A 57,671-nucleotide genomic window follows, 5' to 3' on the forward strand; every position below is an offset into this window, starting at 1 on the left:
AATGACTAGTCCTAAATAATCGATACAGATTATTAAACAAAAATAATTAATTAAACACTTGCTGGATCGTTCTTGCAAGTGTTTTTTCTTTTATAGGTTCTCATCTTAATTTTACTTTGCTGATGCATTTGATTTGGTGTTAGCATATAATTGGAGTAATGAGGTCTTTTTTGATTATAGATTTCAATAGCATCTTTAACCAACAACTTCATAATTGGAAGGTCTTTGTTGAATTTATCAATATCAAATTCTTGTTTTAAAATACCATTTATTCTTTCTGCTACTGCATTTTCATAAGGATCTGAGTTTTGTGTCATGCTACACTTTATAAGGCTTTTCTTGAGTAGTTTTTGATAATCATTTGCACAATATTGCACTCCTCTGTCGGAATGATGTATTAATGATAAATTCTTGTCCTTTCTTAGTTTTATTGCGTTTTCCAATGCTATTAAGCTACTTTCTGTATTCATATTATCAGCTACATTAAACCCCATTATTTTTTTAGAATAAGCATCAGTTACCAAACTTAAGTAACACGGATTTTCTCTTTTTCCAATATAGGTTATGTCTGAAACCCAAACTTGTTCCGGACGTTTTATTTCTAGTTCCAGAATCTGATTTTGATGTTTTCTAAAGCGATGATGCGAGTTGGTTGTAATATGATACGAACGCTTTGGAACAATCAATAAATGATTAGCTCTTAGGATACTGATAAATTTATCTCTTCCGACTTTTAGTTGCTTTAATTCGTTATTTAAAAGAAAATAGAGTTTTTTTGCTCCAATCCTAGGCATCGTCTGCCTGATTGTTATAACCATAGCAACTATCTTAGAAGCCTTGGATTGTCTTGCTTCTCTTCTTTTTATTTTTCGATAATAAACCTGTCTGTCTATCCCGAACAAAGTACAGGTAAACATTACTGTCTCTTGTTGCTCTTGTTTGAATTGGTCGATTGTTCGGGTGATGAGTTTTTTCTGATGTCAATTTGATATTCTTTTTCTGCAATATCAATCATTTTATCAAAGATGATAGCTTTCTTATCCGATACATAAGCTTCTCTCTCTAGCAATGCTTTCTGCTTTTCTAACAACATAACTTGTGCTTCAAGTTCCATTATTCTTTGTTCAGGTGATTTTGGCATATTTGATGGTGTTTGATTATCCCAATCAAAGTTACCAAATTTCCGGAGCCATTGCACAATTGTCGAGCGTGACTGAATACCGTAAACTTTTTTGACTTGCGAAATAGACATCTTTCCCTGCTCTATGTCTTGTACAATCTGTAATTTAAAAGACATCGTGTAGTCTTTTTGGGTACGCTTTAAGTAGCGTGATTCTTGAGGATTTTCCATAAGGATACTTTTTGTGTATCGCTATTTTAGGACGGGACAAAAGTATCATAAAAAAAGTACGCATGCTCACAATAAGTAATAAAGATTAAAGCACCATCAAGTTACACCCACGAATATCCGAATTGTCAAAACGTCCCAATACCTCAAAAGAGTTGTTGGGATTTTTTTTGCCCAAATCTTGCGTAGCGATAAACGAACAAGAATTGATATTGGCCAAATCAATCACATTGATTCCGCCTGTTTTTCCGTCTGGAATATAAGTCAAAGCATCTTCCGTATCACGAACCAGGATTTGCATCCAAGCAGGGCACTCAAACACACCATTTCCTAAGGAATAGGCTTGTGATAGTAATTCGGTCATGCCGTACTCTGAATGTATGGCAGTTACGCCGAAACCTTCACAGAGTTGATCGTGTAACTCTTCCCGAATCATTTCCTTTCTTCGTCCTTTCATACCACCGGTTTCCATGATGATGGTAGAGCCCCCTAACCCCCACAGGGGGAATGAAATTGATTTTGAATATTCTATCAAATCTAATAGTGCAAAAGTAACACCAATCAGAATTACATTTTGACCAGCTTTCTCTAAAGTGATAAGTTGCGTAATCAACTCATCATGATTGTTGAGGTAAAAACCGCTTTCAGGATGGTTGGAAAGTTCTATTAGATCCTTGACCATGTAAATTAACGAAGAGCCTTCTCTTTCTAGATAGGAGGGAAGCAAAGCTAAAACTACATAATCTTCAATGTTGCCATAGAATTCTGAAAATCCTTTGCGGTAGCTTTCTTCATATAATGTAACATCAGTAACGAGGTGTTTGCTGGTGATCATTCCGGTTGTTCCACTGCTGGTAAAGGTTTCTTGAATTTCATGGGTATTAGAAAGGACTTCATGACTCTTAAAAAATTGTATGGGCAAAAACGGAATTTGTTGTATAGATTTTACTTTGTGAGGATCTGTTTTTAGAAAATTACAAAACTCCTGATATACTTTGTTGTTTTCGTATTGGAAACGAAAAACTTTTAAAGCAATTTTTTCAAATTGTTTTTGACTAGAAATAGTGAATATATCAGCGGTTGTGATCAAGAATTTTTTTTGCAAAAGTATGAAAAATTTAAAAAGGTCGTTTGTTTATCTGTCTTTAGAAAACGTGTGCTGTTTGGTGTTAAAAAAAAAGCTCCAAAAAATGGAGCTGTAATTTTATATTCGAATGAATTACCGAATTATTAATTTTCGAGTAGCAGAACTTTCTTTTTCATTAATTTTTATAATGTATACTCCAGAAGATAAATTAGATACATTCAGTTCTTTAGAGCTGAGCATGGTTTGCAAAACTTTTTTACCGAGTACATCAAAAATTATGATTTCTTTATCAAGGTCATTCTTAGTGGTAATGTAAACTTTACCATTACTCACAGGATTTGGGTACAAGCTCAATCCCTCAATAGTAGAGGCAGTTTCTTGTAATTTTGGTTGCTGTTTATTGTCTTGAGCATAGGTGCTTGCAGAGAATAAAAAAACCAATAAAGTAATTGTATAAAAGTAGTTTTTTGCCATCAGATTTATTTGAATAGTAAATATACAAAAAATAATTCAAATAGTGTACCAAAAAAAATGCCTTTCATAGTGAAAGGCATTTTGAATTAGTTTAAGAGGTGATTATTTGATTAATGTTGCTCCATTAACAGATGACCAATTTCCAGCAGTTAAGCTTGCTCCAGTAGCTGTAGTTGTTACACCCCAGTTTGTTGCAGGATTAAAGCTAGCTGCGTTAACTGTAAATGTTGTAGCTCCAGATATAAATGTATTATCAGAGTTATTGATAGTTACGTTTGTCAATTTTATTTTACCACCTGCTACTTGATTGTTGTATGTAGTTATATCTCTAATTTGTAGTACTCCACCATTTTTAGTTGTAGGTGTAGTTTGATTTTTGTAACCGTCAATAAGGATATTACTGTAATCACCGTTTCCTTCAGCTTTAAACTGAATAGCGTCTAATTGGATCTCTGTTTGTGCTTCTGTTACAGTACCAGCAGCTCTTTTCAATGTGATGTTAGTTACTTTTGGGAAAAATGTGTTATTAACACCTTTAGCTTCAATTTCCATTCCGTAATTAGCTGCACCTTCTTGGTATGCGTACCAGTTAGTACTTTCTTGACCTCTCCATCCATCTTGCCAGTCAAAAGCGTCATCAGAGTTTCCGTAAGAAATTGCGTTTTTCAAACTTACAGTTCCACCGTAAAACTCAAATCCATCATCATTACCTTTGTAAGAAACTAGATTTTCTAAAATTGTACCTGATCCTACAGAGTAGAAAGAGAATCCGTTTTGTTCTTTGTTATTTTGAGTAATAACTTGACCAGCGTACTCAACTCTAACATATTTAAGTGTTCCACCATTGTGGGTAGCATTAGATCCACCATAAGGTAATACTAATCCGTCTTCAGAAGTAGCAGTTTGAGGTGCAGCAGCTGTTGCAGAGTTCACTATTGGAGCGTCTCCATACATGATAATACCACCCCATGATCCTGCAGTTTTAGTTGTTGAAGTAAATACAATTGGTTCTGCAGCAGTACCTATTGCAATTAATTTTCCACCATTCAAGATTACGAAAGCATCTTCTCCGTTACTTGGATCTGCTGTTATAGTTGAACCAGCTTCAAATGTAATAGTTACTCCCGAAGCAACTTTTGCGAAACCTTTAAGAGTGTAATTACCAAAAGCATACGTTTTAGAAACTGTTAAATCACCAGTTATTTCACCTGTTACTGGAGTCTTTACAGGGTTTTCTGTAGTATCATCACTTGAACAAGAGGTAAAGATTGCAGCAATAAAAGCTAAGCTTAATGCGAACTTTTTCATAATAATTTTTTTTTAATTTTCTAATGTTTATTTCTTGGTGTAAAAGTACTTTCTATGTTTGTGTATTGTCTATGCAAATTGTTATCAAATCATAATCAAAATGCTACTTAAACATTACTCTAATGTTAAGAATGTTATTTTAAAATGTATATGATACATTCATTGAAAATCCAGTTCCTCTTTTGAAATCTTTAACCGTTAAGTCTTTTTCAATAATTGTGATTTTATTTTCTTCTCCTAATTTGATTCTATATAAAGGATTCAGAATGTTATCAATTGAAAATTTAGCATCCCATTTTTTACCTATTTTGTTACTCCATACTAAATCAAGTTTGCTAAATGGTTGTTCGTAATAATGGTCTAATCCATTTGTACCTACTGCAAATATTCTTTTTCCATAAACATTATACACGAGAGATGCAGTGTTTGTCCAATTTTTTGAAAAATCAAAATCGTATTTTAAGTCTGCATTAATTAACCATGGTGATGCACCTTGAAGTTGCCTGTCAGGATTAGTTTCAGCAGCATTTTTTTTACTAATTGTTACTTTTGAATACATTAAAGAAGTATTAAAGCCTAAAGATAGATTTTTGAATTTATCAGAAAAACGATCAAGTTGAACTAGAAATTCTACTTCAGCTCCTAATAGAACTGCTTTATCTGAGTTGTCATAAGTAATTATCTGACCTCCACTACCTGCAGATTGTGTAAACAATCTTTCAATTGGATTTTGAATTAATTTTGAGAATGCAGTTACCGCCATTAATTCTTTTGCTGTTGGGAAAATTTCGTATTTCAAATCGAAATTATAATTATCGCTATTTATAATGTTTGTATTACCGTTTTCAATGGTACCATCTAAGTTAACAAATTCTAATGGATATGCTTCCATTATTACTGGTCTAGTAATTGTTTTCGAAGCAGCAAATCTTAAATTAGAAGTATCGTTAAATTTGTATTTCATATTTAGTGATGGCAAAATATCAAGACCTGTTACAGTCTTTGTCTGAAATGGATCGTCAAAAGAACCAGGATTTCTAAATTTTGTTTCTCTACTGCTTTGTTCGACTCTTACACCAACATTTAGCTCTGAAGCCTCGCTCAATTTTAAGGCTAAATCGGAGTATCCAGCATTTACAAATTCGAATAACTTTGCTTTGTATGTTGAGTTAGTTCCTTCTCTGTAAGTAAAATCTCCATTTGTTAAAGCCGTGGCTAGAGTTCCATCAGGAGAATTTGTGCTGAAAGTAGCAGAGTTTGAATTTAGTCTTTCAGAAACCAAAAATCTGAAACTAGATTCCATACTATTTACGTATGAATTGTATCCTACGGTTAATTTATGATTGTCTTTTGACTCTGACTTTCCAAATTTCCAGCTGTATTCAAGTAAACCAGAAACATGGAATTTTCCGTTTACATCAAAAGTTTGTCTGTATAAACTATTTCCAGTATAACTTATAGCTGTTGTATTATCATCTAGTAAAACACCTTTATATGATTTTCTATCAGGAAGTTGGAAACTTGTTTTTGTAAGTGAAATTCCTGCTTTAATGTTTTTTCTATCGTCTTTAGATAGTTTGTAGTTTCCTAAAATTTGTGAATTTAAGAAATCAGTTTGTGTCAGTTGATTCAAACGAATAAAAGCATTGTTGTTAACTGGAGCTGCATTGGTATAGCCCAATTGGTCTTGAATCATATTCTCTGTTGATTTCAAATAAAACGTATTAGAGGTTAAATCTAATCTATCAGTTTTATAGTTTACTCCAACTAAAGCAGATGAATTGGTGATGTATTTATATTGTTTGTTATATAAATTGTTGTCATATATTCCTTGTCCAATGTTAAAAAAACGATCAACGCCTTCTCTATATTGAAATTTATTGTCAAAATTAAATGACATTAAGTATTGCAAAGAGTTATTGTTTTTACCTACAATGAACTTTGCTGAATTTAAAATACCAATGCTGGTGTTCAATGGAGATTTACTCTGTTCTACATCGTATCCTGAGCCAAACTGTTTTAGTGATTCATCAGCTGTTAAAACACGGTTGCTAGGTACGCTTCCCAAAACGCTAGGAAAATCTCTTTCATTACCTGAAAATCCAAAAAAGTCTCCAGTTGAAGTTGCGTCTTTAGATGTCAAAAATTTGCGTAAATTATTATTTGTTGTGTATCCTGCTCCAAAATTAATTTTTGTTACGTTTTTTGATCCTCTTGAAGTAACGATATTGAAAGTTCCTCCTGCAAAATCTCCGTATAAATTGGTGTTAAATGTTTTATAAGTTTCTATTACCCCAACAATATCAGTTGGGAACAAGTCTAGTGGGATAATTTTTTTAAATGGATTGTTTGACGGAACTGCAAGGTCATTGATCAGTAAATTATTGTATCGATCTTCTAAACCTCTAACAAATAAACCTCTACCATCTACTTTGGTAATTCCAGTTACTTTAGTAAGACCTTCTTCTACATCGCTTACTCCTTTTGCCGAAAGTTCTTGCGCGCCTATTGACTGCTTAATTACGACTGCATTCTTTTGTTCTAGCAATAAAACAGTAGCCTTTTCTCTACTACCTTTACTTTTTACAATAACATCTTCAAGTTTGTAGCTTCCAGAACCTAGCGCTTTGTTGATTGTTATTGTTTGATCTGCAACTACTGTTACAGGAACTTCTATGGTTTCATACCCCACAAAACTTAATTGTAAGGTGTAACTTCCAGGTTGAATTTTTATGGTATATTTACCTTCAATGTCTGTGTTGGTTCCTATTGCTGTACCTTTAATAAGGATGTTAGCAAATGGTAACGATTGATTATTAGCATCTTTGTCTGTTAACGTTCCAGTAACGGTACCTTTACTTTGTGAGTAAGAGATCGCTGTAAGTAATAACGTGAAAAATAGTAACTTGAATTTCATTTGTTTAAATTTTTTGCAAAGTAACGGTCATAATGTAAAACTGGAGTTACTCATTTGTTAACCTTATGTTGTGTTTGTGTTGGTAAAGACCTTTCAATATTAAATTATAGTTAACAGCTTTCGTATGCTGGTTTTATGTTTACATTTACATCTCAAAAAATAATTTTTGAACCTTTATGAAGAAAAAACACACTAAGATTCTGCTGGTTGACGATGAACCAGATATTATCGAAATTGTAGGGTACAACCTCACAGAAGAGGGTTATCAAATTGTTACGGCTACAAATGGTAAAGAGGCGATTGCAGTGGCCAAAAAAGAAATTCCAGATTTAATTATTATGGATGTTATGATGCCGGAAATGGATGGCATGGAGGCTTGCGAAAACATTCGAAAAATACCGGAATTACAAAATGTTTTGATAACTTTTTTGACTGCTAGAAGTGAAGATTACTCTCAAGTTGCAGGTTTTGATGCCGGCGCGGATGATTATATTAACAAACCTATTAAACCAAAGTTACTTGTAAGCAAGGTTAAGGCCCTCTTGAGAAGATTAAAGGAAAAAGAGGAAAACAGCGAAACGCTAAACGTGGGAGGTATTGAAATCAATAGAGAGGAATATAAAATTGTAAAAGATAACATCGAAATTGCCTTGCCAAGAAAAGAATTTGAATTGTTCTACCTGCTTGCGTCAAAACCGGGTAAGGTTTTTAAAAGAGACGAAATTTTGGATAAAGTTTGGGGTAATGAAGTTGTTGTGGGCGGCAGAACTATAGATGTGCACATACGTAAGTTACGTGAAAAAATAGGTGAAGATTTGTTTAAAACCATAAAAGGAGTAGGATATAAGTTTGAGGTGTAAATGAAAATAAATTTTAAAAAAACATATCGTTTTGCTGTAAAGTCAGCTATGTACATTACTTTATTTTCTACAATTTTAGTTAGCTTTTTAACCTATTTTTTCTTTAGTTTTTCCTTTCAATTTAGTTTGCTTTTTGCATTTTTAATTGCAACTTTTTCTTTTTTAGTGATACAATATAGAGTGGAGCGTTTTATTTACAAGAAAGTAAAAAAAATATATGATGATGTATCGTTACTAGAGTCTAGTACTTTTAGAAACCAGCCAATTACCACAGATATGGCTACACTTACCCGTGAAGTAAAAAAGTTTGCAACAGATAAGAAACTAGAAATAGAAACCTTGAAAGTGCGGGAAGAGTACCGAAGAGAATTTTTAGGAAACGTATCTCATGAGTTAAAAACTCCATTGTTTACTGTACAAGGATACTTGTCTACCCTGCTAGATGGTGCCATGAACGATAAAACAATTCGAAAAAAATATTTAGAGCGTGCCGAAAAAGGGGTAGAAAGATTAATCTATATTGTGCAGGATCTTGACATGATTTCTAAACTTGAAATAGGTGATTTAAATCTTGACATGGGTGAGTTTGACATTGTGAAACTGGTTCAAAATGTTTTTGATTTGCTTGAAATGAAAGCGTCCAAAAAAGATATCTTACTTATGTTTGATATGCGTTATAATAGGCCTATAATGGTTTTTGGTGATCAAGACAAAATTCAGCAGGTTGTTATGAATCTTGTGGTGAACTCTATAAAATACGGGAAACTTAAGGGTTCAACAGAAATAAGTATTGAAGATTTAACCGATAATAAAGTAATTGTACGGGTCACAGATAACGGTGAAGGAATCGAGAAAAAAAATATTCCCCGACTTTTTGAGCGTTTTTATAGAGTGGATAAAAGTGGTTCAAGAACTGAGGGTGGATCTGGTTTAGGTTTGTCTATTGTAAAGCACATAATAGAGGCACATGAAGAAAAAATTTATGTTGATAGTACCTATGGGGTAGGATCTGAATTTTCATTTACAATAGAAAAGGCTAAAGCCAAATAAAATTAATTTGAATAAAAAAGAACCGACATTAGTGTCGGTTCTTTTAGTTATGGTATACATTAGGGGTTAAATACTTCAAATATAGTAGTCCATTCTATTCTGGATTCAGAACGTGGTAATCCTTTGTAATCATGAACCATTTCTAAATCACTAAATATAAAGTCATCTTGTTTTACATAAGGAACAAGACCTTCTTTCATCAATTTTTTTGCTAAATATTCTTGCTCATATTGACCAGGCGTAGGGATAAAGAAAGCTTTTTTTCTAAGTACGGCTAGATCCATTATTGTTGTGTAGCCAGATCTACAAAGGACCATTTCACTTTCGTTAAAAACATTTTCAAGTTCTTCAGAGTTCATGAAATTAAAGTAGGTGACATTGCCTTTTATGACTTTATTTTGTTGTGGGGTAATATTTCCCTCAATGAATATTACTTTACCTTGGTAGTTTAAAATTTCTTTTTTTAGTTTGTTTTCTAAGATGCCTCTTTGTGGTTCTGGTCCTGAGAGAATGATTAATAAATCGTATTTTTTTGGAACAAGTTTTTTTTGTAAACGGCTGATAGGGCCGATGTATTTTATTTTTGAGTTTAGTACTTCTAGATGACCTAAATTACCGGTAAGGTTTATGGTTCCAGGATAATCTGGTACCCAGCATTGCTTATATTTATTAAAGATGTATTGGTGAATTTTACTGGTTATCCAAGTCGTATTTCCTGTCAATACATTTAATTGATGTGTGATATAAACAGAGGGTACTTTTTTATCAAAAACGCCTAAACGATTATCGGATAGAATGCCGTCAATTTGATATTGTTCAATCCAGCCCCGAATAATTTTTTTTTCGGTTCGGATAGCCTTTACTGTTTTGAAACTATTTTGAATTAATTTCCACTTGAAATTCTTTCCTTTTTTTGCATATTCAATTTCGTACGATGGCAGCTCTAAAGTTTTCAAATCCGGAAACTCTTTTTTAAGTAATGCTAGAGCAACTCCATCGGATGCTATTATGGGAGTAAAATTGTTTTCCAGTAATGCCTTTATGATCGGAATGCATCTAGTGGCATGTCCTAAACCCCAATTAAGCGGTGCAATTAAGATGGTTTTAGCGCTGTTATTGTTATTCATTTCAAAATTGTATCATAGGTTTGTAAGTGTAAGATACATTGAAACACTTCTTTTTTATATTTTTAAAACATTACTAAACCATTAAATTATGGTAATACGCTATATTTAGCTTTAAAATACATCATCAAAATCATTTTAAAAATGGAGGTTAGCAAATTTTAAAAATGGTATAAAAAGGAAAAGCTATCCCAAGAGATAGCTTTTTAAGAACTAGGATTTGTGATTATTCTTGTATGTAAGTCTTATTTCCGTTAGAATTAATGTAGTATTTACCACCTCTAGGACCAGTGTATACTTTTTTACCATTGTATTCGCCAGTTACTTTGTCAGCTACTTTTGGTGCTTTTTCAGTGGTTTCTTTTACTTTTTTAGCAGTAGCAACTTTTTCTTTAGTGACATCAGCTTTGGCTTTTGCCTTTGTAACTTTTTCTTTTACTACTTCTGTTTTTTCTTTAGTGGCATCAGCTTTGGTTTTAGCCTTTGTAACTTTCTCTTTTACTGCTTCCGTTTTTTCTTTAGCAGCATCAGCTTTGGCTTTAGCCTTTGTAGCTTTCTCTTTTACTGCTTCTGTTTTTTCTTTGGTTGCAGAAGTTTTGGCTTTAGCCTTTGTAGCTTTCTCTTTTACTGCTTCTGTTTTTTCTTTAGTAGCATCAGCTTTGGCTTTAGCCTTTGCAGTTTTCTCTTTTACTGCTTCTGTTTTTTCTTTGCTTGCAGCGGCTTTTTCTTTAGCTTTAGTTGCTTTTTCCTTAGCAGCTTCCTTTTTTTCTTTGGCAGCTTCTGCTTTGGCTTTCGCTTTACTTGCTTTTTCTGTAGCTGCTTTTGTTGCTTTTTTCTCAGCAGCTGTTTCTTGTGCGTAGGTACTTGTTGCAAAAATAAAGACCATACACAACATTAATAATTTTTTCATAGAGGGTTTTGTTTTATGTTTAGTGATATAAAAATAGCGAAAAAAATGTTTTAAAATCAATTCGTAATTCAATATCGTAAAATAGCTTAAAAATAGGCTCTTAGTTGAACGTTTCCAGTGTGTATCGCATTGCTTTTTTCACTTTTTCGGCCTTGATAATTGATGTTTATATCTAAAAACTGAGTGATGTTTTTTTGCAAAAGCAATCTCCATGTTAAGTTTTGTCCCGTTTGTAGTCCCTCAAGCATTTGAAATCCTACTGCAGAAAGTTCGTTGCCTATAAATTTATTTTGGTACAAGGATAATTCGCCATTCATTGTTATTTTTTTTGTACCAGCAAATGAAAATGAAGTTCCAAAACGACTTTGAGTGAGCGTTTCCTGCTCGCCGATGGTATTTTCTTTTTTTTGCAATTCGTAAAATAAATCCCAACTTGTATTTTTCGAAAATAGATAACTAATTTTTGGTGTCCATTGGTAGCCTGAAAGATTGAAGTTTTTTTCCGGGAAATTTTCAGATTTTAAAGCAGATTGTATTGTTTTTGTAAAAACACCAAAAAGCCAATTTTTTTGGTATAAATGATTGTATTGCAACTGATGTGAATAGTTTGAAACTTCCTGTGAGCCAATGGATGATAGGTTTGTAGTTTTACTTTCTAGATAGGAATAGGTAACGGAATGTTTTTGTTTACCTCTGTTGTAAAACAAACTATTTCTAAAATTATAGTTTAAACCCAAAACATTCTTAGTAGCACTAGAAAACGGATTTAATTCAAAATTTGCACCATCGTTTTTCACTTTTCGATCTAATAAAAATGTAGTTTGGTTGTAAAAATTAGAGAGAAATTTTCTAAATCCTTTATTGTTTTGCCAAATTGTAGGGTTCCACGTAAGGGATTGAGAAAATTTATTTTGATGGGTTTTTATAAAAATGCGGTTAGGTAAAAACACTCTTATAAACTTTGCTTGGTCAACAAAAGGCGCCACTTCAAATTCCTGTAGCTCTTGAATACCATTATTATTGTAATCGTTCCAAGTGTAAACTCCTTGTCCTGCCGCAACCTCTAAGTAGGTAAATTCTTGTTGCGGAATCGTACCGGAATTAGTCTCAAATACAGTGTTGCTCACCAATAATTGTTTCAAAAACCGATCGGTGTAAATAATCCTTGAGTTGAGTGTAGATTCTTTTTTTTGTGTATTTGCTTCAAAGTCTAACACTCTATATTGGGACACAATTGACAAGTCACTTTTTGCGGTTTGAATTAGTTTTGTTTTAAGAGCAAAGGTTTGAGAGGTATTTACTCTTTGAATCAAGTTGTTCTGTAAACTGTCATTGCTACGCTTCAAATAGCCTAGCTCTACAAAAACTTTGGTACTATCACCTCGACCGGCAAAAAATCCGTATTCTTTAAATTTTTGGCTCAAGGCCGAAAACTGAAGTGTATTCGTGTCTTTTTCTTTATTGTCTTCTGTTCGAAGGGTTGTGCCTATCCAGTTTTTTTTGTGATTATAACGCATTTGGAATTGATTTCTAAAAAATTCAGATTGAGCAGTATTCGACTCACTTTTAAGATAGCTTCCTCTATTTTTAAAAATCCATTTTTTTAGGTGGAACGCACTATTTACAACATGTTTTCCTCCTGAAAAACTGTCTGAAAAATCTAATTTTTCGTATTGGTACACAAAAAAACCTTTCTTTGAAGTCTCTTTTTTAGGATTTAAATTTAGTTTCACACCGCTAACGAGTAAACTTTGGTTTCCAGTTCCATTAGTACCAATATTCCAATCACGATCAAATTCTATGTTGTAAATACGTTCCACAGATTTAAAATTGCGCTGTATAAATTGATAGTTTGCAAAAACATCCATTTGCCATTTTTTAGAAAAAAGCCGTTGTTGTCCGTTTAATTTTCCAGCAACTCCTTTATTATCATTGTCTTGAAGTGAAGAAAATAAATTTTTATCGGTATTACTTACCCCCATTTCTACTGTGATCATTGTTTTATCACTAGGGTTGTATTCACTTATAAATGTGGCTACTTGCGTTTTTGTGGGAGCAACAAGTTGAATAGTAGCTTCGTAATTACCTTGTGGGATTCCGTTTATTGGGGCTACATATTCAAACACACGGGTGATGGTGGCGGCATTTGCAACTATATAATTTCCGTTGTTTGGGCCAACTTGTGTAAAACGGACATTAAATAATTCTTGCTGATCCTCATTTGAATATTCAAAGAAAGTTACTCCATTTGCAATTACTTTTTTATAGAGTACTTTATTTTCATCAAAGCTATCAGCATACTCAGATGGTGCTATCATCAATTGAGGATTGTCACCCGCCTGAGTCAAAATTTGTGCTTGTTCTCGGGTAAGGTTTTGTTGTAAGGGTTGGTTTTTTAAATCATTCTCAGAGTACAAATAGCCTTTTAAACGCCATTTTTTATTCTCGTGAGTTGCCCCTGCATAGGTTACAAATCGGGTGTAGTTTTGATCAGAGTATTGATATTCAACTGCAATTCTCATTTCAGAGGTTATGGTAAACAAGGGTGTAAATACAATCTCTCCCGCATTGTAATCAATGGTATAGTCATTATTCTCCCCTCGTTTTAATAAAGTTCCATTTACATATACGCGCTCCGATCCAGAAACCACTAGTACATATAACTCTCCGTTTTGTCCTTTTAATTTATAAGGTCCTTGGTTGCCTTCTTGTCCTATGATGTCACTTTTTGCATATTGTCCTCGCACTAATGCTGCTGATGCAAAGAGATCAGTTTTGTAATTTTTATTTCCAAACTGGATTTTTGTAGAAAGACCTTGCACTTTTTTATTAAAGTTTAGCAATTGGGTGTTTTTGTTTTCCAAGAAAATATCACCTGCTCTAATGTTCCAATCTTTGCTATACAGCTCCATGAAAACATTGTCAAACTGATCTAATTTTTGAGAATACCCACCGTCTTGAAGCGGAATATTACTATCTTGAATGGAGGCTCTCAAGCTTACTTTGTCGGATATTTTGCCTGTTATTTGTAAGTCAAGGTTTGATCCAAAAACGGCATTTTGATTGTTTCCGATGGTAATTCCTCGGGTAATACTCCCAGAAGTATTTAGTCCATCAAAAGGAACTGTCTTGTTATTGTTTTTTTTATCTATGGTGTATAAGGTTCCCTGTAACGCCGTATTGCTCACAATTTTATTCGAATCAAATACTTGGTATACCTTAGTGAGTATCTCGGGAAATTTTAAATACTGAACTGTCAAGGAATCCCGCTCAATTAGCAAAGGGGATTTTAATAGTAAAATTCCTTTTGTGAAATTAATTTCAAAAAAAGTGCTGTCTATTTTTTTACCATTGGCGTCAAGCAGTTTAAAAAAGTGCGGATTAAGACTTTCTTTTTCAATATAAAGAGTATCCTGAGTTCTAGCTATTTTTTTTGTTTTGTACAAGGAGTTGATTTCCTGCGCCTGTAGACCAGAAAAGAAAATCAAAAGAAAAAAAAACAAGATTTTTTTTAGCATAAATACTATAACTCACAGGAATCAAAAGTAGTATTTATAATTTGATAATAAGTATTCAAAAAAACGGTTAGTATGCAGTGGTATTATCCTGCTACACCTAAATAAAAAGGGAAGTAACTGCATGTTATTTCCCTTTTTTCTATTCTTAAACTTCTTTAGTCACCACTTGCATGGTCTCTCGGCTTACTTGTTTGAGTAAAACTACTTTGTTTTCTTCAACTGTTTTTGCAGCAGTATCATTAAAATGTCTGATGGTGTACAAGGTTACATTTTGCTCGTAATCTACTTTGAATTTTTTTGATAAAATTGCATTGAGCGCATTAAAATTATCAAATTTATCTTCAACACATACAGAGAAACTGATAGCCGAGTTTTGGATTAAATTTACTTTTATTTTGAATTGATGAAACAACGCAAAAATCTCGCTGATGTTTTCCTCCATAATAAAAGAGAAATCTATAGAGGATAGCGAAATTAATAATTGGTTTCTTTTTACGATAAAACATGGTAAATACGGCTCCAGATCTACTCCTTTTGAAACGCTAGTTCCTTTTAGTAATGCATTTATAAATGATTTTACAAATAAAGGAATTTCCTTTTTTTGTAAAGGTTGTAACGTTTTTGGGTGAATCACGGTAGCGCCATAAAACGCAAGTTCAATAGCTTCTCGATATGAAATTTGGTTTAATAAACTAGCATTCTCAAAATATCTTGGGTCAGCATTCATAACCCCAGGTACGTCTTTCCAGATGGTTACGCTTTCGGCATTTAGGCAATACGCAAAAATGGCAGCAGTATAATCAGATCCCTCACGGCCCAGTGTTGTTGTAAAATTATTGGGGTCAGATCCCAAGAAACCTTGTGTAATATTCAGGATTTGTCGTTTTACATTTTTGGCAATATTAGCTTGTGTCAAGTCCCAATCTACCTCGGCATCTCGATACGTAGCATCAGTTTTTACAAAATTACGAACATCTAGCCATTGTGTTTGAATACCCATAAAATTCATGAAATGACTCAGAATGGTGGTCGATATCAATTCGCCAAAGCTTACAATCTGGTCGTAAACAAAATTGTAATTAGGAGATTTGTTATGCGCCAAAAAATATTCTAAATCACTAAATTGTGCATTTACGGCAGCAAATACTTCGTTTTTTTCATCTTCAAACAAATCGATTAAGATTTGATTGTGGTATTTTTTTACTTCTTGAACGGATGAATTTAATTCAGTTGATTTGTCAAAATAATTTTTTATGACAAGTTCTAATGCATTAGTAGTTTTGCCCATAGCTGAAACTACCAGTAATACATCCTCATAACCCACTGTTTGTAAAACGCTGTACACGTTTTTGATTCCTGCTGCATCTTTTACTGATGCACCTCCAAATTTGAATACTCTCATATTTTCTTAAATCACAATTTTTAAATTCTAAATTGAAATCAGAATTCTATTTATCTTTAATTTTTTAATTTCCTATTTGTGTCTCTGAATTTGGGCGCTTTATTTCAATTTGTCAGATACAAATTGATGTATTCCTAATTCATCCATTTGTACTACATGCCAATCGCGTAATACTTTGGCTCCTGATTTTTCGTAGAAATCAATTGCTGGCGTATTCCAGTCCAGAACATTCCATTCTACTCTTCGAACCTGGTCTTTCTTACCTTGCTTTAAAATTTCAGAATATAAGGCATAACCTAATCCCGTTCCTCGCATGCTTTCCTTTACCACTAAATCCTCTAAGTGAATGGTTTTACCTTTCCAAGTTGAATACCGATAGTACCACAAGGCGATACCTACAATTTGCTTATCTGAAGTACTTTCTGGAGAGTCTGAATCAATCTCTGCTACAAAAACATGAAACAGTGGGACAGCTCCAAAACCATCTCGTACTAAATCTTCAACGGTAATAAGAACTGCATCTGGTTCTTTTTCAAACAATGCTAGTTCTTTGATTAAACCTAAAACGGAAGGCATATCTGCCGGAGTACCTTTTCTTATTATCATGGCGTAGTTGTATCTATTAATGATTGGATTATCTAACGGATATTTATCTATTTCTTGTTTTTAAAATCTTACAAAGATTCTATTATGTTATTTTAATTAAATTGTTTGAAATCACAATTAAATTAGCTTTAAAACTAAAATATTTATAGTTTATTTAGCAAATATACAATAGTGGTAAACTAAGTTCATATTATTGAAATCATTTTCACAAAAAAAACGATATTTGTGACTTCAAAATAACTACAACGATTTCGAAATGGAAGAACGCAACAAGACTTTAGGAGAATTTATTATAGAGAATCAAAATGCTTTTCAATATTCGTCTGGTGAATTATCCCGAATTATTAACTCAATTAGGCTTGCCGCCAAAGTAGTAAACTATAAGGTAAACAAAGCCGGATTAGTTGATATTGTGGGTGCTGCAGGTGAGCAAAATATACAAGGAGAAGACCAACAAAAACTGGATGTTTATGCCAATGAAGTTTTTATTCAAACCTTAATTAACCGTGAAATTGTATGCGGTATTGCCTCTGAAGAGAACGATGAGTTCATCACTGTTGAAGGTAGTGATAACAGCCACAACAATAAATATGTGGTATTGATGGATCCTCTTGATGGATCTTCTAATATTGATGTAAACGTATCTGTGGGTACCATATTCTCAGTGTACAGAAGAATTACGCCAATAGGAACTCCAGTTACAATGGAGGATTTCTTGCAACCAGGAATCAATCAAGTAGCTGCAGGGTATGTTATTTATGGAACATCTACCATGCTAGTGTACACAACTGGTCATGGTGTAAATGGGTTTACATTGAATCCTGCAATTGGGACTTTCTATTTATCACACCCTAATATGAAGTTTGCAAAAGACGGACATATTTACTCTATCAATGAAGGGAACTACATTCATTTTCCACAAGGGGTTAAAGATTATATCAAATACTGTCAGACCGAAGAAGAGGACAGACCGTATACTTCTAGATACATCGGTAGCTTAGTTTCGGATATTCATAGAAATATTATCAAAGGCGGAATTTATATTTACCCAACTAGTTCAAAAGCTCCTAATGGTAAATTACGTTTATTATATGAATGTAATCCTATGGCATTTATTGTGGAGCAAGCTGGAGGTAAAGCTTCAGATGGTTTTGGAAGCATCATGGAAATTACTCCTACCGAATTGCATCAGCGTGTTCCTTTCTTTTGTGGAAGCTATAACATGGTTGAAAAAGCCGAAGAGTTCATGCATAAAGCAAAATTGAGCAAATACTAAAAAGCAAAAAGCTTCCAGTATTCCTGGAAGCTTTTTTATTTAAATGCGAGTGCAATCTATTTGTGCATATTTTGCATTTCCTCAAGAAAAGTGTCAGAGTCTACCTCTTTGTCAACAAGTTTTAAGGCTTTGTCAATGATGTAATTTACATTATCAGTGTTGAACCCTAAAGCTACACCTATTTTTCTCAACAACATTTCTTGTTGATCTCCTAAATGATGATCAACGTGAACGATTCTGGCTAAATCATACAAACGCTCTAATCTTTGCTCGTGTAAATACGGTGGATTGATAGGGTAATTCAAAGGATTTTCTAAAATTTCCTCATACTCTATTGCTGATATTTCTAGGCGAAGTGCTAGTTTGTCTAAAAATGCTTTTTCTTCTGGTGAAAATTTCCCATCAGTAAGTGCAACTCTAACAATTGAGGCGAAGTGACCTTTGTTTCTTAGCTTAAATTCGCTATCAAATAAATCTGAAAATGACATAGTTATTGATTTTATATCCTACAAAGATAAATCTATTTTTAAATTAACTATTTTAATTTTTGTTTAATTTTTTTCAAAAACTAGAGTTGATTGCACTTGTTTTGAGGTAAGATTGCGCTGTTGCTATTTTCCTAAAAGTGCCTTTGTGTAACTCATTTAGCATCTGAAAGTGTTTTCATAAAGGCAACTAATGCTTTTTGCTCTGCCAAAGTCAAGTTGAGTTTGTCTGTGGGTAAGGTTTGATTTTCTACAGTGATGCCATTTCCTACTCCGCCACCTTCATTGTAAAAAACAACAACTTCTTCCAACGTTTTAAAAACACCATTATGCATGTACGGACCTGTTTGTGCAATGTTTCGGAGCGTTGGTGTTTTAAAGGCATGTTTCAGTTGTGCCATTTTGTATTGTGTAAATCGCCCTAAGTCTTGATCTATGATTTTTCCGTTTTTAGTTTGAGGTGTTCCTATCACTTCTTGCTCTGTTTTTTTGTAAATAGGAGGGACTGTTCCATTAAACAACGGGACGAAATGACAAGTAGCACATTTGCCTTTTCCTGCAAAGAGATTAAATCCTAGTTTTTCCTCATCCGAAAAAGAAGTAGATGCGCCCGAAAAGTACTGATCAAACTTAGAGTTGAATTTATTTAAAGAACGAACATAACTTGCTATTGCGTTTTGCAATTGCCATTCTTCTAGTTTAATAGTTTTAGGAAAAGCATTTTTAATCAATTTTTTATATCCTGTATTGCTTTGAATTCGAGTTAAATTTTCTTTTAAATTCCCATGCATTTCATCTTTGTTTTGAATGACATCTAAACTTTGTTTCTCTAAATCTGTTTGACGCATATCCCAAAATTGCGCATTTTGAAGTCCGGCGTAGGTTAATGTAGGTGTGTTTCTCAGTAGTTGACTTCCGTTTAATGACAAGTTGGTTTTTAGTCCGTCAGTAAAAGCTAATTCCGGATTGTGACATGTGGCGCAATTACGTCTTCCGTCTTTGGAAAGGGACGAGTCGTAAAATAATTTTTTGCCAAGATCAGCTTTTGCTTTAGAATATGCATATTCTTTTGACGGAATAAAAGCGTTGACATTAAAGGTGTTTTTTTCAAAAAGCGATTTTGCATCTGGATTGATGGCATTTGTCTTCGCTACGTTTTTAATACTATTGTCTTGTTGAAATTGAACTAGCTTTTGAGATATTGGATTTAAATATTTTTTAATAAAGCTAGCGCGATCAAAGGTGTTGAAATAGGTGTTCGCATCACAAAAGGTGTTTGCTTGGTCTATCAAATCAAAAAGTAAGGCTTTTGTTTTTGAATTATTGGTATTTAATTTTTTAAGTACAACTTTTAAAGAAGATAAACTGGCCTTAGCTTCAGGGATGGATTGATTGGCAATTGGCGAATCGAAACCGGTGATGCCAAGTGTTAAGATTCGGTACACTTCCATTTTGCAGGCATCAATAACATAATCAGGGCTGATGGTGATTACGGATAAATGCTCTTTGACTTGCGCAATTAAACCTTTTAAAACGGCAATTTCTCTTTTTAAAGTACTGGAATTATTGGCAGAATATTGTGGGTAAATTAGTTCTTCAATGACTTGAAAACCACTTGGTGATAAGAATTTGTTTTCTTCTACTTCCAATTCATCAAGTGCCGGTCCGTTAATAAATCGTGCTGGGTCTGGCGTAAAATATTCGACAGCCCATTCTATTTTTTTATATGCAATGCGGCTTGTTTCAAATGATTTTTGTAGTTGTTTTTGAGTTGGATTTTTGGCGGCTACTTTTTCAAAAGCAAGTATTTCTTGATTGAGTTCCTCTAAATTAGATAACAGTTCTTCTTGAATGGTTAAACTAGTGTATTGTTTTTGACAAGAAAAAAATAGTAGGAATAGGGGCAGTAGTTTTAATAGCGGTTTCATGTTGTGTATTGTATTAAATGCAAAAACAACCCAAAATTTGGGTTGTTTTTTATATCAATAGTTGAGGTAATTATCGTTGTACGTTTCGGATGATGATGGTTTGACCACCTTCTTTGTTTGTGTTTAATCCACTACCATCAGCATTTGAAAAAGCATCTTTTTGCCATGTATGTGGATGTATGTTTACGATAAATGTATTTGGAACACCAATTACATCTGAAATGTCTTCCATTGCGCCATATTCCCAACTTCCAAAACGCATTTCATTAGCTGGGTTGTAAGTTGTATTCCAGGCAGCATCAGTTCTTTTGTGATTCATTGTCAACCAAGGTTTGTTAACCTTAGATGCAATGTTGTATTGCCAGATATAGGAATCGTGTTTTGCAGCAGTGTAGAATGAATCTCCATCCTCTTGTGTGTACACATAATTCTCAGTCACGGTAATGTTATCTGGATTGATAATTCCTGTTCCAGGAGTTGAGTCACCTTCCATTACCAATTCTAATTTTCCTTTTAATGGATTAGCATCGTCTAAAATAAGCTTGTAAACACGTCCCCACATGGTGTAACCCGCTACTGGAGCGTTTGAACTTGCTTGTCCCGTTGCGGTAAAGTACAATTCTCTATTGTTTTTTGCAGACCCTTTTCTGTAATCTACATCTTCAACTCTAGAAAAACGGATGGCTCCTAATTCATTAACTGTGGTATTGATTACCGCACCCGTTAAGTTTTTAGCATTTGGAATTTCTACAAAAGATACATCAAATGAGGCTCCTACATTCATGCTAGTCTCTACTTGATTTCCATCGTTTCTTTTTAACGCGTATAATTTACCGTTAGATAAGTCGCCAACAGTTGAACTCATATACATAATTACTTGGCCAGCACTAGCGTGAGAAGTAGAATACGATTGATCTTCACCAATTACAATAACGGTTTTCCCCGGGTAAGCGTCTTTAGGTAGTGGAACGGCGTTTTCCATACTTGCTTTTCCTAAAGCTGGTAAAACTCGGTCGGTTCTGCTTTTCATACTTGTAAGTCCTAATGGGTCAATACCATGAACCATACTTTCCTCACCACTTTCTCCAGCAGTTAAAAACAAAGGTCCAAATCCATGGATTGCTGGTGAAGCTAAAGTTGCTGAACACAAACGAGTCATCCCACCCACTGCATCAACAATATAGTCTCCTTTTACCGGCTTAAGTGTTTTGTCAAAATACACTCTGGATACAGATTTTAATATTTCGTGGTTGGTAATCATAATGTAACCATCACTTGCAGGATCTTTCATAAATCCAGCACCATCAGGTTGAGCACCATAAATAAAAGCTGGTGATTGCGTTAATACATCTGAACTACTTAATAAAGAAGTTATCTGTAAGTTTTCGAAGCCTTCTTTGGCTACAGCCAATGCAGGAACCGAAGAAACATTTGAAAAATTAATGGACGTGTTTACGGTAGGAGTTTCAGTTTTGTCGTCTTGACAGCCTACTACTGCAGCTAACAAAACGGATGACAATGCTATTTTTTTTAAATAATGCTGATTCATGGTAATTGTGTTTAGTTTGTTTGAATGCAAAACTATCGTAAGAAACTGAATCTTAGTTTAGGTCAATATTGTTGATTCATCAACAAAATGTTACTCCAAGATTAACACATCGTAAACCTGTTAATTTAAAGTAAAGTCAAGAGTGTTTGCATTATTTGTAAGATTTATATATTTCAATAGTTTTCTCTTAACATTGTGATTGAGAGTGTGAGGATTTTATCTTTTTCTTCTTTTAAGGTCAAGGTATATTAAAATGTAAGTAAAGGTTGTTCATAGCACAGCAGTTATAAACATTACTTTTTGAGCGTATACCTAATGACTTTATTAGAGTTACTATATTCGTTTTTCAAGGAATTTTACCTTTGGCTTTCATTGAATTTATTAGATATTCTAAGGAAGGATTTTCAAAATTTATCGTAAGTTTACAACCCTTTTAGCAACTTAAATTAGTAGTGATGCAAGAATTTTGGATTTATTTTCAAATAGGATTAAAACATGTTTTAGACATTCATGCTTATGATCATGTTTTGTTTTTAATCGCTTTGGCGGTGCCATATTCGTTTAAAGACTGGAAACGAATTATCTTGTTAGTCACTTTATTTACTATTGGTCACACCATGGCTTTGATGCTGTCTGTCTTTGAAATTATAGCCATAAAAGTAAATGTCGTTGAGCTTTTAATTCCCATCACAATTTTTATTACTGCATTGTTCAATTTGTTTACGGCTGGCAAGTCCAGTAAAAAAGAAAGTATAAACTTAATGTTTTTTATCACACTTTTCTTTGGGATTATTCATGGTTTGGGGTTTTCTAACTATTTCAAATCTATTTTAGGTGGCGATGCTGCCTCAAAAATGTTGCCTTTGGCCGAGTTCGCTTTGGGAATTGAGGCCGCACAAATTACAGTGGTTTTTGTGGTATTGATTCTCTCTTATATTGTGCAGACTATTTTTAGATTCTCTAAACGAGATTGGACACTGGTAATGTCCTCTTTTATTATAGGAGTTGTTATCCCGTTGATTGTTGAAAGTGAAATTTGGAACCGATAAAATGAGTGAAAAAAAATTAAATAAATACGACAAAGCCTATTTGCGAATTGCAAAAGAATGGAGTTTACTTTCTTATTGCCAAAGAAAGAAAGTAGGAGCTATTATTGTACGCGATCGAATGATTATTTCTGATGGATACAATGGTACGCCAAGCGGTTTTGATAATTGTTGTGAAGATGAGGAAGGACTTACGCGCTGGGATGTATTGCATGCTGAGGCGAATGCGATTCTGAAAGTTGCACGTTCTACGCAATCATGTGAAGGTGCTACCTTGTACATTACCCTTTCCCCGTGCAAAGAATGCAGTAAGTTAATTCACCAGTCGGGTATAAAAAGAGTCGTATATCATTCTGGTTATCGTGATGATTCTGGAATTCAGTTTTTAATAAAAGCAGGCGTAGAGGTGGAACACATACCAATAATGGAAGAATAAATGAAATTCAACACAAAATATTTGCCTCTTATTTTATTTGCTACACTAGCTCTTGGTGTGCTACTTGGCGGCTTATTGAATTTTCCCAACGCATCCGGTCTTATTGTGCAAAATAATGCCAAAAACAAACTAAATAAACTCATTGATTTTATTGATGATGAATATGTTGATGCGGTAAATACAGATTCTATTGTGAATCTGACCGTTGATAATATTCTCGCACAGCTTGATCCACATTCTGTTTACATTTCACCCAGTGACCAGCAAGAAGTGGCTGAGAGTATGCAAGGAAATTTTGTGGGAATAGGTGTTAATTTTTATATGTTTAAGGATTCTGTCGCAGTAATAAAACCTGTTGAAAATGGCCCTTCGGCAAAAGCTGGAATTCAAGCAGGAGACAGAATTTTATACGCAGGAAAGACAAAGCTTTATGGCAGAAAACTCCCTTCTGATAGCTTGTTTTCTCAACTTAAAGGAACAGTTGGGTCCGCTGTTGAGCTCATCGTTTATCGAAAAAGCACCAAGCAAAAACTAAAATTTAAAATAATAAGAGATGTAATTCCTTTAAAAAGTATTGATGTGGCTGTGCTCATCAATCCTACTACAGGTTACATTAAAATAAATAGATTTTCAGAGACTACTTATGATGAATTTATAGAAGGCTTAGGTAAACTAAAAAAACAAGGAGCAAAGTCCTTAGTTATTGACGTTCGGGATAATGGAGGCGGTTATATGGAGGAAGCCATCGCTATCATAGATGAGTTACTGCCAGATAAGCAACTTATTGTTTTCACTAAGAACAAGAATGGAAAAGTGACCAAAACTTTTGCAACAGCAAATGGTCAATTCGAAAAAGGAAAACTAACCATTCTTATCAATGAAAATAGCGCATCGGCCAGTGAAATTCTTGCTGGAGCCATTCAAGACAACGATAGAGGTCTTATTGTAGGCCGACGTTCTTTTGGTAAAGGATTGGTTCAACGAGAAATGGGTTTTGCTGATGGATCATCAGTACGTCTTACTATAGCGCGCTACTACACACCTACGGGGCGTTCCATTCAAAAACCGTATGCTAAAGGCAAGGAAGCCTATTTTAAAGAGTCGGAAACCCGTTTTGAAAATGGAGAGTTGTATGATAAAGACAGTATTAAAGTTGTAGATACTCTGAGATATAAAACTAAAAAAGGACGAATAGTCTACGGCGGTGGCGGAATCGTTCCTGATGTTTTTGTTCCTATTGAGATAGAGCACAGCAGTCAAAGTGCGGGTTATATATTGCAATCTGGTATTATGGGGAATTATGTTTTTGAGGATTTAGATTCTCATAACAAGGAGTTCAAAGGAATTGCATATACGGCGTTACAAGAAAAAATTAATACGTCGGATAATTATTTTAATAAATTTCAAAAGTTCATTCTTGATAACGGACTTGATATTCAGTTTTCTAAAAGCAAGTCGCTTGTAAAAAGATTTCTTACTGCAGAGTACGCAAGACAATTGTTTGGTGAGAACAAGTATTATGAAATTATTCTTAAAGAAGATTCTATGCTTAAAGAAGCATTAAAATTGAAATGATTCCAGCCCAATTTAGTGTTTGTATAGAAATACTAGATCCTGAACGTTGTAATTCGGTGCTATTGTTCTATTTTTTTATCGAATGATACTTTTCCTTTTAAGCGTTCTCTTACTTCAATATAAAGAATTATTTAAGAAATGTATTACTTAATTAATGTGGTTCTAATAAAAAAAGGATGCGCTAAAAGTCTAGCACATCCTTAAGTATATTTCAAAATAAACTATATTTTATTATGTTTTTGGGTTTGATTTCTCTTCTATCTTTTTGGAAACTCTAAAAATAAGAAGAATTAATACAGCGCATAATGATGCTGCGATACCAATAAACGCAACAATGCTTTCCCCTTGAAATGGGTTTTTAAAATCTAGTAATGTAACATTAAAGACGATTAAAGCAAGTGCCAAAAATACCAGTATGTTAGTGAAAATTTTCATAAATGAGTTTGTTGTTTAAATTTTAGTATATTGAAAATGATAGAAATGAATTCTATGTAACCAATTAAAATTAGGGTGTAAAATTATTAAATTTTATATTAAAGAAACAAACCTTTAACATTAGCAGCAAATAATTTAACAGCTATTGCTAATAATACTACTCCAAAAGTCTTTCGGATCACTCCAAGTCCGTTTTCGCCTAGCATCTTTTCAATTTTTGAAGACGATTTTAAAACAATGTATACTAGAATGATATTCAAGAATATGGCTATCACAATATTGAGAGTATAAAACTGTGAACGTAAAGATAACAGAGTAGTCATGGTTCCTGCACCAGCAATCAAAGGAAAGGCCAGCGGAACAATAGATGCTGAACTCGCTTCTTCGTCACGATAAATACGAATGCCTAATATCATTTCTAAGGCTAGGAAAAAAAGAACAAATGAACCTGCAACTGCAAATGAATTGACATCGATTCCAATTAACTTTAAAAGTTCTTCTCCCGCAAAGAGGAAAACAATCATAATGACTCCTGCTACGATGGAGGCTTTCTCAGATTCGATATGACCGTGTTTGGCACGAAGATCCACAATGATAGGGATAGATCCCACGATGTCAATTACGGCAAAAAGTACCATGCTTACGGTAATTATTTCTCTGATGTCTAACTGCATAATGTTGGTTTTAATGGTGCAAAAGTATTCATTTTTGATGGTTAGCGGGTTCAATCTTGTATTATTTTAAGGTCAAGTTAAAAATATTTTGATTTATAATGTAGAAGGCAAGCCTTCCGTTTTTGCTAAATTCTTTTTTTTGATTTTCAGTGCTTCATTTTTAAATTTCTTTGAATACCTTTGCAACATGTTTCAACTAGGAAAAACCATCGTCTCAGAAGACTTACTCGAAAAAGATTTTGTTTGTAATCTAACGGCCTGCAAGGGAGCTTGTTGCGTTGATGGTGACGCTGGTGCGCCATTAAGTGAGGAAGAAACAAAAATCCTAGAATCTATTTATCCAAAAGTAAAACCTTTTTTGCGCAAGCAAGGTATTGAGGCTATTGAAGCGCAGGGAACTTGGGTAACTGGAACAGATGGTGAGCTAGAAACTCCTTTAATTGACAATAAAGATTGTGCTTACGTCATCTTTGACGGCAAAACTGCTTTATGTGGTATTGAGCAAGCCTACAATCAAGGCATCATCGACTGGAAAAAACCTGTTTCTTGCCATTTATACCCAGTTCGGGTAAAAGATTTTACAGAGTTTGCAGCTGTAAATTATGACAAATGGGACATTTGTGATGCAGCTTGTTCACTAGGACAAGAGTTAGAAGTGCCTGTTTATAAGTTTGTGAAAGAAGCTCTGGTGCGCAAGTTTGGTGAAGACTGGTATGCAGAACTAGAGACTGTTGCTCAAGAGCACTTAAACAATTCAAAATAGCACAAAACTACCCCGCAATTTCAATTTCTTAAACCCTATATTTTACAATGGCTAACGCTATTTTGTGAAATATAATCTATTGATTATAAGTATTTTATAAATAAGACAACAAGCTGTGAGAATTCTTTTCGTTGTTAAAAACTAGCCCCGATTGTGAATAAGTTTGGCTTTTAAATCCAGCAATATTTCACAACCTTTGTAAAGATGAAAGTCAAAAAAAAAGAGCCTTCAGACTCAGAAAGTCTTTGGCTCAAATTTTGGAAACTCACCTCGTCAATGATAGTTTTTGCACGACTCGTTATTGACTTTGTGAAATTATTTATCGAAAGATAGAATAATTTAAGCCGGTATAGTCTTAAAAGATTGTATCGGCTTTATTCTTTTCAAAAATAATGTTTTGCGCGCATCAAACAGCAAATGTTTGCTTAAAATTATGAACAATTTGAAATTTTATCTTGATAAGTTTTTAAATAAAAACAATGTTAATTGATAATGTGTTTTGGTAGCTAAATTTTAAACTATTATTACTAAAATTTATTAATATTATTTTAACTTTTAGATTTTTAAATTCCGATTAATTAGCATTAATGTAGATTCCATATAAATTTTAAGTTACTGACAAATAGATGTTTATGTTATTTGTGGGAAATGGTCTCTTGTTGAGAGTTTGTTAAAAACTAGCCCCGATTGTGAATAAGTTTGGCTTTTAAATCCAGCAATATTTCACAACCTTTGTACTCCCAAGATTGAGCAAAATTTCGTTAAAATCACAACAAAATAAAATAATACAATGACACAAGTGGAACCTATTTTACAAGAAAACAAAAATCGCTTCGTAATTTTTCCTATCAAGCACCATGATATTTGGGAATGGTACAAGAAAATGGAAGCTAGTTTTTGGACTGCTGAAGAAATTGATTTATCGCAGGATTTAAATGACTGGAATAACAAACTTTCTGATGAAGAGCGTTATTTTGTGAAGCATATTTTAGCATTTTTTGCTGCTTCGGACGGGATTGTAAACGAAAATTTAGCAGAGAATTTTGTAAATGAGGTACAATATGCTGAGGCAAAGTTTTTTTATGGTTTTCAAATCATGATGGAAAACATTCACAGCGAAACCTATTCGTTATTGATTGATACTTACGTGAAAGACGAAGCGGAGAAAGATGAGTTGTTCAATGCGCTTGAAGTTTTTCCTGCTATTAAGAAAAAAGCAGACTGGGCTTTGAAATGGATTGAATCTGATTCGTTTGCAGAGCGTTTGATTGCTTTTGCAGCTGTTGAAGGAATCTTTTTCTCAGGTGCATTTTGTTCTATTTACTGGTTGAAAAAACGTGGTTTAATGCCGGGACTTACTTTTTCGAACGAGTTGATTTCTCGTGACGAAGGAGTTCACTGTGATTTTGCGGTTCACTTGCACAACCACCACTTGATTAACAAAGTACCTAGAGAAAGAATTAGAGAAATCATTGTAGATGCTTTGAATATTGAAAGAGAGTTCATCACCGAGTCCTTGCCAGTATCGTTAATTGGGATGAATGCAGGATTGATGACACAGTATTTGGAGTTTGTTGCAGATCGTTTGTTAGTAGAATTAGGTTGTGACAGAGAATACAATACGGCTAATCCTTTTGATTTTATGGATATGATTTCATTGCAAGGAAAAACCAACTTCTTTGAGAAAAAAGTAGCTGAATACCAAAAAGCAGGTGTGATGAACACCGATGAAGAAGCACAAAAAATTACCTTCGACGCTGATTTTTAATCGGTTTTGACTATACCTACTACCTTCCTAGCCCCGATGGAAGGGAAAATCCTTTTTAGTCCTGATTTTTCTCAGGACTAAAAAGATTGGAATGACAGCGGGATAAGCTCCCGAAAATAAAGAAACTGAACTTTATGCCAAATCAGTACCCACCAATAGTAGTTGCTGCCACAAAAGTTGTGGTGGTCATGCTGCGAAATAATAAACAAATAACTAAAAACAGCGAAGGGATTTTCTGTTTTAAAAAAAAGAAAAAGTATGTACGTAGTAAAAAGAGACGGGCACAAAGAGCCAGTGATGTTTGACAAAATCACAGATAGGATTAAAAAACTATGCTATGGTTTGAATGATTTAGTAGATGCTGTAAAAGTAGCAATGCGTGTTATTGAAGGGCTTTATGATGGGGTTTCAACATCAGAATTAGATAATCTTGCTGCCGAAACTGCTGCCTCAATGACCATTGCGCACCCTGATTACGCACAGTTGGCCGCTCGTATTGCGATTTCAAATTTACATTCGAATACTAAAAAGTCATTCTCTGAGACGATGAATGATATGTTCCATTATGTAAATCCTAGAAATGGACAATATGCTCCATTATTGTCTGAGGAAGTACATAAAGTGATTATGGAAAATTCAGAGTTTTTAGACTCGCACATTATATACAACAGAGATTTCAACTACGATTATTTTGGTTTTAAAACACTAGAAAGATCATATTTGCTTAAAATAAACGGTAAAATTGTAGAGCGTCCGCAGCATATGTTGATGCGTGTGTCTGTGGGGATTCACTTAGATGATTTGAAATCGGTTATTGAAACTTACGACTTAATGTCGAAAAAATTCTTTACCCATGCTACGCCTACCTTATTTAATGCGGGTACGCCAAAACCTCAGATGTCGAGCTGTTTCCTATTGGCGATGCAAGATGATAGTATTGATGGGATTTATGATACGTTGAAACAAACGGCTAAAATTTCGCAATCAGCAGGAGGAATTGGACTTTCAATTCACAATGTAAGAGCTACAGGATCGTACATTCGTGGAACAAACGGAACTTCAAACGGAATTGTTCCGATGTTGCGTGTGTTTAATGATACGGCGCGTTATGTAGATCAAGGTGGCGGAAAACGTAAAGGAAGTTTTGCTATTTATATAGAAACTTGGCATGCGGATATCTTTGATTTCCTAGACTTGAAAAAGAATACTGGAAAAGAAGAAATGCGTGCAAGAGATTTGTTTTTTGCGATGTGGACTTCGGATTTATTCATGAAACGTGTGCAAGAAGATGGATTATGGACCTTAATGTGTCCTAACGAATGTCCGGGCTTGTATGATGTGCATGGAGAAGAGTTCGAAAAAATGTACACTGATTATGAAAAAGCAGGTAAAGGTAGAAAAACCATCAAAGCGCATGAATTGTGGGAGAAAATCCTAGAGTCGCAAATTGAGACCGGAACTCCTTACATGTTGTATAAAGATGCAGCTAACCGCAAATCGAACCAAAAAAATCTAGGTACTATTCGCTCGTCGAATTTGTGTACAGAGATTATGGAGTTTACTTCAAAAGATGAAATTGCTGTATGTAACTTGGCTTCGTTGTCATTGCCAATGTTTGTTGAAAACGGAGCATTCAATCACGATTTGTTTTATACCGTAACCAAGCGCGTAACGCGCAACTTAAATAAAGTAATTGACAGGAATTATTATCCGGTTAAAGAAGGAGAAAACTCTAATAAACGCCACCGTCCAATTGGTTTAGGTGTGCAAGGACTTGCAGACGCATTTATCATGTTGCGTATGCCATTTACAAGTGACGAGGCTAAAAAACTGAATCAAGAGATTTTTGAAACCATGTACTTTGCAGCAGTAACAGCATCAATGGAAATGGCTAAAGAAGAAGGACCATATTCAAGTTATGAAGGATCGCCTATTTCGCAAGGAGAATTTCAGTACAATTTATGGGGATTAACCGACGGTGATTTATCAGGTCGTTGGGATTGGGCTTCGCTTCGTAAAGAAGTTATGGAGCACGGTGTTCGTAACTCCTTATTAGTGGCACCAATGCCAACCGCATCTACATCTCAAATTTTGGGTAACAACGAAGCATTCGAGCCTTATACTTCAAATATTTATACCAGACGTGTACTTTCGGGTGAGTTTATTGTGGTAAACAAACACTTGCTTCACGATTTAGTAGAGCGTGGCTTGTGGAACGAAACCCTGAAACAAGAGTTAATGCGTAATAACGGATCGGTGCAAGCGCTTGATATTCCTCAGGATTTGAAAGAATTGTATAAAACCGTTTGGGAAATGTCTATGAAGGATATTATTGATATGTCACGCCAGCGTGGGTATTTTGTAGATCAGTCGCAATCATTGAACTTGTTCATGCAAAATGCTAATTATGCTAAATTAACTTCCATGCACTTTTACGCGTGGCAATCAGGTCTTAAAACCGGAATGTATTATTTAAGAACAAAAGCTGCCGTTGATGCTATTAAATTTACCTTAAACAACGATAAAAAAGCAGAACCTATTGTTATTAAGGAACAACCCATTGCTATCCCTGTTGTAGCCGAACCTGTAGAAATGACAGCAGCGGAATACAGAGCCATGATCGAACTAGCCAAAAATGCTGGTCCAGAAGATTGTGAAATGTGCGGATCGTAAATAAAGATTAATAAACAGTCAAATAAACAGCTATCATTTTTGGGAGGGCACTGAAAAAGTCCCTCGAATAAGGAAAATGAAAATAACTAAAAAGGAGCGAAAACACAATGGTTTCGCTCCTTTTAGTTATTACAAACCCCTTGTAATCTAAGAAGATTAAATTTGACTAAAAAAAGACGATTAAATAAAATCAAAGCCTTATTTAATCACTTTTTTTAATGATTTTTGAAAATAGGGACTTTTTCAGTGCCTTCCATTTTTGGTAGCTGTTTTTTTTTGGAGCTATTTCCTGCTATTCGTTACAATCTTATACGCCATCCCGAGGTTTCGGGACCGGCTTATAAGGATTTCCACTGCTATCAGGGCTAGGAATTGAGTATTTTGAAAAGGCATTTGGTAGTTTCAGTGATACGTATTCTTAGTTGCAGTTGCGCAAGAGGATTGGTTTTAGAACCTTAAAGTGCGAATTTCGAAACACTCTCCTAAAATAGTGTAACTCCAGGAGTCGTAGGTGGGTGTAACTTTGTAGATATGCAAGATGCAAATAACTACAAGACTGCTACATTACTTTACGAAGTAGCAAAACACCCTAAAAAAAAATAAAAATGGAAACTACAGCATTAACTATTTCGGCGGATTTATTAGCTTCTAGAACCAAGCGATTTTTTAACTTGCTTATTGATTTGTTTATTATTTACTTGTTCACCATAGGGATTGGGGCGCTCATTAACGGGATAGGAGTTGTAACAGGGAATTATCAAGTAGCAGATTGGATTATCAATTTATCACCCACAGAAAACGCTTTGTTTGGAATGATAGTGATGTTTTTTTACTATTTCATTATGGAGTTCTATTTGTCTAGAACTTTTGGGAAATACTTCACTAAAACACTTGTTGTAAAACCTAATGGCAGTAAACCAAACCTAAAAAGTACACTCATCAGAACTTTAGTACGATTCATTCCTATTGAAATCGTTTCCTTTTTAAACAACAATTCAATAGGTTGGCATGATACATTATCAGTAACCTATGTGGTCAATAAGCATGAATTTTTAGCAAAAGCGAGATTGTAAACGGCTAATCTTGTTTTTGGTTCCTATAAGCGGTCATTTTAGACCGCTTTTTTTGTTTCCGCTGGGTTCTTTTTCTTTATATTCGCTCCTTTAAAACTAGAAAATAAGATTAGCAATGATGAACTGGGAACAACTTTTATCACTAAGACGACAAGGCGACAAAGGCAAACGCTTGCGTGTAGAACAAGACGACACTCGTTTGGGTTTTGAAGTAGATTATGATCGAATCATTTTTTCTTCGGCGTTTAGAAGTTTACAAGATAAAACACAAGTTATTCCATTATCCAAAACTGATTTTGTGCATACCAGATTAACTCATAGTCTGGAAGTATCCGTCGTTGGGCGTTCTTTGGGTCGTTTGGTAGGAAAAAAAATCATCGCAAAGTACCCTCATTTAAAAGAAGTACACGGTTATCACATGAATGATTTTGGGGCAATTGTGGCTGCAGCTTCATTAGCCCACGATATTGGTAATCCGCCTTTTGGTCATTCGGGTGAAAAAGCCATTGGAGAGTATTTTTCGATAGGAAACGGACAAAAATACAAAAACCAACTTACCGCAAAAGAGTGGCAAGATTTAATTGATTTTGAAGGAAATGCCAATGGTTTTTCGGTACTTACTGCAAGCCGTCCAGGAATAGAAGGAGGACTTCGTATTTCGTATGCAACTCTTGGTGCTTTTATGAAATATCCCAAAGAGAGTTTGCCTAAAAAACCAACCAAAAATATCGCTGATAAAAAATATGGTTTTTTTCAAACAGACAAAGCTTTTTTTCAAGAAGTAGCCCATGACATGGGTTTGATTCCGAATAAATCTGGAGAAGACATGGGTTTTGAACGCCATCCCTTGGCCTATCTCGTTGAGGCGGCAGATGATATTTGTTACACCATCATCGATTTTGAGGACGGAATAAATCTAGGTTTGGTTTCGGAGGATTTCGCATTAGAATACTTGATAAAATTAGTCAAAGACAGTATTGACACCTCTAAATACAAAACTCTTGAGACCAAAGAAGACCGAATTAGCTATTTACGAGCCTTAGCAATAGGAAGCTTAATAAGCGATGCCGTTAAAGTTTTTGTTGAAAACGAAGAGCTTATTTTGCAAGGAAAATTCCCTTATGCCTTAATGGATAAAAGCAAGTACAAAGCACAGATGGATGATATTATCAAGATCAGTGTCGAGAAAATCTATCAAAGTCGTGAAGTGATCGAAAAAGAAATTGTAGGCTATCAAATTATACAAACCTTACTGGATAAATTTATTATCGCATTTGACAATAATTATAATGATGTGGCCTCTAATTATGACACCTTAATTTTAAAAATGTTACCCGAAAAACATCAATTAGAAAAAGACAATCTTTATGAGCGCCTTTTACATATTTGTCATTATGTATCTTTGTTGACCGATGGTAATGCGCTAGAATTGTTTGAAACGATAAACGGAAAAAAAAGAAATTAAAAATTAAAAAGCATATTCAATACCTACTCCTATAGCTTGCCTTAACTGTGTTTTTGGACCCTCTGTAACTTGATTGCCTTCTATTTCTCTTTTTGATTTGATATCGTCATCATAAATGACGTGTGCACCAATATTTGCTTTTACATATTGGTTCACCACTAGTTCCACTTGTAGATCACAATCTACATCGATATTGCCAAAACGATTAATATAATCAGAGTAGAGGGTTAATCTGTTTTCTAAATTTATGTTTTTGAATATTTCTTTTTTGTATTTATTGGTAACCAAAAAACCCAATTCCACTTTAGCTTTTTCTCCTTCGGTAATTAAAGTTCCGTCTGCGTTATAGGTAGCTTTTGTAACTCCAAAAGCTCCTTGGTTAGCTAATCTTTGATCAAGAACAAGGGTGGTTTTAAAAGTAAATGGAGAGATATAAAGGGTTTTCTTTTTATCTTTATCCATGTTTTCGGCTCCTATTCCCATAAAAATGTAAGCGGGTGCGAACGGTTTTGATATAGCTTTTTCGGTATTTGGATAAGCAAAACCATTTGTAAACTGAGTGTTAAAGTTAAATTTTGCTGAATGAAACCAGTTGGAAAGGGTATCCTTTCTATAGCCAAACGTGGAGTTTAATTGAATAGCATCCTCGGTTTTTCGTACTTCAATACCATCTTGTTTGTTTAAACCATATTTTATAATGAGTTCATTAGACCAGTTGTAGTTATCACGGGCGTAATTTCGGAGAAATTTCCCTTTCAATAAACCGGATATAGAACTAGTTCCACCCGCAGACCAGTTTACAAAGGCTACTTCGGAAATATCAAAACCCAAACTATTTTTTTTACTCCAATATGAAAAAGGCAATAAATGTGTTTTAGTTCTGATTTTAAGCGGTATGCTTTCTATTCTATCTGTTTTTGTTAACGCTGTTACAGTAACTAAGGAATTTATTTTTATATTTTGAATGGTATCTTGTGAAAAACTCAATTGTGATATTGCAAGCACAAAGAATGTAAGGTATCGTAATGAATTCATTTGAAGCAGGGGTTTTAGGAATTAATAATTCGAAAAAAGTTTTTCAAGACTAGTAACGTCAATTTTACAATATTGTTGTAATTCAGTTACGGTTCCATGTTCTATAAATTCATCAGGTATTCCTAGAACAGTAATTTGTGATTGGTATTTATAAGTGGCTGCAAACTCTGTGATAGCACTACCAAAACCGCCTTTTACAGTTCCATCTTCAAGGGTAATAATAGCATCAAATTGACTGAAAATTTGGTGTAAACTTTTTTCGTCTAATGGTTTTACAAAAGGAAAATCATAGTGGGCAATGGTATTGGTTTTTTTTATTTTGGCCAGAGCCAAAGTAACATTATTACCAATAGTACCATTCGATAAAACAGCCACTTTTGAACCGGCTACAAGACAGCTGCTGGCACCAATGGCTATAGCATTATAATGACCCAGATATTTTTCTTTCCAGTTGTTTATTATACCCCGACCTCTAGGATACCGAATAGCAATCGGGTTTTCAAGTCCTAATTGTGCGGTGTATAAAATATTTTGAAGTTCAATTTCATTTCTTGGAGCATAAACAATTAGGTTAGGAATGCAACGCAGATACGCTAAATCAAAAACACCGTGATGTGTAGCGCCATCTTCGCCCACTAAACCTGCTCTGTCCAAACAAAAAATTACTGGAAGATTTTGCAATGCTACATCATGAATGATTTGGTCATAAGCTCTTTGTAAAAATGTCGAATAGATGTTGCAATAAACAATCATGCCTTGTGTTGCCATTCCGGCGGCCAAAGTCACAGCGTGTTGCTCTGCAATACCAACGTCAAAAGCACGTTCAGGGATTGCCTCCATCATAAATTTCAAGGAACTTCCAGAGGGCATTGCAGGTGTAATTCCTATTATCTTTTCGTTTTTTCGGGCCAAGTCTAAAACAGTCAAGCCAAAAACATCTTGGTATTTTGGAGGTAAATTTTCTTCTTGTTTTGTTATGATTTCGCCAGTTGCTGCATCAAATTTTCCTGGTGCGTGGTATTTTACTTGATCCTCTTCGGCTTGTTGCAGGCCTTTTCCTTTGGTGGTAATTAAATGTAAAAATTTAGGACCTTTTATTTTTTGCAAACGCTTCAATTCCTTTATCACAGCAAAAATATCATGACCGTCAATAGGACCCGAATAATCAAAGTTCAAAGACTTAATCATGTTGTTTTGCCTTGGGTTTTTCCCCTCTTTTACAGCAGTGAGGTATTGTTTCAAAGCACCCACGCTAGGATCAATCCCAATAGCGTTATCATTGAGAATTACGAGTAAATTGGCATCAGTAACTCCCGCGTGATTCAATCCTTCAAAAGCCATCCCTGAAGCGATAGATGCGTCACCAATAATAGCGATGTGTTGTTTGTTGAAATCGCCTTTCAAATTAGAGGCAATTGCCATTCCAAGCGCCGCCGAAATAGAAGTTGAGGAATGGCCTACGCCAAAGGTGTCGTAATTGCTTTCGCTTCTTTTTGGGAAACCAGAGATACCGCCGAGTTGACGATTGGTATGAAAATTTTCTCTTCGGCCGGTCAGGATTTTATGTCCATAGGCTTGATGGCCCACATCCCAAATCAATAAATCGTTTGGGGTGTCAAAAACATAATGCAAGGCAATTGTCAATTCAATAACTCCAAGGCTTGCGCCAAGATGACCTTCTTTTACAGCCACAATATCGATGATAAAATCGCGTAATTCTTGGGCTACTTGAGGAAGTTGCGCTTCGTTAAGCAAGCGTAAATCGGTTGGGTTATTGATGTTTGAAAGTAAACTGTTTTTCATTGTTTTATAAAAAGCAAATTTACGATTTTAAAATGGAATCTTTTTTCAATTTTAGACGATTCTAGTATCTGTATTATTTTAACAAGTAGGTAATTAAATGGGGCAAATAAGTTCAGATTGGTTGCTTTTTGAAACAATTGTAATTAGTTATGATAAGTAAGTTTTATCAAAATTATTTTGTTTAGATCAAAGGAATAGATTCAGTATATAATGTTCTCGTTTTTTTACCATTTTGTTCACCTGGTTTCCATCTAGGACATAATTTCAAAACTCTAACAATTTCATTTTCTAAAGCCACATCAATTTCGGATTTTGGTTTAACATAAGTTAATGAGCCGTCTTTATCAACAACGAATGAGATGGAAATTTCGGTAATTTTATTGTTTATATTTTCGGGTTGATTAAACTCCTCTTTGAAGAAAGTGTAAAATTTTTCAATCCCACCTTTGTATTCTGCAGGGAATTCGAAACCGATACCTCCGTTGTAAATTACATCTTCCGCAACAGTATCGTTATTTGAATTGTCTTCATAAACAATAGGGATTTCAATTGCACCTGTCACGGTTGGCAAAGCGATTATTTCTTTAATTTGAGGTTTTATTGGTGGATTATTTATAGTCTTTTTCTTAACAAGTTTAGGTTCTTTAGTAATAATACTTTTTACTTCCAAAGATTCATCAACAACTTCAATTTTATCAATCTTTTGTTTGTTTCCGTTTTTATCGGCACAACTAAACAAAGTAGATCCCATTGTGACGAACAGTGCTAACAAAAACATTTTGCGATACTGAGTTTGCTTATAAAGTATAAGACTAGGGATTTGAATGGTAATCGAATCTAATTGCGATTTTCTCATTCTTCCACAGATATTCTGGCTTTGATTTTGGATGAAAAAATGCTGCACTTCTTCGGGTAGCATTGCAGTAAAATCAACAACGGTTTTAGCGCAACTCATACAAAAACGGCCTTGGTCATTTGGAGTCATTTTGTTCCAATCCTCTTGGCAAGGTTCGGGAATTGTGATTTTATATGTTCTATTCATTCTTTAGGTTTCTGATTATAAAATTAACGAAATTTATTTCAAATCCGTACTTTTGTCCTATGATAAACCCATTCACCGACGAATATTTCATGAAAAAAGCTTTGCAGGAAGCTGAAATGGCTTTTGAAAAAGGCGAAATTCCTGTTGGCGCGCTAATTGTCATTGATAATAAAGTCATTGCTCGAAGTCATAATCTAACCGAATTACTTCATGATGTAACAGCGCACGCCGAAATGCAATCCATCACTGCTGCTGCAAATTATCTAGGCGGGAAATATTTAACAGGTTGTACACTTTATGTAACACTCGAGCCTTGCCAGATGTGTGCTGGCGCATTGTATTGGAGCCAAATTTCTAAAATTGTTTTTGGCGCTCGTGATGAACAACGCGGTTTTATCACTCTTGGAACAAAACTGCATCCTAAAACTACTGTTGTACAAGGAATCATGGCCAATGAAGCCGCTGATTTGATGAAACGATTTTTTGCTGAGAGAAGGAAGTAGGGTATTCAAGATGTTCTCTTGCCCAGATAGCAGTGAAAATCCTTATGTGCCAATCCCGAAACTTCGGGACGGCAAATAAGATTGTAACGAATAGCTGGACACGAGTGAAACGAACTGGCGAAGCAAAAAGCTCCTGAAAAATACCTTTAAAAAATAATTTCCTCTAAAAGAATTTTCTTCTTAAAATAATAAATTAATTATTCTATATTTACTACAATATTACAGTAACAAACTAGTTATTGTGTTACTTGTGAGATGTTGCAATAATTTAATTTATAACCCATTAACTCTAGCTAAAAGTGAAAACAAAAGGATTTATTTACGTGTTTTGTGTGTTTTTTTTGTTTCAAGCCTGTGGTAGAAAATCTGCCGCCGATTTTAATTCAGATTTCTCGCTATTCAAAGAGTTTATAGTCAGTTTTACAGGAGGAATTGTCTCTTCAGAATCGGATATTAGGGTAGTTTTGGCTTTTGATAAAAAAGAATGGAAAGTCAATGAGGTTTTAGATAACGATTTGTTTACCATTTCTCCGAGTGTAGACGGAAAAGTAATTGCCCTTTCGAGCAATACGATTGCTTTTATTCCTGAAAAAAAGCTAGAATCAGGTACGGAATATCAGGTGACTTTACATTTGGACCAGCTGAATCCAAAGATTGCCGAAAAAGATAAAGTACTTTCCAATTTTAACTTTACGGTTAAAACTATTCAGCAAGATTTTGTGGTCAATACGCTGGATTTGCAGTCCTACAGCCCAGAATACCAATACTTGAATGCGGTACTGAAAACTGCCGATAATATTGATTTGGAAACAGCGAAAAAATTGATTGAAGCCGAGCATAACGGAAGCGATTTGAAAATTGTTTTCGAAAAAACGAATGCAGTTGGAAAAGAATTCAAGTTCAGAATTGACAGCATTCAACGTTTGGAATCTAAAAGCAATTTGGAGATAAAATACGACGGAAACGATTTTGATATCGATCAAAAAGGAACTATCGATTTCCCGATCACGGCATTGAAAGAGTTTAAAGTAGTTAAGACCGAAATTCAAGAAGGGGATAATCAAACCTTGTCTATTAATTTTTCGGAACCCTTAGAAAAAGGACAAGATTTTAAAGGATTAGTCGCCATTCAGAACACCAATAATTTAAAGTTTTCTGCACAAGGAAATGTGTTGAAAGTTTATTTTAGTAATGAAGTACCCGTTCAAAAACCTGTTGAAGTGGCTCCAGAGCCAGTGGAAGTAGTTGAAGCAGTTGTAACTGTTGATACTTCGGCCGTTGCTGTTAATAGTGCTGTGGTTGAGGAACCCGAAGAAGTTGCTATTGTTGAGCCTGAGCCAGTTGTGGATTTGCAAAAGCTTACCGGAGAACTGTTGTTAGAAGTTTTTCAGGGAATAGAAAGTGAATACGGTGCAAAGTTAAATGAGAATTATACCGAGAAAATATCCTTTGATGAGATAAAGCCAAGCGTCCGGTTTATCAAAAACGGAACAATTCTGCCAAGTTCTAATAACTTAAAACTCAATTTTGAAGCGGTAAACTTGAGTGCTGTTGATGTAAAAGTGTATAAAATTTACAAAAACAATATCATGCAATTTTTGCAATACAACGAACTCAATGGCAGTCAAAACCTAAAAAGAGTGGCGCAACCTATTGCCAAATCAACTCTGAATTTAAAAGAAAATACATTACTAAATCTAAGTAAGTGGAACACTTTTGCTCTCGATTTATCTAAAATAATTACTCCTGAACCAGGCGCGATTTATAGAGTAGAGTTTGTTTACAAGAAAAAATATTCTTTGTACAAATGCGAAACTGCTGACGAAGATTCAACCGAAGAGGAAGAAGAGGTTGATGAGAATGATGTTAATTACAGCGGAAACTCTTATGATGATTATTACTACGATGATTACGAATGGCTAGAAAGTCAGGATCCTTGCTCCAGTTCGTATTTTTATAATGCCAAAATAGCAACTAATATTCTGGCTACTGATTTAGGTGTAATTGCAAAAAGAGGCGAAAACAAATCGTATTTGTTTGCCGTAAATAATATTGTCACCACAGAGCCAGTTACAAATGCAACAGTAGATTTGTATACTTTTCAGCAGCAAAAAATAACTACAGGAATCACGAATAGCGATGGGATTGCGACTTTTCAGTTGGATAAATTTGCCTATTTTGCTATTGTAACGCAAGGTACGGAGTCTACTTATGTTAAATTAGACGACGGGAATTCATTATCAGTGAGTAATTTTAATGTGTCTGGCGAGACCTTGCAAAAAGGGCTTAAAGGGTTCATTTATGGAGAACGAGGCGTTTGGCGTCCCGGCGATAATTTGTATTTGTCTTTCATTTTGAATGATGCTTCGAATAAAATTCCACTAGGACACCCTATCAAATTTAGACTAGCTGATCCAAATGGAAAAGTAACGTATCAAACGGTTCAAAAATCGAATGAATGGAATCATTATGCGTTTACAGTTCCAACAGCAAATGATGCGCTTACAGGAAATTGGGAGGCAATGGTTAGCGTGGGTGGTGCGAAGTTTTACAAAAGCATCAAAATCGAAACCATCAAACCTAATCGTTTGAAAATCAAAAATATTTTCAAACGAGCTATACTTTCTTCGGCTTATCCCAACACTAGCAACCTTGAAGTGGCTTGGCTTCATGGCGCTGTGGCCAAAAATTTGAATGTGGAAATGCAGGCCAAATTTTCGCAACAAATAACGACTTTCAAAAATTATGACAAGTATATTTTTGATGATTTGGTTCGAAAATTCAGCACCGAAGAAGTTACCGTTTTCTCAGGTAAATTAGATGCCGCTGGAAAAGCGAATGCTACGATAGACCCAAAAATACAAGGAGAAGCTCCTGGAATGTTGAAAGCCTCGTTTATTACCAAAGTGTATGAAGAAGGCGGCGATTTTAGTACAGATGTCATTGCGACGACCTATTCTCCGTACGCTACTTATGTGGGGATCAAATCACCTGAACCTAACAAATACGGAATGCTAGAAACACGTACCATGAACCAATTTGATGTGGTTACGGTTGATGAAAACGGAAGTCCAAAGTCGGTTAAAAACCTGGAAGTAAAAGTGTATAAAGTAGAATGGCGCTGGTGGTGGGATGCATCTAGTGATAATTTATCGAATTATAACGCTGATAATGCCACGACTTCGTGCAAAACTTTTACAATTAATACCGATGCTAGCGGAAAAGGAAATGTCCGTTTTGCCTTGACGGATGAAGAGTGGGGACGTTATATGATTCGGGTTTCTGATGCTGTTGGCGGACACGCAACGGCTTTGACGGTAAATATCGATTGGCCAATGTGGTCTGGAAAAACTAGAAATACAGATGCTTCTACGGCCAATATGTTAGTGTTTTCAACCGATAAGGAGAAGTATGCCGTGGGTGAAAATGCTCAAATTTCGTTCCCATCTAGTGCAGGAGGACGAGCTTTTATCTCTATCGAGAATGGTTCAAAAGTAGTACAAACACTTTGGGCAAAGACCCAAAAAGGAGAAACCAAAGTTACCATTCCGATTACGGCTGCTATGGCTCCAAATGTGTATTTTAATATTACGCTTTTACAACCACACGCTTCCACCAAAAATGATTTGCCAATCCGAATGTATGGAATTGTGCCCATTGAAGTAGTTGATAAAAACACCATCCTAGCTCCCAAATTAGTAATGCCTGATGTGTTGCGTCCGGAGCAATCATTCGCTATAAAAGTGAGTGAACAATCCGGAAAAGCAATGACCTATACCATAGCTATTATTGATGAAGGATTATTGGATTTAACTCGTTTCAAAGCCCCAAATGCTTGGGATAGTTTCTATGTGCGCGAAGCTTTAGGTGTAAAAACTTGGGATATTTATGATGATGTGATTGGAGCATATGGCGGAAAAGTAAATCAGATTTTCAGTATTGGTGGTGACCAAGATTTGGGTGGTGGAAAAGCCAAAAAAGCCAATCGTTTCAAACCGGTTGTAATTTATATGGGACCTTTTAAATTAGAAAAAGGACAAACCAAAACCCATCAAGTAAAATTACCGAAGTACATTGGCTCCGTAAAAACCATGATTGTGGCTGGCGATGCAACTACAAGTGCGTATGGAAGTGCCGAAAAAGCAACTCCGGTTCGCAGTCCGTTAATGGTTTTGGCTTCGTTGCCAAGAAAAATTTCTCCATCCGAGAAAGTGACGATTCCAGTGACCATTTTTGCAATGGAAAAAAATATCAAGAACGTTACGGTTCAGATTAAAACGAACAACGGATTAAAAGTTATAGGCAGTGCCACTCAAAAATTGTCATTTGCTCAGCCTGACGAAAAAATGGCTTATTTCAATTTGGCCGTGGGTTCTGTTACCGGAATTGGAAAGGTGCAAATTGTAGCGACTTCGGGCAAGGAGAAATCCGTGTATGATGTAGAAATTGACATGACCAATCCGAATCCAGTCACCAATACATTTACTGATGTGATTTTAGAGCCGAATAGCACTAAAACTATTTCTTGGAAAACATTTGGTGTTTCGGGAAGTAATAAGGCAAAACTGGAGGTTTCCTCGATGCCAACAATCAATTTAAACGGGCGACTGCAATATCTGATTCAATATCCTCATGGTTGTGTTGAGCAAACTACTTCGTCTGTTTTTCCACAATTGTATTTAAATGATATTGTCGATTTGGATGCTAATCGTCAGCAATTAATTCAAAAAAATGTGACCGCTGGAATTACTCGTTTGGGAGGTTTTCAATTATCGAATGGTGGAATGTCCTACTGGCAAGGAGGAACCGTCGCCGATGATTGGGGTTCTTCGTATGCTGGACATTTTATGATTGAAGCTGAGAAAAAAGGGTATTTCTTGCCGATCAATTTCAAATCAAAATGGATTTCGTATCAGCAAAAAGAAGCCAAGCAGTGGCGATTTGAACCGAGTTACGGAAATGATTTGGCACAATCGTATCGCTTATACACATTAGCGTTGGCAGCAGCACCCGATTTGTCTTCGATGAACAGATTGCGTGAAACCAAAGGAATTTCGAACGAAAGTAAATTGCGTTTGGCTTCGGCATATGTGTTGGCGGGGCAAAAATCGGCAGGTTTGACGTTGTTGCTGAATACTTCTATAGATGATAATTCCAATTATAATTATTACTATTACGGATCTGCTGATAGGAATCGTGCCATGGCCCTAGAAACATTGTTATTGCTTGGGCAAAAGCAAAAAGCATTTGCAATGGCAACAAAATTGGCCAAAGATATGTCAAGTGACCAATGGATGAGTACTCAAACTACGGCGTACGGATTGTATGCAATGGCTAAATTCTCTGTGAGCAATGGTCCAAAAGGAATCGATGTTCAGTTCAGTAAAGACGGAAAATCACAATCAATTAAAACGATGAAAACCATCGCTGACCGAAGTCTGGTGGTCAAAACGGGTTCAAATAGTGTGACTTTGAAGAACAACCAAAAAAATAGATTATTTGTTCGTGTATTGAAAACAGGAATTCTTCCAATTGGACAAGAAAAAGCGATTCAGAGTAATGTTTCGGCTTCTATTGTTTTCAAGAACAGAAAAGGAAGCAATATCAATGTTTCGAAAATTAGCCAGGGAACAGAATTTATTGCTGAGGTAATGGTTAGAAACCAGAAAAATGAACGTGTAGAAAATGTGGCGTTGTCACAAATTCTACCTTCTGGTTTCGAGATAGTAAATACCCGTTTCACTGATTATGGTGACGCGACCAATAACTTAGCTGATTATATTGATATTCGCGATGATAGAACTAATTTCTATTTTGGATTGAAAGCTGGAGAAGTAAAAACGTTTAGAATACTACTGAATGCTTCATATTTGGGAACGTACTATTTACCAGGCTTGCAATGTGAAGCCATGTATGACAATACTTTTTTGGCCAGAACGAAAGGGTTTTGGGTACAAGTGGTGAAGTAATATTAAATGGAACGCAGATAATACGGATGCAACGGATTTTAAACAGATTAGAATAAGGTGTTTGGTTCAAAAAAAATTTGCGTAAATCTGCAAAATCTGCGATAAAATCTGTCATGTAAATAACGCGGATGCAACGGATTTTACACGGATTGGAATAAGTTTTTTGGTTCAAAAAAAATCTGCGTAAATCTGCGTGAAAATCTATCACGCAAATAACGCGGATGCGACGGATTTTACGCGAATTGCAATGGGCTTTTGGCCCAAAAACAAATCTGCGTAAATCTGCAAAATCTGCGTGAAAATATAGCACGCAGATTTTGCACATTCACGCAGATAAAACAGTAACTAAATGATGTTTTTAAAATTATTACAATATTTTGCGTCCCTTACGGTTAAATAAAAATCACTTTGAAAAACAAACTAATAGCGTTTCTGCAACGCATCATCAATGGGATAAAAACAAATAAAATTAAATCATCAATTGCCTTTTTGCTGTTGGTGGTTTATTATTTTTCGTTGCCACGAACTTTGTTTCAAGAACCTTATTCAACAGTGATTGAAAGTAAAGAAGGCGAATTGCTTGGCGCCAAAATTGCTCTCGATGGGCAATGGCGGTTTCCTGCACAAGACAGCGTTCCCGATAAATTCAAGAAGTGTATCGTTTATTTTGAAGACGAATATTTCTATAAACACCCTGGATTCAATCCAGTGGCGATGGTCAATGCGGTTCAGCAAAACAGGAAGGCAGGTAGAGTCGTTCGTGGAGGAAGTACGCTGACGCAACAAGTCATTCGCTTGTCCAGAAACGGAAAAGGGCGAACCTATTTCGAGAAAATAATCGAACTTATTCTCGCCACCCGGTTAGAAATGGGTTATTCTAAAAACGAAATTTTGGAACTGTATGCTGCACACGCTCCTTTTGGCGGGAATGTTGTGGGTCTCGAAATGGCTTCATGGCGGTATTTTGGCGTGCAGTCCCATCAATTGTCTTGGGCTGAGAGTGCTACTTTAGCGGTTTTACCGAATGCGCCCAGTTTAATTTATCCAGGAAAGAATCAACTTAAATTATTGAGCAAGCGTAACCGACTTTTGTTGAAATTAAACCAAGAAGGAGTCATTGATCAACAGACTTACGAACTTTCTATAGACGAACCTTTGCCTCAAAAGCCTTATAATTTGCCACAAATTGCACCTCATTTATTGCAACGTGTTGCCAAGAATCAAGATGGAACTCGGGTGAAAACAACTATAGAAATTGGGTTGCAAAACAGAGTCAATCAAATTGCAAAGTATTATTACAATCAGTATAGGCAAAATGAAGTGCATAATTTGGCTATTTTAGTTATTGATGTGTCGAATAGAAAAGTGATGAGCTACGTGGGTAACTCGCCTACGGATGGGAATCATCAAAAAGATGTCGATATTATTGATGCGCCAAGAAGTACAGGAAGTATTCTGAAACCGCTTTTATACGCTGGTATGCTCGACGATGGCGAGTTGTTACCCAATACGTTAGTGGCGGATATCCCAACTCAGATTGCAGGTTATACGCCTCAGAATTTTAACCTCACATTTGATGGAGCGGTTCCAGCGCATCGGGCATTGGCGCGATCGTTGAACATTCCTTCTGTATTGATGTTACAGGATTTTGGAGTGAATAAATTTTACGAAGAATTGCAGCGATTCAAATTACGAGATATTTCAAAACCACCAGATCATTATGGCTTATCACTTATTTTGGGTGGTGCCGAAAGTAATTTATGGGATTTGTGCCGAACTTACGCCGGTTTGTCTTCGACCTTAAATTATTTCAATAAAAATCAAGGAAACTACAGATCAAATGAATTTGCAGAACTGAATTACGATGATGATTTTCAAGTTGATTTTGGTGATGAAACCAAACAAAAGAACATCTTGGGTGCAGGATCAATTTGGCTCACGTATAACGCAATGGAACAAGTCAATCGCCCCGAAGGAGATGAAGCTTGGAAATTTTATGACAGTTCACTCAAGATTGCTTGGAAAACGGGAACAAGTTTTGGGAATCGGGATGCTTGGGCAATAGGCACCAATTCAAGATACGTTGTGGGTGTGTGGGTTGGTAATGCAACAGGCGAGGGAAGACCAACCTTGACGGGAGTTACTAGTGCAGCGCCCATTTTATTTGATGTTTTTAATTTATTGCCAAGACAGAGATGGTTTGATACGCCAATTAAGGATTTAGAAGAAGTTGAGGTGTGTAGTTTGAGTGGTCATTTGGCCAAAGACGGTTGTCCGAAAATAAAACAACTGGTTCCGAAGAAAGGAAAAAACACTTCGATTTGTCCGTATCACAAAACGGTGCATTTGGATAAATCACTTCAATTTCAAGTCAACAGCAGTTGCGAAAACATTGAAAATATAGTCACTAAGAACTGGTTCATTTTGCCACCCGTAATGGCTTGGTATTACAAAAGTCAGCATATTGAATATTTGCCATTGCCACCGTTCAGAAGTGATTGTATGGGAACACAAACGGCTACAATGGATTTTATTTATCCGAAAACAAATAGCAAAATCTATCTTACTAAGAATTTCAATAGCGAAGTTCAGCCTGTGATTTTAAAAGTAGCGCATTCGCAAAGAGATAGTAAACTTTTTTGGTATGTTGACCAAGTGTTTAAAGGCAGTACTAAAACCTTTCATAAAATGCCTATTTCGGCAACAACAGGATTTCATTACATTACTGTGGTGGATGAATTTGGAAACGAAATTCGAAGAAAAATTGAGATTGTAAAAGAGTAAGTTTATAATTAAAAATTATTCTCCAGTATAATCCTCAAGTAAATAAACCAGCATATTTCGTGTTGGTTTTTTATTTCTAAATTGTTTGATAACAATAGGAGCATTGATTTTTTTAAAACTCTTTTGATAAAGCTCTTTTGGGTCGCTAAAACTATTTGAAACGGTTATGAAATAAGCATCATCTCCAGTTTTAAGCTGTTCTCTATAGGTGTTCAACCAAGCGTAAGTATGAATGTCTTCCAGTTTTCCTAAAGCAATAAAATCTAAACCCAGAGGTTGTGCAATATAATTGTCAATGTGTGCTCCCGGAAACCATTTATTGTTTAGAATGAAATTAGTTTTTGTTAAACCTGATTGTAGATCTTTATCGCGAACTTTTTTAAATTCAGTTTTGAAGAAGTTCCAATCATACATATCCAGTGTAAAGTCTTTTTTTCCTAAGGATATTTCATCTTTGCTGCCAATTGTTCCAGGATAAAAATTGATGATTAGAATTCCTGCTACCGCAATTACAGAAATCAATATACAAGAGGAATAAACTGATTTTCTCCAAATTGGGAATGTAATTTTACTTTTTTCTATTTCATCTGAAATATAACACGAAGCAAGTATCAACAGCGTTACAAAAGCGGGGCCAGACCAATGCGGTAGGGTGTCTCTGAAGAATGAGAGGATAAGTAATATTGTAATTAAAGGCAAACTCAAGAAAAGAAGCAGTCTCTTTATGGATTTTTCAACATCAATTTTGTTTTTCCAAACGGCAATTAAAGAAATAAGCATCAAAAAATAATTGATAGGATTGTTGTAAAAAAATCCTCCGAAAAACTCTCTGAAAAAGCTAGAAGGGTTAATTCCTCTGCTGATTGTGACTCTTTGACTGTGATAGGTATACGTAATAAAATGGTTCTCGACGTTCCAAATTAAGATTGGTAAAATCAGTAGTAAAGTGATTAGAAATGCTAAATAAAGATAACCTTTCTTAAGTAAATCTCTTTTATAACTTAAAATATACAATCCAAAACCTCCCCATAAAAAAACACCATGAATTTTGCTCATAATGCATAATCCGCTAAACAAACCGAATAAAATAAGAGAATAATTTAGTTTTTTTTGATTGGCTTGCCCTGAAACAATTTGAATTAGAAAGTAAACATTAATCAGCCAAAAAAACAATTGAGGCGAATCCGGAAGAATAAAAACACCAGCAATTATACTAGAATATAAAGAACCAGTATATAATAAAGAGGATATTATACCGGCCTTTTTATTTTTGATTCCTTTGCAGATATCATAAATTAGGTAAGTGTTAATAGCTCCGAGAGCGATTGCTCCTAGGCGAACAAATAGCTCATTGGTGAAATGGAGATTGAAAGTAGTTAGACGGATCAATAAAGCAACCATCGGTGGATGATCAAAATAGTTCCATTGCAGGTGCTGGGCGTACGTGAGGTAATACACTTCGTCATTGCCTAAACCAATTGACATTGCAATAATACACCTAACAAGTGTCGCAATAGTTATAATTAAAATTAATTGTTGGTTTTCTTTCATTATAATTTAAATGTATACAGTGAGTTAGCTGTGAAATTCCAAATAAAAACAATAACAGTGACCATGACTTTGCAAACGTAAAAATTGATTTTGGTGTTCTTTTGAAGTAAATAAAGGAATGAAGTGTTTAATAAAAAACCTATAATTGAAATAATCAAAAAGCTTAGAAATTGAGTTGCTACGTGATTATCATTGTTCTGAAAAGTAAAATATTTATTCAAAAAGTAGTTGTTTACAACACCAAATAAGAATCCAAATGAATTGGAAAGATATTTATTGAACAATAATTTTTCTTTACAAATCCACGTTATAGCGAAATCAATTACTAAACCAGAAAAGCCAACCAACCCAAATTTGAAAAATTTAATAAGATCCATTTATGTTTGGTTTATGTTGTGTTTTAGAATTATGAATCGCTATTTGAAATTGTTTTACAATTTTTTTGATTTTGAATCTTTTTTTCTTGAACCATAAAACACTTAAAGTTCCTGATAAGACTCCTATTAGTGCTCCAGCCAAAACATCAATTAGAAAATGATGAGCCAAATAAATTCGGGAATAGCCTATAGCTACTGCAAAGAGAAAGCAAAGAGTCCAGACATGTCTTTTTTTGAAATAACTAGTAAGAACAGTAACCATCGCAAAGGCTGAGGCAGTATGTCCGGAAGGGAAACTACGAAAACCTATTCTGCAATTTGAAAAAGTGTCTAGGTAATAAGCATAATGAAGGGATTCAAAATAAACACTAGGCCTTGGAGACGTTACAAATTGCTTTATTACTTGTGACAAAAGTCCAGAACTTAAATAGCTAATTAATAAAACAACACCTAAATCTCTGTGTTTTTTGAAAGAAATCATTATAATAGTAAACACTATTATAATAAAAAGACCATCTCCGCAAAACGTAATATTTTGAAAAATTATAGTTAGTAAAGACGTATGGAATCCATTCATAATTATGAAAGTATCGGCCTTTGAGTAAAAAATTAAAAAAAACATACAAGCTATAGTCAATGCTAAACAGCTGATATAGAAAAAGCTGTTTTTGTTTATTATTTTTAAAAGTGTTTTCATCCTTAAGTAATTAGTAGTAGTAAAAATAAACTCTTACTGTTTTTACTTATTGAAAATCAGATTATTAAAATTCGATGAAATCGTAAATATAATGTTATGAAGAAGATGGTCTAAGTTGACAGATATTTTAGCCCAGATAGCAGCGGCATCTCCCGATTTTAAAAAACAAGGCCTTTTTCGGAAGGCACTGAAAAAGTCCCTATTTTCAAAAATCATTAAAAAAAGTGATTAAATAAGGCTTTGATTTTATTTAATCGTCTTTTTTTAGTCAAATTTAATCTTCTTAGATTACAAGGGGTTTGTAATAACTAAAAGGAGCGAAACCATTGTGTTTTCGCTCCTTTTTAGTTATTTTCATTTTCCTTATTCGAGGGACTTTTTCAGTGCCCTCCTTTTTCGGCCGTAGTTTTTTTGATCGGGAATATAGCGGATAGCTGGAAGTAGCTCCTAAAAAAAGAGAAAAAAAAAACTCCCCAATTTCTTGAGGAGTTTGTTTTTATTCTATGACAGCATTTTCTTTTTTGTCATAAAAGTGATATTCTAGGTACGTGTAAGCATCACGAGGTATAATTTTCACCCATTTTTTGTGCTCAAGAAACCATCTTGAACGCAATGATGGAAAACCTTTGGTAAGGTATGCGGCCACAAACGGGTGTACGTTAAGCACTACTTGATTGTGGTTTTTTAATACTCTTTCTAGATCAAAAGCTATTTTATCAATGATTTGGATTGGCGCTTCAATTTCGCCTTCTACATTGTTTGGATCTTCTTCTCTGGTTTTAATATTAACTTCTGGTCTTACTCTTTGGCGTGTAATTTGAACTAATCCAAATTTGCTAGGAGGTAAGATTTTGTGTTTGGCTTTATCATCGCTCATTTCTTCTTTTAAGAAATCGAACAACACTTTGCGATTTTCAGGATTAGACATATCGATAAAATCAACTACAATGATACCGCCCATATCTCGTAGACGCAATTGTCTAGCGATTTCGGCAGCAGCAATCATGTTGACTTCCATGGCAGTATCTTCTTGGTTGGTGGCTTTATTAGAACGGTTTCCGCTGTTTACGTCTATAACGTGCAACGCTTCGGTGTGTTCTATAATTAGGTAAGCTCCTTTACTCATGGAAACTGTTTTCCCAAATGAAGTCTTGATTTGTCGCTCTATGTTGTATTTCTCAAAAATAGGTGTGTCTTTTGATTGATAGAACTTTACAATTGATTGTTTGGATGGTGCAATTTCTTGCAAGTAATCCTTTGTTTGGTTGTACAACTCTTCATCATCTATTTGAATACCGCTAAAGGTATCATTAAACACGTCTCGAAGTATTGATGAAGCTCTGTTGAGTTCTCCAAGTACTTTTGACGGATGATGAGCAGTTGGTAATTTTTTACACATTGCAGTCCATCTGCTAAGCAGGTTCTGCAAATCTTTTTCTAATTCTACTGTGCTTTTGCCTTCGGCTACTGTGCGAACAATAACACCAAATCCTTTTGGTTTGATGGATTGTACTAATCGTTTCAAGCGTTCCTTTTCTTTTTTGTCTTCTATTTTTTGTGAAATAGAAACGCGGTCAGAAAACGGAACCAAAACTATAAATCTTCCTGCAAGAGAGAGCTCAGCGCTAATTCTTGGTCCTTTGGTTGATATAGGTTCTTTGACGACTTGTACTAAAACAGATTGATTGGCATTCAAAACATCAGTAATGGTGCCATCTTTGTCTATTTCTTTTTCAAACTGAAAGTTTTTTAGGGAGAAATCTTTTATTTTACCTGCGCTTACAAGTTTTATGAATTTCAGTTGAGAAGATAGGTTAGGGCCTAAGTCGTGATAATGTAAAAAGGCATCTTTTTCAAAGCCTACATTTACAAAAGCAGCATTTAGTCCGGCAACTGGTTTCCTGATTTTGGCAATAAAAATATCACCTACTTGGAAGTTACTTTTTTCTTCTTCTTTATGTAATTCAATTAGTTTTCCATCTTTTAATAAGGCAAAATCTACGGCTTCAGAACTAGATCTAATGATTAATTCTTTATTCATTTGTAAATTTTTATCCCAACAAAAAGCTTCTAGCTTTTAGCTTTTGGCTTTTAGCTTAATAAGTTGGCTAAACGCTGACGGCTAACTGCTGACGGCTAAAGTAAGGATGGATTAAACAATATTTTAACAGGTATTGTACCCGGAGAAAAGAAAATTAGTCGAGAAAAGATTAAAGAATATAAACTTTTTGAGTTTATATTCTTTTTTCTTTACTCTTTCATCTTTTTTCAATTTCAATGAACGTTTAAAAAGAAAAAAGTAGTTTAAAACTACTTTTTCTTCTTGTGACGGTTAGCTCTCGCTCTTTTTTTACGTTTGTGCGTTGCAACCTTATGTCTCTTTCTTTTTTTACCACTTGGCATGTCTTGTCGATTTTATGATTAATATTATTATTTTGCTTCGTTGTTTGTTTTTACCCCTTCTACAAATACTTTTGCAGGTTTGAATGCAGGAATGTTATGTGCAGGAATCTTAATGGTTGTATTTTTTGAGATATTTCTACCTGTTTTCTCAGCTCTAGTCTTCACTATAAAACTTCCAAAACCTCTTAAATATACATTGTCGCCAGTTTCTAATGAATTTTTAACTTCATTCATAAAGGTCTCTACAGTTGCTTGTACATCTCCTTTTTCAAGACCTAATTTTTCTGAAATTTTTGCTACGATATCTGCTTTCGTCATTTTCTTTCCTATTTATAATGTTGTACTATTTTTTTGAGTTTGCAAATATAGGAATTTAAAAAACAATAATTCAAGCTAATTCATTAAATTTTAATTACATAAACTTTTACTTTTGCTAACAAATATTTAAAACATGATTTTTCATAAAACACTGATAGATTGGTATTTACAAAACAAACGTGATTTACCATGGCGTCATACCACAAATCCTTACGAGATTTGGCTCTCTGAAATTATGTTGCAACAAACGCGTGTGGCTCAAGGAATGCCCTATTTTTTTGCTTTTACTACGGCATTTCCGACTGTTTTTGATTTGGCCGCTGCAAGTGAGGAACAAGTGTTGAAATTATGGCAAGGTTTAGGGTATTATTCTAGAGCACGTAATTTGCACAAAACTGCCCAATACATAGCTACTGAACTGTCAGGTATATTTCCACAAAACTACAATGAGCTTTTAAAACTAAAAGGAGTAGGCACGTATACGGCTGCCGCAATTGCATCTTTTGCCTATAACGAAGCGGTTCCTGTTGTTGATGGAAATGTTTTTAGAGTGTTGGCTCGTTATTTTGATGTGGAAACGGATATTGCTCAGGCTGCAACCAAAAATGAATTTGCTGCTTTGGCTTTTGAACTGATGCCAAAGAACATTCCTGCAATTTTTAATCAAGCCATAATGGAGTTTGGTGCCTTGCAATGCGTACCTAAAAGTCCTGATTGTGGTGTTTGTGTTTTTAGCGATAGCTGCGCCGCTTTGCAGAAAAAGAAAGTCGAGCAACTGCCTGTAAAATCGAAAAAACTAAAAGTACGAAACCGATACTTTAATTACTTGGTGTTTGAGGATCTTCAAAGAAATACGTTGATTAATAAACGAACGGATAAAGGAATTTGGCATAATTTATACGAGTTTCCCGTTTATGAAACCGATAAAGAGGAAGGTTTTGATTGTGTAAACGAACAGGTTCAGGAGGAGTATGGCAATGGGAAATCAAATCCTATTATATATGAATACAATGCTAAAAGTATCGTACACAAGTTGTCACACCAACATTTGCATATTAAATTTTGGAAAGTTAAGGTGGGAGAAACTCTAGAGAATGCAATTGATACTGAAACCTTGCGAAGTTTTCCGTTCCCAATAGTTATTCATAATTTTATCGAAAAGGAATTAAATGAATAAAGACTTTTGATTTAATCATTTGTAGTTTTTTTTTTTCTATATTTATACGTTGTAAAACTTAAAATTGAAAATCCCTTTGAGAAAATTACTTCTATTAATTGCTATTCATTTTGTAGCAATCGCTTTAGCACAAACGCAAAAAAGTAAAGCAGAAACAATTCAGAAAAACCAAGAAGCCATTATCGAGGAATTCGTGACTAATTGTGTCCAAAATTATAATTACAATTATAATATGGATGAATGGCAAGCTTGTTTAGATGAAGGATTAAAAAAAGACAGTACGGTTGCTTATTTGTGGCAGCAAAAGGCGATGCCTTATTTTAAAGCAAAGAAGTATGAAGTTGGGATGCGATATATTGATAAAGCGGTGCAGTACAATCGTGAAAAATGGCAATCCTATAGAGCTTTTATGAAATGTATTTTTGCTAAAACTTATAAAGAAGCGATTTTAGACTTTGAAGATTGTCAAAAACGTTTTGGTAATAGTTACGTGATGGATCATACCTATGGGTTTTATATTGGCTTGTCTTATTTGCAACTGAATGAGTACGTAAGAGCAGAAAAGCTTTTTAAGGAATATATTGATGATATTTTTAAAAACAGACAAGGTTTGGAACATCCGACCGTTCTTTTTTACCACGGAATTGCGAAATATGAACAGAGCAAGTTATCTGAAGCTATCTTAGAATTTGATAAAGCTTTGAAAATAGATCCGAATCTGTCGGATGCAAAATATTACAAAGCCGTTTGTTTGGCAAAATTGGGAAGAGTTGAAGAGTATAAGGTAGTAGAAAAAGAAGCAGAAGAAGCAGGAAAATTAGGATATACGCTTAATGAGGATAATACTGTTTATGAAACCTATCCATATCAGGTAAAATGGAAATGACATTTGAAACAGTGTCGAAAACAAAATTAATTTTCTTAAAAAAGTTTTCTAAAAAATGTACCTTTGATTTATACCACAAATCACAATGAACGGAACATTAAATAAGGTCATGCTTATAGGTTATCTTGGTGACGCCATCAAGATGCACTACTTTGAGGGAGGCAATTGTATAGGCAGGTTTCAGCTGGCTACTAATGAAGTCTACATCAATAAAACTACCAATGAAAAAATAACTTCTACAGAATGGCACAATCTTGTAGTGCGTAACAAAGCCGCTGAGCTTTGTGAAAAATACCTTTCTAAGGGAGATAAAATTTATGTTGAAGGCAGGATTAAATCACGACAATGGCAAGCAGAAGACGGCAGTACAAAGCAAACCATGGAAATTCAAGTGACTGAATTCACTTTTCTTACTACAAAAAAAGAAAGCGAAAACAATAAATCTACAGCTGCGGGTGATGATTCAAAAAACACTAATTTTGAACCCGAAAATAAGACGCTACCTATTAATGACTTGCCGTTTTGAAAAAATAAAATAGGATAGTTTCTTTTAAATAAATTTCGATAATGATTTTAAAAAAAATAAAAAATAGCATCACGTTACTACTATTGGCTACCGTTTTATTCAGTTGTAAAGAGGAGTTATTGCCGAAACCGGCAGGCTTTTTACGGTTGGATTATCCAGAGGCTACTTATGTCAATTTTGCCAATGAATGTCCTTTTGGATTTGAGATGAACTCGGAGGCAATCATTAAAAAAGAAAAAAATTGTGGTTTTACCATTACGTATCCTAAAATGAAAGCGACCATTTTTTTGACCTATAATCCTGTTCGCAACAACATAAATGCGTTGTTGCGAGATGCGCAAACACTAACTTTTAAACACGTTATAAAAGCAGATGATATCTTGGAGCAGCCGTATTTGAATCCAAATAAAAAAGTGTATGGTATGTTTTACCAAGTGGATGGGAATGCTGCTACAAACTCACAATTTTATGTAACAGACAGTACTAGGCATTTTGTAACGGGATCTGTATACTTTTATGCCAAGCCCAATTTTGATTCGATTATGCCTGCAGCCAGTTACATAAAAAATGATATGCAGCGCCTTATGGAAACTTTAAAATGGAAATAACAGTTAGGTTATACTGTTAATGTCAAAAAAAGCGTAACCTCTATCAACAAAAAAATCCTCATGTAGAGGATTTTTTCGTTTTAATATTCAATGTTTAAGATTTCATATCTTTTACCTTGTACGTTTTACCATCAGCGGCTGCCTCAACCACTTTGGTTAGTTTTTCAGGTGACTGAATGGTTTTGTCGAAGGTTACTTTGGCTTGTTTTGTTTCAAAATTTACGGTGGCTTCTTGAACACCTTCAAGTTGTGTTAAGTCTTCTTGAATGGTTTTGGCGCAACCTATAGCGCAGGTCATTCCTTCTACTGCAAAGCTTGCCGTTTGTAAATTTGCTGCAGCAATTTTCTTTGGTTTTGCGTTTGGATCTTTTTTGCCTTCAGCATCAGCAGCAATTTCAGTTCCTGGTTTTTTGTTTTCTGATTCTTTACATCCCACAAAAAGGGTGCAAGCAAACAATAATGCAAGTATTGATTTATTGAAATTCATGACGTTATTATTAAAAGTTTATTTTCTAAATGTGTTCACAAAATTAATTAAAAAATGAAGGCGTAATTCATAAAAAAAGTACAATTTTGGAGTAAAATTATCTATATGGAATCAAAGCAGTTAAAGTGGGTGTATCTTGTTGTTCTCGCGCTTGTGTGGGGGAGTTCTTTTATTTTGATCAAGAAAGGATTAGTAGGGTTAACGGCTATGCAATTAGGCTCACTCCGAATTATATTTGCCTCCATTTTTTTAATTATTATTGGTTTTAAAAGCGCTGCTAAAATACCTTCATTCAAATGGAAGTATATTGCGCTAACCTCTTTGTTTGGTACTTTTATTCCAGCCTATTTATTTGCAATTGCGCAAACGGAAATTGATAGTTCCGTGAGTTCTATATTGAATTCTTTAACGCCTTTGAATACGCTTGTTATTGGTGCACTCGTTTTTGGTTTACAATTTAAAAGAAATCAAACCTTTGGGATATTAATAGGACTTATAGGAAGTGCTTTGTTGATTTTGAACGGTGCTTTTCATCATCCTGAGCAAAATTATTACTACGCAATTCTAGTTTTGATAGCGTCAATATGTTATGCAGTAAATGTAAATCTAATCAAGAAGTACTTACATGATTTGAGTCCGTTGAGTATTACAACGGGAAATTTCATCGTGCTTTTGGTACCTGCTTTTACCGTTTTACTGTTTACTAATTTCTTTTCGCAAGTGGGTGAACTTAAAGTACAAGAGTCGGTCTTGTTTATTATGATTCTTGGGGTAGTAGGGACAGGAATTGCAAATATTCTTTTCTTTAAATTGATTCAAATGTCTTCACCTGTTTTTGCTACATCAGTAACGTATTTAATTCCTGTTGTTGCTTTTTGTTGGGGATTGTTAGACCATGAAATGTTGACACCTGTGCAGCTTTTTGGTGCTTTTATTGTTTTAATAGGAGTGTATTTGTCTGCTAAAAAATAATTGTTCTTATAACGGTTTTGCGTGAGGGAAAGCAGCAAGCTACCGAAGTAGCGCGTATTGCCCGACGGCATAAAAAAAGGGACCAACTAGCCGGTATTGCTGAGTAGGTCCCTTTTTTTATGGGGTCACGCCCAAGAAATTTTGAATCAAAAAAGGTTGTCTATTGCTAGACAACCTATATTATTTATGCGCTGTTTATTTATTGAAAATCAGTAGCAAGTACTCCTTCGTTAATTTTAACATCACTTATTTTAATGTCAAGTTCAAAACCTACATTTTGAATCATGTTAAAAGGAACTTTCACGCCTTTTACTTCTCTATAATCACTATATGAAGTAGTTTTAGTCATGCTCTTGCCGCCTTGTTCTAATACAACTGATTCAGCTACTTTTAAACCTGAAGCCACATCATAGAACAATGTAGTTTTACCATTTTTTATTGCGTACGCATCTTTACCATTAATTGGTTCAATGTTTACCAATGTAAGACCTTCTTTTGTAGCGAGTGTTAATTCTTTGAATGGAGTAGCTTCTGCTTTCATATCGTTTAGCATTTCGCCTTCAAGAATTTGTTTTTGTCCTTGTTGCATAACATAGCCTCCTTTTTCATTTACCACTTGCTTCATTAAGCTCATCGTTCCCATGGCTAACTCTACCATTAGCATTCCTTTTGAATCGGTTTTTGAAACAAAACTCAATGGAGCTGGTGCCTGTGGAATTGTAGTACTACCGTTCATCACGATGGTTTTTACTGCTTGTGCTGCTTGAAGTCCACCAATAGATT

General features: G+C 34.7%; 45 protein-coding genes (1 of these 45 running past the window's edge). 19 read left to right on the forward strand and 26 right to left on the reverse strand.

The features are described 5' to 3' along the window. Positions 1 to 50 precede the first annotated feature (50 nt). The 6 genes from FJV36_RS02875 to FJV36_RS02895 all read right to left on the reverse strand — a co-directional run bounded on the left by FJV36_RS02875 (position 51) and on the right by FJV36_RS02895 (position 7,134). The gene (locus tag FJV36_RS02875; protein ID WP_199250875.1) at positions 51 to 917 is read right to left on the reverse strand and encodes an IS3 family transposase; all 867 of its coding nucleotides are present in this window, start codon (positions 915 to 917) and stop codon (positions 51 to 53) included. Then, entirely contained in the window at positions 917 to 1,351 is a 435-nt protein-coding gene (locus FJV36_RS16310; RefSeq protein WP_158728780.1) for a helix-turn-helix domain-containing protein, read from the reverse strand. Before FJV36_RS16310 ends, FJV36_RS02875 begins: the two co-directional genes overlap by 1 nt. 85 nt (positions 1,352 to 1,436) lie before the next feature. Continuing rightward, a complete protein-coding gene (locus FJV36_RS02880; RefSeq protein ID WP_158728785.1) occupies positions 1,437 to 2,438 on the reverse strand; it encodes an acyl transferase in 1,002 nt (333 codons plus the stop codon). A 129-nt stretch (positions 2,439 to 2,567) separates the two neighbouring features. Continuing rightward, positions 2,568 to 2,909 carry a T9SS type A sorting domain-containing protein gene (locus FJV36_RS02885; protein WP_144889747.1) on the reverse strand — a complete coding sequence of 114 codons (342 nt, stop codon included), beginning with the start codon at positions 2,907 to 2,909 and terminating at the stop codon, positions 2,568 to 2,570. A 102-nt stretch (positions 2,910 to 3,011) separates the two neighbouring features. Then, positions 3,012 to 4,217: a hypothetical protein gene (locus FJV36_RS02890; RefSeq protein WP_158728779.1), complete on the reverse strand. Its 1,206-nt coding sequence runs from the start codon at positions 4,215 to 4,217 to the stop codon at positions 3,012 to 3,014. A gap of 139 nt (positions 4,218 to 4,356) precedes the next feature. Next, a complete protein-coding gene (locus tag FJV36_RS02895) occupies positions 4,357 to 7,134 on the reverse strand; it encodes a TonB-dependent receptor (RefSeq protein WP_158728778.1) in 2,778 nt (925 codons plus the stop codon). 176 nt (positions 7,135 to 7,310) lie between these two features. On the opposite strand from FJV36_RS02895, the gene FJV36_RS02900 reads away from it, so the two are divergent. Beyond that, complete coding sequence (locus FJV36_RS02900; protein WP_158728777.1) at positions 7,311 to 7,994, forward strand: response regulator transcription factor; 684 nt, start codon at positions 7,311 to 7,313, stop codon at positions 7,992 to 7,994. Beyond that, positions 7,995 to 9,044, forward strand: a complete 1,050-nt coding sequence (locus FJV36_RS02905) for a cell wall metabolism sensor histidine kinase WalK (RefSeq protein ID WP_158728776.1) — start codon at positions 7,995 to 7,997, stop codon at positions 9,042 to 9,044. A gap of 59 nt (positions 9,045 to 9,103) precedes the next feature. Here the strand turns inward: FJV36_RS02905 and FJV36_RS02910 are convergent, their stop codons facing one another. From FJV36_RS02910 to FJV36_RS02930, 5 genes are all read right to left on the reverse strand, one after another. Next, the gene (locus tag FJV36_RS02910; protein ID WP_158728775.1) at positions 9,104 to 10,171 is read right to left on the reverse strand and encodes a glycosyltransferase; all 1,068 of its coding nucleotides are present in this window, start codon (positions 10,169 to 10,171) and stop codon (positions 9,104 to 9,106) included. A 223-nt stretch (positions 10,172 to 10,394) separates the two neighbouring features. Further along, the gene (locus FJV36_RS02915; protein ID WP_158728774.1) at positions 10,395 to 11,078 is read right to left on the reverse strand and encodes a hypothetical protein; all 684 of its coding nucleotides are present in this window, start codon (positions 11,076 to 11,078) and stop codon (positions 10,395 to 10,397) included. A gap of 86 nt (positions 11,079 to 11,164) precedes the next feature. Then, positions 11,165 to 14,596: a hypothetical protein gene (locus tag FJV36_RS02920; protein WP_158728773.1), complete on the reverse strand. Its 3,432-nt coding sequence runs from the start codon at positions 14,594 to 14,596 to the stop codon at positions 11,165 to 11,167. A gap of 145 nt (positions 14,597 to 14,741) precedes the next feature. Next, complete coding sequence (locus FJV36_RS02925) at positions 14,742 to 15,998, reverse strand: aspartate kinase (RefSeq protein ID WP_158728772.1); 1,257 nt, start codon at positions 15,996 to 15,998, stop codon at positions 14,742 to 14,744. A 99-nt stretch (positions 15,999 to 16,097) separates the two neighbouring features. After that, positions 16,098 to 16,604 carry a GNAT family N-acetyltransferase gene (locus FJV36_RS02930; RefSeq protein ID WP_144889730.1) on the reverse strand — a complete coding sequence of 169 codons (507 nt, stop codon included), beginning with the start codon at positions 16,602 to 16,604 and terminating at the stop codon, positions 16,098 to 16,100. Positions 16,605 to 16,860: 256 nt separating this feature from the next. On the opposite strand from FJV36_RS02930, the gene fbp reads away from it, so the two are divergent. Next, positions 16,861 to 17,880 carry a class 1 fructose-bisphosphatase gene (gene fbp, locus FJV36_RS02935; protein WP_086452866.1) on the forward strand — a complete coding sequence of 340 codons (1,020 nt, stop codon included), beginning with the start codon at positions 16,861 to 16,863 and terminating at the stop codon, positions 17,878 to 17,880. A gap of 56 nt (positions 17,881 to 17,936) precedes the next feature. Here fbp and FJV36_RS02940 read toward each other — a convergent pair whose 3' ends face one another. From FJV36_RS02940 to FJV36_RS02950, 3 genes are all read right to left on the reverse strand, one after another. Continuing rightward, on the reverse strand, positions 17,937 to 18,368 hold the full coding sequence (locus FJV36_RS02940) for a TerB family tellurite resistance protein (RefSeq protein WP_158728771.1): 432 nt from the start codon (positions 18,366 to 18,368) through the stop codon (positions 17,937 to 17,939). A 152-nt stretch (positions 18,369 to 18,520) separates the two neighbouring features. After that, positions 18,521 to 20,293, reverse strand: coding sequence for a cytochrome-c peroxidase (locus FJV36_RS02945; RefSeq protein WP_158728770.1), 1,773 nt, complete (start codon positions 20,291 to 20,293; stop codon positions 18,521 to 18,523). A 70-nt stretch (positions 20,294 to 20,363) separates the two neighbouring features. Then, entirely contained in the window at positions 20,364 to 21,842 is a 1,479-nt protein-coding gene (locus tag FJV36_RS02950; RefSeq protein WP_158728769.1) for a hypothetical protein, read from the reverse strand. A 455-nt stretch (positions 21,843 to 22,297) separates the two neighbouring features. Here FJV36_RS02950 and FJV36_RS02955 point away from each other — a divergent pair, with 455 nt between their 5' ends. From FJV36_RS02955 to FJV36_RS02965, 3 genes are read left to right on the forward strand one after another with little or no spacing between them, the layout of a single operon-like run. Beyond that, positions 22,298 to 22,891, forward strand: coding sequence for a HupE/UreJ family protein (locus FJV36_RS02955; RefSeq protein ID WP_158728768.1), 594 nt, complete (start codon positions 22,298 to 22,300; stop codon positions 22,889 to 22,891). A gap of 1 nt (position 22,892) precedes the next feature. Then, positions 22,893 to 23,324, forward strand: a complete 432-nt coding sequence (locus FJV36_RS02960) for a dCMP deaminase family protein (protein WP_158728767.1) — start codon at positions 22,893 to 22,895, stop codon at positions 23,322 to 23,324. Then, positions 23,325 to 24,899, forward strand: coding sequence for a S41 family peptidase (locus FJV36_RS02965; protein WP_158728766.1), 1,575 nt, complete (start codon positions 23,325 to 23,327; stop codon positions 24,897 to 24,899). A 231-nt stretch (positions 24,900 to 25,130) separates the two neighbouring features. Here FJV36_RS02965 and FJV36_RS02970 read toward each other — a convergent pair whose 3' ends face one another. Beyond that, positions 25,131 to 25,334: a hypothetical protein gene (locus FJV36_RS02970; RefSeq protein WP_086452873.1), complete on the reverse strand. Its 204-nt coding sequence runs from the start codon at positions 25,332 to 25,334 to the stop codon at positions 25,131 to 25,133. Between the two features lie 98 nt (positions 25,335 to 25,432). Beyond that, complete coding sequence (locus tag FJV36_RS02975; RefSeq protein ID WP_370514386.1) at positions 25,433 to 26,008, reverse strand: MarC family protein; 576 nt, start codon at positions 26,006 to 26,008, stop codon at positions 25,433 to 25,435. 187 nt (positions 26,009 to 26,195) lie between these two features. On the opposite strand from FJV36_RS02975, the gene FJV36_RS02980 reads away from it, so the two are divergent. From FJV36_RS02980 to FJV36_RS03000, 5 genes are all read left to right on the forward strand, one after another. Further along, positions 26,196 to 26,771, forward strand: coding sequence for a DUF3109 family protein (locus FJV36_RS02980; RefSeq protein ID WP_086452875.1), 576 nt, complete (start codon positions 26,196 to 26,198; stop codon positions 26,769 to 26,771). 790 nt (positions 26,772 to 27,561) lie between these two features. Further along, positions 27,562 to 28,539 (forward strand): ribonucleotide-diphosphate reductase subunit beta, encoded by a 978-nt coding sequence (locus tag FJV36_RS02985; RefSeq protein ID WP_158728765.1) that lies wholly within the window; start codon positions 27,562 to 27,564, stop codon positions 28,537 to 28,539. 258 nt (positions 28,540 to 28,797) lie between these two features. Next, positions 28,798 to 31,212, forward strand: a complete 2,415-nt coding sequence (locus FJV36_RS02990) for a ribonucleoside-diphosphate reductase subunit alpha (protein WP_158728764.1) — start codon at positions 28,798 to 28,800, stop codon at positions 31,210 to 31,212. Positions 31,213 to 31,817: 605 nt separating this feature from the next. Further along, positions 31,818 to 32,285 (forward strand): RDD family protein, encoded by a 468-nt coding sequence (locus tag FJV36_RS02995; RefSeq protein ID WP_158728763.1) that lies wholly within the window; start codon positions 31,818 to 31,820, stop codon positions 32,283 to 32,285. A 118-nt stretch (positions 32,286 to 32,403) separates the two neighbouring features. Next, complete coding sequence (locus tag FJV36_RS03000; RefSeq protein WP_158728783.1) at positions 32,404 to 33,750, forward strand: deoxyguanosinetriphosphate triphosphohydrolase; 1,347 nt, start codon at positions 32,404 to 32,406, stop codon at positions 33,748 to 33,750. Between the two features lie 3 nt (positions 33,751 to 33,753). Here FJV36_RS03000 and FJV36_RS03005 read toward each other — a convergent pair whose 3' ends face one another. The 3 genes from FJV36_RS03005 to FJV36_RS03015 all read right to left on the reverse strand — a co-directional run bounded on the left by FJV36_RS03005 (position 33,754) and on the right by FJV36_RS03015 (position 37,630). After that, positions 33,754 to 34,785, reverse strand: coding sequence for a DUF3078 domain-containing protein (locus tag FJV36_RS03005; RefSeq protein WP_158728762.1), 1,032 nt, complete (start codon positions 34,783 to 34,785; stop codon positions 33,754 to 33,756). A 21-nt stretch (positions 34,786 to 34,806) separates the two neighbouring features. Continuing rightward, positions 34,807 to 36,588, reverse strand: a complete 1,782-nt coding sequence (locus FJV36_RS03010) for a 1-deoxy-D-xylulose-5-phosphate synthase (protein ID WP_158728761.1) — start codon at positions 36,586 to 36,588, stop codon at positions 34,807 to 34,809. A 181-nt stretch (positions 36,589 to 36,769) separates the two neighbouring features. Next, positions 36,770 to 37,630, reverse strand: a complete 861-nt coding sequence (locus tag FJV36_RS03015) for an energy transducer TonB (protein WP_158728760.1) — start codon at positions 37,628 to 37,630, stop codon at positions 36,770 to 36,772. Positions 37,631 to 37,689: 59 nt separating this feature from the next. Here FJV36_RS03015 and FJV36_RS03020 point away from each other — a divergent pair, with 59 nt between their 5' ends. From FJV36_RS03020 to pbpC, 3 genes are all read left to right on the forward strand, one after another. Then, entirely contained in the window at positions 37,690 to 38,133 is a 444-nt protein-coding gene (locus FJV36_RS03020) for a nucleoside deaminase (RefSeq protein ID WP_158728759.1), read from the forward strand. 299 nt (positions 38,134 to 38,432) lie between these two features. Then, a complete protein-coding gene (locus FJV36_RS03025) occupies positions 38,433 to 44,102 on the forward strand; it encodes an alpha-2-macroglobulin (RefSeq protein ID WP_158728758.1) in 5,670 nt (1,889 codons plus the stop codon). Positions 44,103 to 44,510: 408 nt separating this feature from the next. Further along, a complete protein-coding gene (gene pbpC / locus FJV36_RS03030; protein WP_158728757.1) occupies positions 44,511 to 46,886 on the forward strand; it encodes a penicillin-binding protein 1C in 2,376 nt (791 codons plus the stop codon). 15 nt (positions 46,887 to 46,901) lie between these two features. Here pbpC and FJV36_RS03035 read toward each other — a convergent pair whose 3' ends face one another. From FJV36_RS03035 to FJV36_RS03055, 5 genes are all read right to left on the reverse strand, one after another. Beyond that, entirely contained in the window at positions 46,902 to 48,437 is a 1,536-nt protein-coding gene (locus FJV36_RS03035) for a glycosyltransferase family 39 protein (RefSeq protein ID WP_158728756.1), read from the reverse strand. Further along, positions 48,437 to 48,814 (reverse strand): GtrA family protein, encoded by a 378-nt coding sequence (locus FJV36_RS03040; RefSeq protein WP_158728755.1) that lies wholly within the window; start codon positions 48,812 to 48,814, stop codon positions 48,437 to 48,439. Before FJV36_RS03040 ends, FJV36_RS03035 begins: the two co-directional genes overlap by 1 nt. After that, a complete protein-coding gene (locus tag FJV36_RS03045; RefSeq protein WP_158728754.1) occupies positions 48,801 to 49,391 on the reverse strand; it encodes a phosphatase PAP2 family protein in 591 nt (196 codons plus the stop codon). The genes FJV36_RS03040 and FJV36_RS03045 overlap by 14 nt, the downstream gene beginning before the upstream one ends. A gap of 616 nt (positions 49,392 to 50,007) precedes the next feature. Next, positions 50,008 to 51,552: a ribonuclease E/G gene (locus FJV36_RS03050; RefSeq protein WP_158728753.1), complete on the reverse strand. Its 1,545-nt coding sequence runs from the start codon at positions 51,550 to 51,552 to the stop codon at positions 50,008 to 50,010. A 389-nt stretch (positions 51,553 to 51,941) separates the two neighbouring features. Continuing rightward, entirely contained in the window at positions 51,942 to 52,232 is a 291-nt protein-coding gene (locus FJV36_RS03055; protein ID WP_066080765.1) for an HU family DNA-binding protein, read from the reverse strand. Positions 52,233 to 52,365: 133 nt separating this feature from the next. Here FJV36_RS03055 and mutY point away from each other — a divergent pair, with 133 nt between their 5' ends. The 4 genes from mutY (at position 52,366) to gldD (ending at position 55,429) form a co-directional block, all read left to right on the forward strand. Next, positions 52,366 to 53,409 carry an A/G-specific adenine glycosylase gene (mutY, locus tag FJV36_RS03060; RefSeq protein WP_158728752.1) on the forward strand — a complete coding sequence of 348 codons (1,044 nt, stop codon included), beginning with the start codon at positions 52,366 to 52,368 and terminating at the stop codon, positions 53,407 to 53,409. Positions 53,410 to 53,485: 76 nt separating this feature from the next. Next, a complete protein-coding gene (locus tag FJV36_RS03065) occupies positions 53,486 to 54,295 on the forward strand; it encodes a tetratricopeptide repeat protein (RefSeq protein WP_158728751.1) in 810 nt (269 codons plus the stop codon). Between the two features lie 85 nt (positions 54,296 to 54,380). After that, positions 54,381 to 54,821: a single-stranded DNA-binding protein gene (locus tag FJV36_RS03070; protein WP_158728750.1), complete on the forward strand. Its 441-nt coding sequence runs from the start codon at positions 54,381 to 54,383 to the stop codon at positions 54,819 to 54,821. A gap of 44 nt (positions 54,822 to 54,865) precedes the next feature. After that, a complete protein-coding gene (gldD, locus tag FJV36_RS03075; RefSeq protein WP_158728782.1) occupies positions 54,866 to 55,429 on the forward strand; it encodes a gliding motility lipoprotein GldD in 564 nt (187 codons plus the stop codon). Between the two features lie 94 nt (positions 55,430 to 55,523). Here the strand turns inward: gldD and FJV36_RS03080 are convergent, their stop codons facing one another. Next, positions 55,524 to 55,916: a heavy-metal-associated domain-containing protein gene (locus FJV36_RS03080; RefSeq protein ID WP_158728749.1), complete on the reverse strand. Its 393-nt coding sequence runs from the start codon at positions 55,914 to 55,916 to the stop codon at positions 55,524 to 55,526. 105 nt (positions 55,917 to 56,021) lie between these two features. On the opposite strand from FJV36_RS03080, the gene FJV36_RS03085 reads away from it, so the two are divergent. Continuing rightward, complete coding sequence (locus FJV36_RS03085) at positions 56,022 to 56,888, forward strand: DMT family transporter (protein WP_158728748.1); 867 nt, start codon at positions 56,022 to 56,024, stop codon at positions 56,886 to 56,888. Positions 56,889 to 57,087: 199 nt separating this feature from the next. Here FJV36_RS03085 and FJV36_RS03090 read toward each other — a convergent pair whose 3' ends face one another. Next, a protein-coding gene (locus FJV36_RS03090) for a pitrilysin family protein (protein ID WP_199250886.1) crosses the window boundary here: on the reverse strand, positions 57,088 to 57,671 show its 3' portion. Its footprint extends 1,465 nt past the window's final position; the window shows 584 of its 2,049 coding nt (coding positions 1,466-2,049); its start codon lies beyond the right edge, outside the window; the stop codon is at positions 57,088 to 57,090.

It is taken from the genome of Flavobacterium sp. I-STPP5a (assembly GCF_009764685.1).
In the GTDB taxonomy this organism is placed as follows: Bacteria; Bacteroidota; Bacteroidia; order Flavobacteriales; family Flavobacteriaceae; genus Flavobacterium.

Bases quoted from the DNA above. Each gene is read 5' to 3' on its own strand.
- FJV36_RS02875 (WP_199250875.1), bottom strand. From the start codon at position 917: ATGTTTACCTGTACTTTGTTCGGGATAGACAGACAGGTTTATTATCGA.
- FJV36_RS16310 (WP_158728780.1), bottom strand. From the start codon at position 1,351: ATGGAAAATCCTCAAGAATCACGCTACTTAAAGCGTACCCAAAAAGAC.
- FJV36_RS02885 (WP_144889747.1), bottom strand. From the start codon at position 2,909: ATGGCAAAAAACTACTTTTATACAATTACTTTATTGGTTTTTTTATTC.
- FJV36_RS02890 (WP_158728779.1), bottom strand. From the start codon at position 4,217: ATGAAAAAGTTCGCATTAAGCTTAGCTTTTATTGCTGCAATCTTTACC.
- FJV36_RS02895 (WP_158728778.1), bottom strand. From the start codon at position 7,134: ATGAAATTCAAGTTACTATTTTTCACGTTATTACTTACAGCGATCTCT.
- FJV36_RS02900 (WP_158728777.1), top strand. From the start codon at position 7,311: ATGAAGAAAAAACACACTAAGATTCTGCTGGTTGACGATGAACCAGAT.
- FJV36_RS02905 (WP_158728776.1), top strand. From the start codon at position 7,995: ATGAAAATAAATTTTAAAAAAACATATCGTTTTGCTGTAAAGTCAGCT.
- FJV36_RS02910 (WP_158728775.1), bottom strand. From the start codon at position 10,171: ATGAATAACAATAACAGCGCTAAAACCATCTTAATTGCACCGCTTAAT.
- FJV36_RS02915 (WP_158728774.1), bottom strand. From the start codon at position 11,078: ATGAAAAAATTATTAATGTTGTGTATGGTCTTTATTTTTGCAACAAGT.
- FJV36_RS02920 (WP_158728773.1), bottom strand. From the start codon at position 14,596: ATGCTAAAAAAAATCTTGTTTTTTTTTCTTTTGATTTTCTTTTCTGGT.
- FJV36_RS02925 (WP_158728772.1), bottom strand. From the start codon at position 15,998: ATGAGAGTATTCAAATTTGGAGGTGCATCAGTAAAAGATGCAGCAGGA.
- FJV36_RS02930 (WP_144889730.1), bottom strand. From the start codon at position 16,604: ATGATAATAAGAAAAGGTACTCCGGCAGATATGCCTTCCGTTTTAGGT.
- fbp (WP_086452866.1), top strand. From the start codon at position 16,861: ATGGAAGAACGCAACAAGACTTTAGGAGAATTTATTATAGAGAATCAA.
- FJV36_RS02940 (WP_158728771.1), bottom strand. From the start codon at position 18,368: ATGTCATTTTCAGATTTATTTGATAGCGAATTTAAGCTAAGAAACAAA.
- FJV36_RS02945 (WP_158728770.1), bottom strand. From the start codon at position 20,293: ATGAAACCGCTATTAAAACTACTGCCCCTATTCCTACTATTTTTTTCT.
- FJV36_RS02950 (WP_158728769.1), bottom strand. From the start codon at position 21,842: ATGAATCAGCATTATTTAAAAAAAATAGCATTGTCATCCGTTTTGTTA.
- FJV36_RS02955 (WP_158728768.1), top strand. From the start codon at position 22,298: ATGCAAGAATTTTGGATTTATTTTCAAATAGGATTAAAACATGTTTTA.
- FJV36_RS02960 (WP_158728767.1), top strand. From the start codon at position 22,893: ATGAGTGAAAAAAAATTAAATAAATACGACAAAGCCTATTTGCGAATT.
- FJV36_RS02965 (WP_158728766.1), top strand. From the start codon at position 23,325: ATGAAATTCAACACAAAATATTTGCCTCTTATTTTATTTGCTACACTA.
- FJV36_RS02970 (WP_086452873.1), bottom strand. From the start codon at position 25,334: ATGAAAATTTTCACTAACATACTGGTATTTTTGGCACTTGCTTTAATC.
- FJV36_RS02975 (WP_370514386.1), bottom strand. From the start codon at position 26,008: ATGCAGTTAGACATCAGAGAAATAATTACCGTAAGCATGGTACTTTTT.
- FJV36_RS02980 (WP_086452875.1), top strand. From the start codon at position 26,196: ATGTTTCAACTAGGAAAAACCATCGTCTCAGAAGACTTACTCGAAAAA.
- FJV36_RS02985 (WP_158728765.1), top strand. From the start codon at position 27,562: ATGACACAAGTGGAACCTATTTTACAAGAAAACAAAAATCGCTTCGTA.
- FJV36_RS02990 (WP_158728764.1), top strand. From the start codon at position 28,798: ATGTACGTAGTAAAAAGAGACGGGCACAAAGAGCCAGTGATGTTTGAC.
- FJV36_RS02995 (WP_158728763.1), top strand. From the start codon at position 31,818: ATGGAAACTACAGCATTAACTATTTCGGCGGATTTATTAGCTTCTAGA.
- FJV36_RS03000 (WP_158728783.1), top strand. From the start codon at position 32,404: ATGAACTGGGAACAACTTTTATCACTAAGACGACAAGGCGACAAAGGC.
- FJV36_RS03005 (WP_158728762.1), bottom strand. From the start codon at position 34,785: ATGAATTCATTACGATACCTTACATTCTTTGTGCTTGCAATATCACAA.
- FJV36_RS03010 (WP_158728761.1), bottom strand. From the start codon at position 36,588: ATGAAAAACAGTTTACTTTCAAACATCAATAACCCAACCGATTTACGC.
- FJV36_RS03015 (WP_158728760.1), bottom strand. From the start codon at position 37,630: ATGAATAGAACATATAAAATCACAATTCCCGAACCTTGCCAAGAGGAT.
- FJV36_RS03020 (WP_158728759.1), top strand. From the start codon at position 37,690: ATGATAAACCCATTCACCGACGAATATTTCATGAAAAAAGCTTTGCAG.
- FJV36_RS03035 (WP_158728756.1), bottom strand. From the start codon at position 48,437: ATGAAAGAAAACCAACAATTAATTTTAATTATAACTATTGCGACACTT.
- FJV36_RS03040 (WP_158728755.1), bottom strand. From the start codon at position 48,814: ATGGATCTTATTAAATTTTTCAAATTTGGGTTGGTTGGCTTTTCTGGT.
- FJV36_RS03045 (WP_158728754.1), bottom strand. From the start codon at position 49,391: ATGAATGGATTCCATACGTCTTTACTAACTATAATTTTTCAAAATATT.
- FJV36_RS03050 (WP_158728753.1), bottom strand. From the start codon at position 51,552: ATGAATAAAGAATTAATCATTAGATCTAGTTCTGAAGCCGTAGATTTT.
- FJV36_RS03055 (WP_066080765.1), bottom strand. From the start codon at position 52,232: ATGACGAAAGCAGATATCGTAGCAAAAATTTCAGAAAAATTAGGTCTT.
- mutY (WP_158728752.1), top strand. From the start codon at position 52,366: ATGATTTTTCATAAAACACTGATAGATTGGTATTTACAAAACAAACGT.
- FJV36_RS03070 (WP_158728750.1), top strand. From the start codon at position 54,381: ATGAACGGAACATTAAATAAGGTCATGCTTATAGGTTATCTTGGTGAC.
- FJV36_RS03080 (WP_158728749.1), bottom strand. From the start codon at position 55,916: ATGAATTTCAATAAATCAATACTTGCATTATTGTTTGCTTGCACCCTT.
- FJV36_RS03085 (WP_158728748.1), top strand. From the start codon at position 56,022: ATGGAATCAAAGCAGTTAAAGTGGGTGTATCTTGTTGTTCTCGCGCTT.